At 63.5% G+C, this 56,040-nt stretch carries 53 protein-coding genes and 1 pseudogene (1 of these 54 only partly in view); 27 read left to right on the forward strand and 27 right to left on the reverse strand.

The features are described from left to right. Nucleotides 1–666 precede the first annotated feature (666 nt). Nucleotides 667–1,107: a hypothetical protein gene (locus YUA_RS51715; RefSeq protein ID WP_245285191.1), complete on the reverse strand. Its 441-nt coding sequence runs from the start codon at nt 1,105–1,107 to the stop codon at nt 667–669. A 2-nt stretch (nt 1,108–1,109) separates the two neighbouring features. Here YUA_RS51715 and YUA_RS0117550 point away from each other — a divergent pair, with 2 nt between their 5' ends. The 4 genes from YUA_RS0117550 (at nt 1,110) to uraD (ending at nt 3,722) form a co-directional block, all read left to right on the forward strand. Then, nucleotides 1,110–1,388, forward strand: a complete 279-nt coding sequence (locus YUA_RS0117550) for a hypothetical protein (protein ID WP_027531870.1) — start codon at nt 1,110–1,112, stop codon at nt 1,386–1,388. A gap of 91 nt (nt 1,389–1,479) precedes the next feature. Beyond that, entirely contained in the window at nt 1,480–1,893 is a 414-nt protein-coding gene (locus tag YUA_RS0117555; protein WP_027531871.1) for a DUF3830 family protein, read from the forward strand. Further along, entirely contained in the window at nt 1,894–2,829 is a 936-nt protein-coding gene (puuE, locus tag YUA_RS0117560) for an allantoinase PuuE (RefSeq protein WP_027531872.1), read from the forward strand. A gap of 5 nt (nt 2,830–2,834) precedes the next feature. After that, on the forward strand, nt 2,835–3,722 hold the full coding sequence (uraD, locus tag YUA_RS0117565) for a 2-oxo-4-hydroxy-4-carboxy-5-ureidoimidazoline decarboxylase (RefSeq protein ID WP_027531873.1): 888 nt from the start codon (nt 2,835–2,837) through the stop codon (nt 3,720–3,722). Here the strand turns inward: uraD and YUA_RS0117570 are convergent. Both YUA_RS0117570 and YUA_RS0117575 read right to left on the reverse strand, forming a co-directional pair. Further along, nucleotides 3,719–6,445, reverse strand: a complete 2,727-nt coding sequence (locus YUA_RS0117570; RefSeq protein WP_027531874.1) for a molybdopterin cofactor-binding domain-containing protein — start codon at nt 6,443–6,445, stop codon at nt 3,719–3,721. The genes uraD and YUA_RS0117570 overlap by 4 nt on opposite strands. Further along, complete coding sequence (locus YUA_RS0117575) at nt 6,442–7,269, reverse strand: FAD binding domain-containing protein (RefSeq protein ID WP_027531875.1); 828 nt, start codon at nt 7,267–7,269, stop codon at nt 6,442–6,444. The genes YUA_RS0117570 and YUA_RS0117575 overlap by 4 nt, the downstream gene beginning before the upstream one ends. Before the next feature lie 147 nt (nt 7,270–7,416). On the opposite strand from YUA_RS0117575, the gene YUA_RS0117580 reads away from it, so the two are divergent. Then, nucleotides 7,417–8,766 (forward strand): 8-oxoguanine deaminase, encoded by a 1,350-nt coding sequence (locus YUA_RS0117580; RefSeq protein WP_027531876.1) that lies wholly within the window; start codon nt 7,417–7,419, stop codon nt 8,764–8,766. Nucleotides 8,767–8,865: 99 nt separating this feature from the next. On the opposite strand, the gene YUA_RS0117585 is transcribed toward YUA_RS0117580, so the two are convergent. The 4 genes from YUA_RS0117585 to YUA_RS0117600 form a co-directional block, all read right to left on the reverse strand. Further along, a complete protein-coding gene (locus YUA_RS0117585) occupies nt 8,866–9,942 on the reverse strand; it encodes a BMP family ABC transporter substrate-binding protein (RefSeq protein ID WP_027531877.1) in 1,077 nt (358 codons plus the stop codon). A gap of 79 nt (nt 9,943–10,021) precedes the next feature. Beyond that, a complete protein-coding gene (locus YUA_RS0117590; RefSeq protein ID WP_027531878.1) occupies nt 10,022–10,939 on the reverse strand; it encodes an ABC transporter permease in 918 nt (305 codons plus the stop codon). Next, on the reverse strand, nt 10,926–12,017 hold the full coding sequence (locus YUA_RS0117595) for an ABC transporter permease (RefSeq protein ID WP_027531879.1): 1,092 nt from the start codon (nt 12,015–12,017) through the stop codon (nt 10,926–10,928). The genes YUA_RS0117590 and YUA_RS0117595 overlap by 14 nt, the downstream gene beginning before the upstream one ends. Then, nucleotides 12,001–13,572 (reverse strand): ABC transporter ATP-binding protein, encoded by a 1,572-nt coding sequence (locus tag YUA_RS0117600; protein WP_027531880.1) that lies wholly within the window; start codon nt 13,570–13,572, stop codon nt 12,001–12,003. The genes YUA_RS0117595 and YUA_RS0117600 overlap by 17 nt, the downstream gene beginning before the upstream one ends. 579 nt (nt 13,573–14,151) lie before the next feature. Between YUA_RS0117600 and YUA_RS0117605 the strand changes: the two genes are divergently transcribed. Further along, complete coding sequence (locus YUA_RS0117605) at nt 14,152–15,258, forward strand: hypothetical protein (protein WP_027531881.1); 1,107 nt, start codon at nt 14,152–14,154, stop codon at nt 15,256–15,258. 194 nt (nt 15,259–15,452) lie between these two features. On the opposite strand, the gene YUA_RS0117610 is transcribed toward YUA_RS0117605, so the two are convergent. Genes YUA_RS0117610 through YUA_RS0117635 form a run of 6 tightly spaced genes read right to left on the reverse strand, consistent with a single transcriptional unit; the run spans nt 15,453 to nt 21,325 of the window. Continuing rightward, complete coding sequence (locus tag YUA_RS0117610) at nt 15,453–15,938, reverse strand: nucleoside deaminase (RefSeq protein ID WP_027531882.1); 486 nt, start codon at nt 15,936–15,938, stop codon at nt 15,453–15,455. 13 nt (nt 15,939–15,951) lie between these two features. Further along, entirely contained in the window at nt 15,952–17,484 is a 1,533-nt protein-coding gene (locus tag YUA_RS0117615; protein ID WP_027531883.1) for an ABC transporter ATP-binding protein, read from the reverse strand. Beyond that, entirely contained in the window at nt 17,481–18,164 is a 684-nt protein-coding gene (locus YUA_RS0117620) for a cysteine hydrolase family protein (RefSeq protein ID WP_027531884.1), read from the reverse strand. The genes YUA_RS0117615 and YUA_RS0117620 overlap by 4 nt, the downstream gene beginning before the upstream one ends. 11 nt (nt 18,165–18,175) lie before the next feature. Then, nucleotides 18,176–19,102, reverse strand: coding sequence for an ABC transporter permease (locus YUA_RS0117625; protein ID WP_027531885.1), 927 nt, complete (start codon nt 19,100–19,102; stop codon nt 18,176–18,178). A 1-nt stretch (nt 19,103) separates the two neighbouring features. After that, entirely contained in the window at nt 19,104–20,216 is a 1,113-nt protein-coding gene (locus tag YUA_RS0117630) for an ABC transporter permease (protein WP_027531886.1), read from the reverse strand. Next, nucleotides 20,213–21,325, reverse strand: coding sequence for a BMP family ABC transporter substrate-binding protein (locus YUA_RS0117635; protein WP_027531887.1), 1,113 nt, complete (start codon nt 21,323–21,325; stop codon nt 20,213–20,215). The genes YUA_RS0117630 and YUA_RS0117635 overlap by 4 nt, the downstream gene beginning before the upstream one ends. Before the next feature lie 408 nt (nt 21,326–21,733). Between YUA_RS0117635 and YUA_RS0117640 the strand changes: the two genes are divergently transcribed. The 5 genes from YUA_RS0117640 to YUA_RS0117660 all read left to right on the forward strand — a co-directional run bounded on the left by YUA_RS0117640 (nt 21,734) and on the right by YUA_RS0117660 (nt 28,877). Continuing rightward, the gene (locus YUA_RS0117640) at nt 21,734–22,993 is read left to right on the forward strand and encodes an allantoate amidohydrolase (RefSeq protein ID WP_027531888.1); all 1,260 of its coding nucleotides are present in this window, start codon (nt 21,734–21,736) and stop codon (nt 22,991–22,993) included. A gap of 98 nt (nt 22,994–23,091) precedes the next feature. Beyond that, the gene (locus YUA_RS0117645) at nt 23,092–24,465 is read left to right on the forward strand and encodes a hypothetical protein (protein ID WP_027531889.1); all 1,374 of its coding nucleotides are present in this window, start codon (nt 23,092–23,094) and stop codon (nt 24,463–24,465) included. A gap of 267 nt (nt 24,466–24,732) precedes the next feature. After that, a complete protein-coding gene (locus YUA_RS0117650) occupies nt 24,733–26,802 on the forward strand; it encodes an alkaline phosphatase family protein (RefSeq protein ID WP_027531890.1) in 2,070 nt (689 codons plus the stop codon). Nucleotides 26,803–26,889: 87 nt separating this feature from the next. Continuing rightward, the gene (locus YUA_RS44300; protein WP_051383252.1) at nt 26,890–28,449 is read left to right on the forward strand and encodes a sulfotransferase; all 1,560 of its coding nucleotides are present in this window, start codon (nt 26,890–26,892) and stop codon (nt 28,447–28,449) included. Further along, nucleotides 28,446–28,877 (forward strand): hypothetical protein, encoded by a 432-nt coding sequence (locus YUA_RS0117660; protein WP_027531891.1) that lies wholly within the window; start codon nt 28,446–28,448, stop codon nt 28,875–28,877. The genes YUA_RS44300 and YUA_RS0117660 overlap by 4 nt, the downstream gene beginning before the upstream one ends. A gap of 80 nt (nt 28,878–28,957) precedes the next feature. Here YUA_RS0117660 and amiF read toward each other — a convergent pair. Then, nucleotides 28,958–29,067, reverse strand: a pseudogene (gene amiF / locus YUA_RS52605) (formamidase); the annotation flags it as partial. A gap of 115 nt (nt 29,068–29,182) precedes the next feature. On the opposite strand from amiF, the gene YUA_RS0117665 reads away from it, so the two are divergent. From YUA_RS0117665 to YUA_RS0117675, 3 genes are read left to right on the forward strand one after another with little or no spacing between them, the layout of a single operon-like run. Then, entirely contained in the window at nt 29,183–29,845 is a 663-nt protein-coding gene (locus YUA_RS0117665; protein WP_027531892.1) for a TetR/AcrR family transcriptional regulator, read from the forward strand. 13 nt (nt 29,846–29,858) lie between these two features. Beyond that, nucleotides 29,859–31,724, forward strand: a complete 1,866-nt coding sequence (locus YUA_RS0117670) for an adenine deaminase (RefSeq protein WP_027531893.1) — start codon at nt 29,859–29,861, stop codon at nt 31,722–31,724. Nucleotides 31,725–31,737: 13 nt separating this feature from the next. Then, nucleotides 31,738–33,129 carry an NCS2 family permease gene (locus YUA_RS0117675; RefSeq protein ID WP_027531894.1) on the forward strand — a complete coding sequence of 464 codons (1,392 nt, stop codon included), beginning with the start codon at nt 31,738–31,740 and terminating at the stop codon, nt 33,127–33,129. 8 nt (nt 33,130–33,137) lie between these two features. Here YUA_RS0117675 and YUA_RS0117680 read toward each other — a convergent pair whose 3' ends face one another. Next, a complete protein-coding gene (locus tag YUA_RS0117680) occupies nt 33,138–33,359 on the reverse strand; it encodes a hypothetical protein (protein ID WP_027531895.1) in 222 nt (73 codons plus the stop codon). Between the two features lie 354 nt (nt 33,360–33,713). On the opposite strand from YUA_RS0117680, the gene YUA_RS0117685 reads away from it, so the two are divergent. Continuing rightward, a complete protein-coding gene (locus YUA_RS0117685; protein ID WP_027531896.1) occupies nt 33,714–33,911 on the forward strand; it encodes a hypothetical protein in 198 nt (65 codons plus the stop codon). Nucleotides 33,912–33,932: 21 nt separating this feature from the next. Here the strand turns inward: YUA_RS0117685 and YUA_RS0117690 are convergent, their stop codons facing one another. The 3 genes from YUA_RS0117690 to YUA_RS0117700 all read right to left on the reverse strand — a co-directional run bounded on the left by YUA_RS0117690 (nt 33,933) and on the right by YUA_RS0117700 (nt 36,611). Next, a complete protein-coding gene (locus YUA_RS0117690; protein ID WP_027531897.1) occupies nt 33,933–35,309 on the reverse strand; it encodes a VWA domain-containing protein in 1,377 nt (458 codons plus the stop codon). A 6-nt stretch (nt 35,310–35,315) separates the two neighbouring features. Further along, the gene (locus YUA_RS0117695) at nt 35,316–36,263 is read right to left on the reverse strand and encodes a MoxR family ATPase (protein WP_027531898.1); all 948 of its coding nucleotides are present in this window, start codon (nt 36,261–36,263) and stop codon (nt 35,316–35,318) included. A 147-nt stretch (nt 36,264–36,410) separates the two neighbouring features. After that, entirely contained in the window at nt 36,411–36,611 is a 201-nt protein-coding gene (locus YUA_RS0117700) for a hypothetical protein (RefSeq protein WP_027531899.1), read from the reverse strand. Nucleotides 36,612–36,837: 226 nt separating this feature from the next. Here YUA_RS0117700 and YUA_RS0117705 point away from each other — a divergent pair, with 226 nt between their 5' ends. Then, a complete protein-coding gene (locus YUA_RS0117705; RefSeq protein WP_027531900.1) occupies nt 36,838–37,824 on the forward strand; it encodes a quinone oxidoreductase in 987 nt (328 codons plus the stop codon). 38 nt (nt 37,825–37,862) lie between these two features. Here YUA_RS0117705 and YUA_RS0117710 read toward each other — a convergent pair whose 3' ends face one another. Both YUA_RS0117710 and YUA_RS0117715 read right to left on the reverse strand, forming a co-directional pair. Further along, on the reverse strand, nt 37,863–38,138 hold the full coding sequence (locus YUA_RS0117710) for a hypothetical protein (protein ID WP_027531901.1): 276 nt from the start codon (nt 38,136–38,138) through the stop codon (nt 37,863–37,865). A 100-nt stretch (nt 38,139–38,238) separates the two neighbouring features. Further along, nucleotides 38,239–38,847, reverse strand: a complete 609-nt coding sequence (locus YUA_RS0117715) for a S24 family peptidase (protein ID WP_027531902.1) — start codon at nt 38,845–38,847, stop codon at nt 38,239–38,241. 162 nt (nt 38,848–39,009) lie between these two features. Here YUA_RS0117715 and YUA_RS0117720 point away from each other — a divergent pair, with 162 nt between their 5' ends. Further along, on the forward strand, nt 39,010–39,543 hold the full coding sequence (locus tag YUA_RS0117720; protein WP_027531903.1) for a GcrA family cell cycle regulator: 534 nt from the start codon (nt 39,010–39,012) through the stop codon (nt 39,541–39,543). A gap of 49 nt (nt 39,544–39,592) precedes the next feature. Next, the gene (locus YUA_RS0117725) at nt 39,593–40,156 is read left to right on the forward strand and encodes a hypothetical protein (protein WP_027531904.1); all 564 of its coding nucleotides are present in this window, start codon (nt 39,593–39,595) and stop codon (nt 40,154–40,156) included. Nucleotides 40,157–40,202: 46 nt separating this feature from the next. Here YUA_RS0117725 and YUA_RS0117730 read toward each other — a convergent pair whose 3' ends face one another. Continuing rightward, on the reverse strand, nt 40,203–40,559 hold the full coding sequence (locus YUA_RS0117730; protein WP_027531905.1) for a hypothetical protein: 357 nt from the start codon (nt 40,557–40,559) through the stop codon (nt 40,203–40,205). A 194-nt stretch (nt 40,560–40,753) separates the two neighbouring features. On the opposite strand from YUA_RS0117730, the gene YUA_RS0117735 reads away from it, so the two are divergent. From YUA_RS0117735 to YUA_RS0117745, 3 genes are all read left to right on the forward strand, one after another. After that, on the forward strand, nt 40,754–41,218 hold the full coding sequence (locus YUA_RS0117735; RefSeq protein WP_027531906.1) for a hypothetical protein: 465 nt from the start codon (nt 40,754–40,756) through the stop codon (nt 41,216–41,218). Between the two features lie 388 nt (nt 41,219–41,606). Continuing rightward, on the forward strand, nt 41,607–41,792 hold the full coding sequence (locus tag YUA_RS0117740; protein WP_027531907.1) for a hypothetical protein: 186 nt from the start codon (nt 41,607–41,609) through the stop codon (nt 41,790–41,792). A 146-nt stretch (nt 41,793–41,938) separates the two neighbouring features. After that, nucleotides 41,939–42,295 carry a phasin gene (locus YUA_RS0117745; protein WP_027531908.1) on the forward strand — a complete coding sequence of 119 codons (357 nt, stop codon included), beginning with the start codon at nt 41,939–41,941 and terminating at the stop codon, nt 42,293–42,295. Nucleotides 42,296–42,477: 182 nt separating this feature from the next. Here YUA_RS0117745 and YUA_RS0117750 read toward each other — a convergent pair whose 3' ends face one another. From YUA_RS0117750 to YUA_RS0117760, 3 genes are all read right to left on the reverse strand, one after another. Then, entirely contained in the window at nt 42,478–42,798 is a 321-nt protein-coding gene (locus YUA_RS0117750; protein WP_027531909.1) for a cytochrome c, read from the reverse strand. A 290-nt stretch (nt 42,799–43,088) separates the two neighbouring features. Next, entirely contained in the window at nt 43,089–43,919 is an 831-nt protein-coding gene (locus YUA_RS0117755) for an alpha/beta fold hydrolase (RefSeq protein WP_027531910.1), read from the reverse strand. Nucleotides 43,920–44,061: 142 nt separating this feature from the next. After that, entirely contained in the window at nt 44,062–45,858 is a 1,797-nt protein-coding gene (locus YUA_RS0117760) for a ShlB/FhaC/HecB family hemolysin secretion/activation protein (RefSeq protein ID WP_027531911.1), read from the reverse strand. 130 nt (nt 45,859–45,988) lie between these two features. On the opposite strand from YUA_RS0117760, the gene YUA_RS0117765 reads away from it, so the two are divergent. Beyond that, on the forward strand, nt 45,989–47,182 hold the full coding sequence (locus YUA_RS0117765) for a FecR domain-containing protein (RefSeq protein WP_027531912.1): 1,194 nt from the start codon (nt 45,989–45,991) through the stop codon (nt 47,180–47,182). A 64-nt stretch (nt 47,183–47,246) separates the two neighbouring features. After that, on the forward strand, nt 47,247–49,991 hold the full coding sequence (locus YUA_RS0117770; RefSeq protein ID WP_027531913.1) for an EAL domain-containing protein: 2,745 nt from the start codon (nt 47,247–47,249) through the stop codon (nt 49,989–49,991). Between the two features lie 20 nt (nt 49,992–50,011). Here YUA_RS0117770 and YUA_RS0117775 read toward each other — a convergent pair whose 3' ends face one another. After that, on the reverse strand, nt 50,012–50,233 hold the full coding sequence (locus tag YUA_RS0117775; protein ID WP_371259895.1) for a hypothetical protein: 222 nt from the start codon (nt 50,231–50,233) through the stop codon (nt 50,012–50,014). A gap of 280 nt (nt 50,234–50,513) precedes the next feature. Between YUA_RS0117775 and rocF the strand changes: the two genes are divergently transcribed. The 4 genes from rocF to YUA_RS0117800 all read left to right on the forward strand — a co-directional run bounded on the left by rocF (nt 50,514) and on the right by YUA_RS0117800 (nt 53,852). Further along, nucleotides 50,514–51,491: an arginase gene (rocF, locus tag YUA_RS0117780; RefSeq protein WP_027531915.1), complete on the forward strand. Its 978-nt coding sequence runs from the start codon at nt 50,514–50,516 to the stop codon at nt 51,489–51,491. Nucleotides 51,492–51,651: 160 nt separating this feature from the next. Further along, nucleotides 51,652–52,923, forward strand: a complete 1,272-nt coding sequence (soxC, locus tag YUA_RS0117790; protein WP_027531916.1) for a sulfite dehydrogenase — start codon at nt 51,652–51,654, stop codon at nt 52,921–52,923. Next, a complete protein-coding gene (locus YUA_RS0117795; RefSeq protein WP_027531917.1) occupies nt 52,910–53,452 on the forward strand; it encodes a c-type cytochrome in 543 nt (180 codons plus the stop codon). Before soxC ends, YUA_RS0117795 begins: the two co-directional genes overlap by 14 nt. A gap of 115 nt (nt 53,453–53,567) precedes the next feature. Continuing rightward, nucleotides 53,568–53,852, forward strand: a complete 285-nt coding sequence (locus YUA_RS0117800) for a hypothetical protein (RefSeq protein ID WP_027531918.1) — start codon at nt 53,568–53,570, stop codon at nt 53,850–53,852. A 2-nt stretch (nt 53,853–53,854) separates the two neighbouring features. Here the strand turns inward: YUA_RS0117800 and YUA_RS0117805 are convergent, their stop codons facing one another. Then, nucleotides 53,855–55,069, reverse strand: coding sequence for a mandelate racemase/muconate lactonizing enzyme family protein (locus YUA_RS0117805; RefSeq protein ID WP_027531919.1), 1,215 nt, complete (start codon nt 55,067–55,069; stop codon nt 53,855–53,857). Between the two features lie 496 nt (nt 55,070–55,565). Beyond that, nucleotides 55,566–56,040 carry the 3' end of an NRAMP family divalent metal transporter gene (locus tag YUA_RS0117820; RefSeq protein ID WP_027531920.1) on the reverse strand. 773 nt of this gene lie beyond the right edge of the window, so 475 of the gene's 1,248 nt are visible here — the last part of the coding sequence; the start codon falls outside the window, past its right edge — the gene reads right to left on this strand; its stop codon occupies nt 55,566–55,568.

Consider the following 56,040-nt stretch of genomic DNA (forward strand, 5'->3'; position numbering starts at 1 on the left):
AGAGCACGGCATAAGCCGTCAACCCATCGCGCAGGGAAGGCCGAGTGATTGGCACCACCTGTATGCTGCTGTGCGGTTTTCCTGCGTGTGCTTTTCGCGCAGCGGACCGCGGGTGCGAGGTCAGCACCCGGCCTTCCCTGCGCCCTCTCGGATAGGAGGGTGGCAAGAAACTGGAGAGATCAAGCAAAGCTCGGGCGAATTGCGCCGCGAGGCCGCGAAGGTGTGTCTGGAGCTGCACACCCGCTGTCATCGCCCGGCTTGACCGGGTGATCCAGCACTCGGAGACGGTTGTGATCGAGCAGAGAGGCTGCGGCGTACTGGATTCCCCGCCTTCGCGGGGAATGACAGCGCCATTTGGAGAACCATGTTGCCTCATACTCCGTCATCGCGAGCGCAGCGAAGCAATCCAGACTGTTGCCGCAGAAAGACTCTGGATTGCTTCGCTGCGCTCGCAATGACGAGATGTGGAAGCGGACGTGCGTCATGCGCCCATCTCGTGCCCCGGACGCAGCGCAGCGTCTCTTCGACGGTGTGCTGCAGAGCCGGGGCCCATGTCGCCGCATTGCGTCGTGTCGCTTTCTGGGTCCCGGCTCTGCGCAGCAGCGTTACACGCTGCAGCGCGTCCGGGACACGAGAGGGACGAGAGCCGCGCCTAAGCCTTCAACATCACCTTCCGGCTGGCGCTGACATTGCGCCGTTGGCGTAGCGCGACCAGTCGGGTGCGGTTGGCTGCGATGGCCATATGGCCGCGTTGGAGTCGCGCGCTGACCGGGTGATGGGGGCAGGCTGGGCCTTGCGGCCGTGATGGCGATCGCTTGCCGCGGCGGTCTGGATGGTGACGGCGGTGATCAGCGTGGCGCTGAGAATGGCAAGAGTCTTTTGCATGGTTGTTTCTCCCGTGACGACGGCCCGGTTTTGAGAAGTGTCATCGTCATCGCCGCTGACATGGCGACGCGTCCGGCCGAATATCACCGTCTCCGGCTTCACGATGGGGCGAGCAAATTTTTTGGTCCCGGCTAAATATTCGGCAATCGCCCAGTGGGGCGCGGTGGACTTGCCCCTTGCAATCCGGTTGAATGGGACAAATCGAGGTTTCAGGCGCGACAATGATGTCGAAATATCTGCTGGTCCTGCTTTTGATCGCCTCGCCGGCCGCGGCGCAGGTGAAACCTGCTCCCAAGACTGCGGCAGCGCATTCCGACCCTTGCGCGCCGATCGGACGCACCGCGGACGGCAAACTGGTCTATTCCATGAAATGCGAGAACCTGCCGGCGCCGCCTGCGCCACCGCCGCAGGCGGAACTGAAGGAGGCGCCCGCACCCACCGCCGAGCCGGAGCCAGAGGTGCGGCGGAGCGGCCTGTTCGGCTGGTCTTACGACCGCCGGTGAAGGGTCCCAGCGCCACTTGCGCGAAGCCCGCTGGAATGCTCTTTGCGTGCAAGTTCCCGTGGGGCCACGGCCCCCGATCCAGAGAGATGAGATGAGCAAACTCGTTATCCGTGCCGGCGATTTCACCTTCGATGCCCGCTTCGAGGAGCAGGCGGCGCCGAAGACCGTCGCGGCGTTCCGCAAGGCGCTGCCGTTCGAGAGCCACATCATTCATGTGCGCTGGAGCGGTGAAGGCGTCTGGATGCCGCTCGGCGACCTCGACTTCGGCGTCGGCTACGAGAACCACACCAGCTATCCCGCGCCGGGCCAGATCATCCTCTATCCCGGCGGCATCAGCGAGACCGAGATCCTGATGGCCTATGGCGGCGTGCATTTCGCCAGCAAGATGGGCCAGCTCGCCGGCAATCACTTCATCACCGTGACCTCGGGCCTCGAGAATCTCGCGACGCTGGGCAAGAGCGTGCTGTGGAAGGGCGCTCTGCCGATCCGCTTCGAGGAAGTCTGAGTGACTGACGCCCGCTATCCGCGCGATCTTCGCGGTTACGGCCGCAGTCCGCCGCATCCGCAATGGCCCGGCGACGCGCGGGTCGCTGTGCAGTTCGTCGTCAATTTCGAGGAAGGCGGCGAGAACAACATTTTGCACGGTGACCGCGCGTCGGAGGCGTTTTTATCCGACGTGCTGGGCGCGCAGCCCTGGCCGGGCCAGCGTCACGCCAATATCGAATCCATGTTCGAATATGGCTCGCGCGCCGGCTTCTGGCGGCTGTGGCGGATGTTCAACGAGCGGAAGTGGCCGACCACCGTGTTCGGTGTCGCCACCGCGCTGAAGCGCAATCCGGAAATCGTGGCCGCGATGAAGGAGTCCGGCTGGGACATCGCGAGCCATAGCCTGAAATGGATCGAGCACAAGGACATGACGGAAGCGCAGGAGCGCGCCGAGATTGCCGAGTCGATCCGCGTCCATACCGAGGCGACCGGTTCGCGGCCGCTCGGCTGGTACACCGGGCGCTCCTCAATCAACACCAACCGTCTGCTGATGGAGGAGGGCGGCTTCCTCTATCTCTGCGATTCCTATGCCGACGATCTGCCCTATTGGGTCAAGGGCGCAAACGGCAAGCAGCTCATCATTCCCTATACCCTCGATGCCAACGACATGCGGTTCATCAATCCGCAGGGCTTTGCCGAGGGCGAGCAGTTCTACACCTATCTGAAGGATGCGTTCGACGTGCTCTATGCCGAAGGCGAGACCGCGCCGAAGATGATGTCGGTGGGTCTGCACTGCCGTCTCGCCGGCCGGCCCGGCCGCGCCGCGGGCCTGATCCGCTTCCTCGACTATATCGGCAAGCACGAGCGCGTCTGGGTGCCGACGCGGTTGCAGATCGCGCAGCATTGGCACGACAAGCACGCGCATCTTGCCGCCGACGCATTCGAGATCGGGTGAGGACGATGTCGCAGATCTCGCTCGCCGAGCTCAACGCCGCAAGCCAGGCCGATTTCGTCGCCGCGCTCGCCAATGTCGTCGAATATTCGCCCTGGATCGCCGAGCATCTCGCCGCGCAGCGGCCGTTTGCCGGCATCAACCAGTTGCATGCGGCGCTGATGGCGGCCATTCAGAGTGCCGAACCCGACGTGCAGATGGCATTGATCCGCGCACATCCCGATCTCGCCAACAAGACCCAGCGCGCGGCGGGCCTGACGGCGGAATCGACCCACGAGCAGAACAGTGCGGGCCTCGATCGGCTGTCGGAGGCTGAATACGCGGCATTCGAGCGCGTCAACAACGCCTACCGCGAAAAGTTCGCCATCCCCTATATCGTCTGCGTGCGGCGTCACACCAAGGATTCCGTGCTTAGCGACTTCGAGACGCGGTTGCGCAATATCGCCAAGACCGAGACTCGACGCGCGATCGAGGAGATCGGCCGCATCTCCGCGCTCCGGCTCGATCAGCTCGTCATCGCCGATGACAAGCTGAAGGTGCACGGCCGGCTCTCGACCCATGTGCTGGACAATCACGCCGGCAAGCCCGCGCCTGGAATTGCGGTGGAGCTGGTCGAGCTCGCAAATCTCGGCGAGAGCCGCGTGATCGCGCGCGCGGTGACCAACGCCGACGGCCGCACCGACCAGCCGCTGATCGGCGGGCGGCCGCTGCCGATCGGCCGCTACGAGCTACGGTTCAACGTCGCCAGTTATTACGCCGAGCGTAACGTGCAGCTCCCCGATCCGCCGTTCCTCGACGAGATCCCGCTGCGCTTCGCGATCAGCGAGCCCGAGGGGCACTATCACGTGCCGCTGCTGGTGACGCCCTGGAGCTATTCGACGTACCGCGGGAGTTAGTCGCCGAACTTCTCGTGCAGGGCCGGAAACAGCCGGTCCGGCTTGAAGGGCGGCGCGGTGAAGCGGATGCCGGTGGCGTCGGCGATCGCATTGCCGAGCGCGGCTGCGACTGGATTGTACGGGCTCTCGCTCATCGACTTGGCGCCAAGCGGTCCGATCGTATCGGACGTCTCGGCGAACAACACCTCCGTGCGCGGCACGTCCGCGAAGGACGGCAGATGGTAGTCACGGAATTTGGGGTTGGTGACGCGGCCCTCGGCATCGATCACCATCTCCTCGTAGAGCGCCGCACCGAGGGCCTGGGCTACGCCACCCTCGACCTGGCCGCGGCACTGCATGGGATTGGCGACGACGCCGGCATCGGCCGCCTGCACGCTCCTGAGAATCTTGATCTCGCCGGTGCCGGTGTTCACGGCGATGCGAAAGCCATGCACGTTGAAGCCGACCGAGCGCGGCGTTCCATCGGAGGTGCCGTGCCCGGCGAGAGGACGACCGGCTTTGCGCGCGAGCTCGGCCAGCTCGGCAAAGGACATGCGCCGCACGCCGCTGACGACGAATTCGCCCTCGAGGGTGCAACTCGCTGTATCACAAAGCCACGCGCCGGCAGTGGCCGCCTTCAACTCGGTCGCAAGCTGCGTCGCGGCGGCCTGCGTTGCCTTGCCGGCGACGAACGTGCCTGTGCTGCCATAGGCGCCGGTGTCGTGGCCGCCATGGGCGGTGTCGGACTGGCGCAGGCGGATCCTGTCGGCGGTGGTCGCCAAAATCGTCGCGGCGATCTGCCGGTGCACCGTGCTGGTACCATTGCCGAACTCGGCGGTGCCGACGGTGAGATCGAAGCCGCCATCATCGTTGAGTGCGATCATCGCGTCCGCGATGTGGCCGGCGGGCGGCACCGTGTCGATCATGGTCAGCGCGACGCCGTCGCCGGTCAGCCATTCCGGCGACAATTCGGGCTGCGGCTGATCGACCTGCATCGCGCGCTCGACCAGGTCGATGCACTGATCGAGCCCGTAGGAGCCATAGAGCACGTCGTGATAGTCGGACTCAGGCGGCGACAGCATGGGATCGCCGGGCCTAATGATATTTCGGCGGCGCATGTCGTAAGGGCTGATGCCGAGCTGCTTGGCCAGCTCGTCGATGGCGGCTTCCACCGCGATCACGGTCTGCGGCAGGCCGTAGCCGCGAAACGCACCCGCCGGCACCGTGTTGGTGTAGACGACGAATCCGTCGACGCGCTTGTTCGGGCAGTTGTAGACGGCGATGGACTCCGACACCGCGTGGAACATCACGGAGGGGCCATGGTTGCCGTAGGCGCCGGTATTGGAGAGCACGTCGAGCTGGAGCGCCGTGAGCCTGCCGTCGGCATCGGCGCCGGCCTTGATCTGGACCCGCATCGGGTGCCGCGTCGACGTCGCGATGAACTGTTCCTCGCGGGTGAGCTCGAGCTTGACTGGCCGACCGGTCTTCAGCGTGGCGAGCGCCAGAATATCCTCGACGAACATCTCCTGCTTGCCGCCAAAGCCGCCGCCGACGCGCTCGCAGAACACGCGGACCTTGTCCATGGGAAGCTGAAAGATGTCCGAGAGCGCACGCCGGGTCAGGAACGGCACCTGCGTCGAGGTGCGGACGTTGAGCACACCGGCATCATCGAGCCAGGCGAGGCCGCCATGGGTCTCAAGCGCTGCGTGCTGCACACGGTGACTGTGGAAGGTGGCATCAAAGGTGACCGCGGATGTGGCGAGGGCCGAGGCGACATCGCCAAATTCGCCATGCGTCTCCGCGACGAGATTGCGCTGCGCGTCGGCAACGCGGTTCGTGGTGGTGCGATCAGGATGAACGAGCGGAGCGCCCGGCGCCATCGCCTGTTCGGGATCGATCAGCGCAGGCAAAATCTCGTAGTCGACCTTCAGCCGTCGGCAAGCCTCCTCGGCAGCGCCTTCACACTCGGCGACCACGGCGGCGACCTTCTGGCCAATGAAGCGCACGACGTCATCGAGGATGCGGGTGTCTTCGGGGTCCATCCAGTCCTTCTCGTGCCGCGCCGTCGAGAACAGCGCCGAGGGCGCATCCTCATGCGTCAGCACCGCGTGCACTCCGGGCACGGCCATCGCCGCCGATCTGTCGATCGCGACGATCCTGGCATGTGCATGCGGCGAGCGCAGCAGCTTGATGTGGAGCAAGCCGTCAATCTGGGTGTCGAACGTATAACGCGCCGCGCCGCGGACGACGTCCGGACCCGCAGGCGCCGGCAGGCTACGGCCGAACGCGCCGCCGGCCTCGACGCTGTCCTCGACATTGGCCTTGCCGTTGATCGCGTCCTCGATCGCGCGATAGCCGGTGCAGCGACAGATGTTGCCCTTCAGCGCGGCGCCGAGATCGGTGCGCTGCGCCTGGTTCAGCGCGGCGCAGGTGAGGATCATGCCGGCGGTGCAGAAGCCGCACTGGAATCCCTGCGCGTCGAGGAAGGCTTGCTGCATCGGGTGCGCGCCGTCGTTGCCAGCAAGTCCCTCGATCGTGGTGACCGAACGACCCTCCGCGCGAAACGCGGGGATCAAACAGCTATGCACCGGCTCGCCGTCGAGCAGCACGGTGCAGGCGCCGCAATCGCCAGCGTCGCAGCCCTTCTTCACCCCGAAATGGCCGAGCTCCCGCAGAAACGTGCGCAGGCACTGGCCGGCGCGCGGCGCTTGCGGAAAGTTCGTGCCATTGACCTCGAAGCTCATGGCGGCGTTGTACCCAGGAGCTCGGCGCGGATCTCCTCGGCGAGCCGCAGCGTCATGTGCTTGCGCCAGAGCGGCTTGCCATGAATGTCGGTGTGATAGAGGTCGTCTGTGATTGCCTCGGCGATTGTCGTGCGAAGCGCACTCGCATCGGGCGGCTTTGGAAACGGCAACGGGATCGGGCGCACGGTCGATGCGGTCACCGTCAGCTTCAGCGCACCATCGCCATCGAGGCTCCCGATCAGAAGGGCCGCGGAGCGGCCGACCGGCGCGAGCGAGATCTGGCGAAACGCGGAGCGGCGCTTGAGTGCGGCGATTGGAATGTCGATCTGCCTCAGCAGGTCACCCGGCGAAAGGCGGTTGCGCTGGTTGCCCGTGACGAATTCGACGACGGGAATCCTCTGCTCGCCACCGCCGGCCTTCCAGATCGTGCAGACGCCGTCGAGCGCGGCGGTGAGCGAGATCATCGGCCCCGCCGGCAGCGACATGCAGAGATTGCCGCCCACCGTCGCCGTCTTCCAGATTTTGAAGGAAGCGATAAAAGCGCGGCAGCATCGGCTGATCAGTGGTGCTGCGAGCCAGTCGGCGGGGCAGGTGAGCGCATCGAGTTGCGAGATTGTGCAGGTGGCGGCGATGCTGAGGTGGCTCTCGGTGATCGCCAGCGCCGGCCATTTCAGGTCGGTGAGATCGATCAGCCGCGTGAGGTGGACTTGCGGCTCCGAGAACAGCCACGTGCCGCCCGCGAGCCAAGCATCACCTGGCGTCCAAACGGGCAGCTCGGAGCGCGTTTGCGGATGGCTGACCGCTGTGATGGTATTCAAGTCCATGGCTGCGCTTACGCCGGGTGAATTGTGTCGAGGGAAAGTCTTGCAAGACCAGCGCCAAGTGGCAACAACAAGTCGCAGCAATAACGCTCTCGCGATGGCCTCTGCCTTGCAGGCCATTCGCTAACGAGGGCGGGGAGAAACAGGATCATGAGCGACGCAAAGCCGATCTGGATCAGGGATCCCCTGGCCATCCTCGCTGACTGCGCCGGGCGCGGGATCGTCGTTAAAGATAGCCGTATCGTTGAACTGGTGCCGGCCGGCGGAACCCCGGCGACTGCAGATGTCGCTGTGTTCGATGCCCGCGAGCATGTCGTGCTGCCGGGCCTCATCAACACTCATCACCATTTTTACCAGACGCTGACGCGGGCACTGCCGGCGGCGATGGACCGCGAACTGTTTCCCTGGCTGCAGGCACTCTATCCGGTGTGGGCAAAGCTGACGCCTGAGGCGCTGGAGCTTGGCGTCACCGTCGCGATGTCGGAGCTCCTGCTGTCGGGCTGCACCACGACGACGGATCATCATTATGTGTTCCCGGCGGGGCTCGAAGAGTCTGTCGATATCGAGGTCGGCGTCGCAAAGAGGCTTGGCGTACGCGTGCTGCTGACCCGCGGCTCGATGAACCTGTCCCAGCGCGACGGCGGCCTGCCGCCGGATAGCGTCGTGCAGGACGAGGACACCATCCTCGCCGACAGCGCGCACGTGGTCGCAAAACATCACCAGCGCGGTGCGGATGCGATGGTGCAGATTGCGCTCGCGCCATGCTCGCCCTTCTCGGTGACGACCTCGCTGATGCGCGCCACCGCCGATCTCGCCGACAAGCTCGACGTGCGCCTGCACACCCATCTCGCCGAGACCGAGGACGAGAACAAATTCTGCCTGCAGATGTATGGCTGCCGCCCGCTCGATTATCTCGAACAATGCGGCTGGCTCAATGCGCGGACCTGGCTCGCCCACGGCATATTTTTCAACGCCGACGAGATGAAGCGCCTCGGCAAGGCGAAGACGACCATCAGCCATTGTGCCTGTAGCAACCAGCTGCTGGCCTCCGGCTGCTGCCCGGTGTGCGAGATGGAAGAGGCCGGCGTCCGGATCGGGATCGGCGTCGACGGCTCGGCGTCGAACGACGGCTCGAATCTTATGCAGGAAGTGCGTGCCGCGTTTCTGCTGCAACGGGCTCGCTATGGCGTGACCAGGGTCAGCCACAAGGATGCGCTGCGCTGGGCGACCAAGGGCTCGTCGGCGTGCGTTGGCCGCCCGGAACTCGGCGAGATCGCGGTCGGCAAGGTCGCCGACCTCGCGTTGTTCAAACTCGACGAGCTGCGCTTCTCCGGCCATGGCGATCCGCTGGCCGCCCTGGTGCTGTGCGGGGCGCATCGGGCCGATCGGGTGATGGTTGCGGGGAATTGGGCCGTGGTCGGCGGCGCGATCCCGGGGCTGGACGTTCCGGACCTCATCCGCCGCCACAGTTCGGCGGCGCGGGCGATGCAGGCGGGGTAAATAGAAAGAGGGGGCGACCACAAGTGCCGGGTGCTTCTGGCCACCCCCTCCGAACCTCCTCCGGGAGGAGCAGGTGATTTAGACGATGCAAGAAGCGTGCTATTTGCCCGGCAGCTTGTCGTCGATGCCCTTGACGTAGAAATTCATGCCGAGGATCTGGCCGTCGGCGAGATTGGCGCCGCCCTTGCACTCGATCTCCTTGCCGTCCTGCCCAATCACCGGGCACTTGAACGGATGCAGCTTGCCCGCAATGATCGCAGCTTGCGCATCCTCGGCGATCTTCTTCACGTCGTCAGGCATGTTGGTATACGGCGCCATCGCGAACATGTGGCTGTCGAGACCGCCCCAGCTGTCTTCCGACTTCCAGGTGCCGTCGAGCTCGGCCTTGACGCGTTCGATGTAGTAGGGGCCCCAGGTGTCGAGGATCGAGGTCAGCTGGGTCTTGGGTCCGAACTTGATCATCTCGGAGTCCTGGCCGAAGGCGAGCTTGCCGCGTTCGCTGGCGATCTGCATCGCGGCGGGCGAGTCCGTGTGCTGCATGACGACGTCGGCGCCCTGGTCGATCAGCGCCTTGGCGGCGTCGGCCTCCTTGCCCGGGTCGAACCAGGTGTTGGCCCAGATGATCTTGACCTTGATGTTCGGGTTGATGGTCTGTGCCGCGAGGATCGTCGCGTTGATGCCGGAGACGACCTCTGGGATAGGGAACGAGCCGATATAGCCGAGCACGCCGGACTTCGACATCTTGGCCGCGATCAGGCCTTGAATGTAGCGGCCCTGATACCATTTGGCCGAATAGGTCGACATGTTCTTGTCGCGCTTGTAGCCGGTGGCGTGCTCGAAATGCACGTTCGGATATTTCTTGGCGACCTTCAGAGTCGGATCCATGTAGCCGAACGACGTCGTGAAGATCAGCTTGTTGCCGGCGCGGACGAGCTGCTCGATGGCGCGCTCGGCATCGGGTCCTTCCGGCACGTTTTCGAGATAGGTGGTCTCGATCTTGTCGCCGAGTTCTTTCACCAGAGCCTGGCGGGCGAGTTCATGCTGGTAGGTCCAGCCGAGATCGCCGATCGGGCCGAGGTAAATGAAACCGACTTTCAGCTTGTCGGCAGCGGAGGCTGCACTGACGCTCCCGGCAAGCAGAAGGCCGGCAGCCAGCGCAAGAAGTGATTTCCTCATCATCAATCTCCAAACATCAGGGGAAAGCCACGATCCGCAACGTGCGCGCCCCATCACGCACGCCGCGAAAATCAAAACTCTAGCGGTCAGGCACGAACACGGTGCCGAGCGCGGCCGGTGCGGTCGAGCCGCCGGTGCGCGCGCGAGACAACAGCACCAGCACGATGACGGTCGCGAGATACGGCAGCGCCGACATGAATTGCGAGGGAATGCCGACGCCCCAGCCTTGCGCGTGTAGCTGCAGGATCGTCACCGCGCCGAACAGATAGGCGCCGACCACGAGACGGCCCGGCCGCCAGGACGCGAACACGACCAGCGCCAGCGCGATCCAGCCGCGGCCCGCGGTCATGCCCGGAATGAAGAACGGTGTGTAGGCGAGCGGCAGATAGGCGCCGGCAAGCCCGGCGCAGGCGCCGCCGAACATCACGGCGAGGGTGCGAATGCGCAGTACGGGATAGCCGAGCGCATGCGCGGAAACGTGGTTGTCGCCGCAGGCGCGCAGGATCAATCCCGCGCGCGTGCGGTACAGGAACCACCAGACACCGATGATGAGCGCGATGGAGAAATAGACGAAGGCGTCCTCGCCGAACAGCACGCGGCCGAGCAGCGGAATGTCGGTGAGGCCGGGAATGTGGAGATGGATCGCCGGCGTGATGCGCTCGCCGACGAAGCCGGCACCGATCAGGCCCGAGAGACCGACGCCAAGAATGGTCAGCGCGAGCCCTGTCGCGACCTGGTTGACGGCGAGGCCGAGCGCCATCAGCGCGAAGATCAGCGACATCAGCATTCCCGCGATGATGCCGAACAGCGCGCCGATCAGAATCGAGCCGGTCAGCCAGGCGCCGCCAAAACCGCAGGCCGCGCCGACGATCATCATGCCCTCGACGCCGAGGTTGAGCACGCCGGAGCGCTCAGTCACGAGCTCGCCCGTTGCCGCGATCAGCAGCGGCGTCGAGGCGGCGAGCACTGACAGGATGATGGCTTCAACCAGCTCCACGGGCCACCTGACGGTTCGGGAAGACGAGCTTGAAGCGGTAGAGAATGAGCGAGTCGCAGGCGAGCACGTAGAACAGCAGGATGCCCTGAAAGACCTTGGTGACGTCCAACGGGATCTTCATTGCAATCTGCGCCTGCTCGCCGCCGATAAAGGTCAGTGCGAGAAAAAGGCCTGCAATTAATATTCCAATAGGGTTCAGCCGGCCGAGGAAGGCGACGATGATCGCGGTGAAACCGTAGCCGGGCGAGATGCCGGGCTGGAGATGTCCGACGGGACCGGCGACCTCGATGATGCCGGCGAGGCCGGCCAGCGCGCCCGACACCGCGAAGGTCAGGATGATCAGCTGGTTGGCGTTGAAGCCGCCGAACCGCGCGGCGCGCGGCGCAGCACCCACCACGCGGATCTCGAATCCCTTGATGGTGCGCCCGAGCAGGATCGCAGCCGCCGCAACGACCAGCAGGGCGATGATCGAGCCGAGATGCAGCCGGCCGCCTTCGATCAGCAGCGGCACCGTTGCCACCGGATCGAACTCGGCCGTCGTCGGGAAGTTGAAACCGTTCGGGTCGCGCCAGGGGCCGCGGACGAGATAGTCCAGCAGCAGGTCGGCGACATAGACCAGCATCAGGCTGGTCAGGATTTCGCTCGCGCCGAACTTCACCTTGCAGATCGCCGGGATCAGCGCATAGAGCGCGCCCGCGGTGGCTGCGAGCACGAGCATCGCCGGCAGCACCCAGGCGCCGGCGTCCGTGCCTTGCGTCTTCACCGCGATCCAGCTTCCGGCGACGGCGCCGATGAGGAATTGCCCTTCAGCGCCGATATTCCAGGCATTGGCGAGATAGCAGAGCGACAGCCCGATCGCGATCATCACCAGCGGCGTCGCCTTCACCGCGATCTCCTGGAGCGAATAGCCGTCGGTCAGGGGCGCGATGAAATAGGCTTGCAGGGCGAGCAGCGGATTCTTGCCGAGGATCGCGAACAGGATGGTCATGGTCACGATCGTCAGGCCGATGGCGATCAGCGGCGAGACCAGCGCGATCGCGTTGGAGCGCTCGGTGCGCTTCTCAAGCACCAACTGCATGCGCGGCCTCCTTCGGCTCCAGGCTGCTGCCGCCCATCAACAGGCCGAGCTTTTCGCGTGTTGCATCGCGCGTGGCGAGCGGCTCCGACAGGCGGCCGTGGAACATCACGGCGATACGGTCGGCGATCTCGGCGAGCTCGTCGAGATCCTGGCTGGTCACCAGTACCGCGGCGCCCGCGGCGGCGAGATCAAGCAACGCCTGACGAATGACGGCGGCGGCACCGGCATCGACGCCCCAGGTCGGCTGGCTCACCACCAGCACCGCCGGGTTGCGCAGGATCTCGCGCCCGACGATGAATTTTTGCAAGTTTCCGCCGGAGAGGGATGCTGCTTCCGGATCGCGCTTGGCCTTGCGCACGTCGAAGGTTTCGGTCGCCTGGTCCACGGTCTTCAACGTGGCCGCGGTATCGATGAAGCCGCGATGGACCATGCCGCTGGCGGCGTGTCCTGTCAGGAGCGCATTCTCCGACAGCTTCATGCGCGGCGCGGTGCCGTGGCCGAGCCGCTCTTCGGGCACGAAGGCGGCGCCGAGCTTGCGGCGCTTGGTGATCGAGAAGTGGCCGGCGGCGATGCCATCGATCACGACCGTGCCGGGATCCTTCGCCAGCCGCTCGCCGGACAATGCGGCGAACAGCTCGTCCTGGCCGTTGCCGGCGACGCCCGCGATGCCGAGGATCTCGCCACCCTTCAGCTCGAACGAGATGTGCTCGAGCCGCACACCATGCGCCTCGTCGGGTGCGAGCGAGAGATCGTTGACGACCAGCCGCGGTATCGTGGTCTGTCGGCCGGCGGCCGCCTTCACCTCCCTGATCTCGCCGCCAACCATCATGCGTGCGAGCGAGGCCGCAGTCTCGAGCCGGGGATTGCAGGTCTGGATCTTCTTGCCGCCGCGCAGGATCGTGGCGGTATCGCAGAGCCGCTTCACCTCCTCGAGCTTATGGCTGATGTAGAGGATGGCGCGGCCTTCGGCCTTGAGCCGCTCCAGCACGATGAAGAGCTGGTCGGCCTCCTGCGGCGTCAGCACCGCGGTCGGCTCGTCCAGGATCAGGAATTTCGGGTCCTGCATCAGCGCGCGGACGATCTCGATGCGCTGGCGTTCGCCGACGGACAGCTGCCAGACTTCGCGCCTGGGATCGAGCGGCAGGCCATAGATCTTCGACACCTGCTCCAGCCGCGCCGACATGTCCTTGAAGGATTCCTTGCCGTCGAGGCCCAGCGCGACGTTCTCGGCGACGGTGAGATTGTCGAACAGCGAAAAGTGCTGGAACACCATGCCGATGCCGCGGCTGCGCGCTTCCGACGGGCCGGACAGCACGATTTGATCACCCTGCCAGCGGATCTCGCCTGCCGAGGGCTGGATCAGCCCATAGATCGCCTTCACCAGTGTCGACTTGCCGGCGCCGTTCTCGCCGAGCAAGGCGTGGATCTCCTTCGGCCAGATGTCGACGTCGATGGAATCGTTGGCGAGGAAATCCCCATAGCGTTTGGTGAGCCCCACCGTCCTGAGCAACGGGGACTCGCCGGAATGCAGGCCGTTAGGCGTCGGATCTAACATTCGCTGATACGCTTGCATGGGGTGAAGTGCCTCAATAGTGGGCCAGTTTGAACCGCCGCGTAAGGTGTGAAAATGCGTCATCCCTTGCTCAACGCTTCGGCAGGAGGCCGGTCGCGCGAGTCGGGGCTGTTTCCGACGCCAGGCGTCCCCAACTGCCCATGCACGGCTCTTGCGGTCGCGCGCCGCACGTGGCGGCTGTTGCAAATTTGTGACGGTTCAAGCCAAATCGGAACCCGCTATGCAGGCTTGACGTGAAGTTGAGTAAAGTCGCGCCGTCGCTTGTATGCATTTCGCCGTAATCGCGACGGCCGTCTTCGACCCTCGCGCTTGGGTTGTCGCATCGACGCAAAAGACAAACAGAATCAAACGCGAATGTTCGGCAATGGCGTCTCCGGCGTGGTCGACAGCCGTTGATGGAGCGGCACCAAACCCCTCAAAATTCTGCAGTGAAACGCGGCGCGCTGCCGAAACGAGCGGCATGCCCTGAAAGAAGTTGAGGCTTCTCACCTCGGGACTTCGGCGCAAGGGTCGCACCAGGGGACGTTCATTTTTACGCGTCCAAACTTGGGGGTATTCAGGATGTCGTTTCGTTTCAAGGCAATTGCAGCAACGGCGCTGTCACTTGCTACGCTGGCCATCGGTGGCTGGGCTCACGCGGCGGATCTGCCGGTCAAGGCGACCAAGAAGGCGCCTGACCTCCCGTTCTTCCTGGTGATCGATAACCGCGTGTCGTTCTCCTGGATGCCCAAGGGCACCGATCCCGGCATGTGGAGCGTCCGTCCGGATGGCAGCATCAACGGCACCACCGCCAAGCAGGTCTACTCCTTCACCCATTTCGACCTTTGGGCCTACGGCACCAACTTCTTCACGATCTCGATGTTCAAATCGGGCCATAACGATCCTGCTTCGCCCTGCACCGCGCCCGGCGTGACCATCACCGGCGGCGTCGGCGATTGCGCGGGCGCGACCGAGATCTACGGCCTGTTCCGCTCGACGTTCGGCTGGAACGAGCTGTTCAACACCAAGGCCTTCACCATGGGCCCGTTGCACAACATCTCATTCGAAGTCGGTATGGACGGCAACACCGAGAACAACTTCCTGGCGCCTGCCAAGCGCGACGTCGTCGCCGGTCTCCAGTTCGCCTTCGACCTTCCCTACAAGGGCTATATCGACGTCGCGCCCTTGATGTACTACGAGTTCCTGAACCATAACGCCTTCACCCAGTGCGGCCTGTTCGGTGCCGGCGTCGCGGGCGTGACCTGCAACTCGGACGGAAACGTCAGCTACCGTCCGACCTGGGCCGTCGAAATCAATTACTACATGGACCTCGGCTTCCTGCCGCCGAACATGCAGTTCTGGTCGATCAGCGGCCGCGCTGGCTGGTATGGCCCGAAGGGCGACTCCAACGGCCTTGCGGCGCTGTCTGGCACTGGCATCTTCAGCACCAAGTCCAAGACCGAGCTGAACAGCGAACCGATCCGCCTGACCTTCGACGCGTCGAAAGCGGCCTGGGGTGACAAGTACTCGCACTTCGTCGACCTCTGGGTTGCCTATCGCTACTGGCAGAACAAGTTCGGTCTCGACCACAACGCCATGGCCGGTGTCTGTACCGTCGCCGCGACCGGCCAGAGCACCAAGAGCTGCACCGAGTCCACGGTCTATGGTGGTATCACTGTGAAGTTCTGATCGGCTAACATTTCAAGGTTCGGATGGCGCCGCGCAGGAATGCGCGGTGTCATTCCTGCTTGCGAAAAGCACCGCTGCCGTAGGATGGGCAAAGCGATAGCGTGCCCACCACTTCTGTTGACGTCGAAGTCAGATGGTGGGCACGGCGCAAGCGCGCCTTTGCCCACCCTACGGTACTAATTGCTGAGAAGCGCCTACTTCGTCCACACGCCGTCGTGCAGCGCTTCGGCCTCGTCTTCGAGCAACGGCCCGACGACCGCGGTCAGCCGCTGGCCGCTGGCAAAGACGTCGCGGCAGGGCAGGTCCAGCGTCGGGTTCTCCGGGTGATTGCCGGTGACAGCGCGCAGGCGGTGCTCGCTGAGACCATAGACCACGCGGCCGATGCCGGCCCAGTAGATCGCACCGGCGCACATCGCGCAGGGTTCGGCGGAGGAATAGAGCGTTGCGGTCGCCAGCGCCTCGCGGTTGAGCGTGCGGCACGCTTCCGTGGCGGCCAGGCGCTCGGCATGCGCGGTGCCGTCATGAGCCGGCATGTAGCCGTTCTCGGTCTCGATCAGCACCTTGCCGGCGGCGTCGACGACGATGCAGCCGAAGGGATGGTTGCCATGCGTGAGGGAACGGCGCGCGACCGCGAAGGACAGGCGCAAAAAGTGTTCGTCGCGTTCGGATACGCCGTCCATCGCGCCTCCGCGGTCAGTGCCCCGCCATGTGCCGGCCGACTTCGGTGAGATCGGCTTCGCTGGTCCGTGCTTCATACACGAATTCGCCGTGGAACATCACCACCAGCCGGTCGGACAGTTCGAGCAGTTCGTCGAGATCCTCGCTGACCAGCAGAACGGCGGCGCCGCGGTTGCGCGCAGCCATGATCTCGGCGTGGATCTGTGCCACGGCCGCGAAGTCGAGGCCGAAGCAGGGATTGGCTGCGATCAATACCTCGACATCGCCGGCAAGCTCGCGCGCGAGCACGGCGCGCTGGACGTTGCCGCCTGATAGCGCCGAGATCGGCGTCTCCGGCGTGCGGGTCTTGATCTTGTATTGGCCGATCTTCTTCTTGGCGTCGTCGCGGAAGGCGCCGCGGTTGAGCCACCAGCCGAGGCTGGCGAAGGGGGCGCGGTCGAACTCGCGGAAGGCGATGTTGTCGGCGACGCTCATGCCGCCGACGCAGGCGTTCTTCAGTGGCTCCTCGGGCAGGAGCGACATCTTGTGGCGTCGCATCTCCTCGCGGCTGGCGTGATAGGGATCGCCGGCGACGCGGATCTCACCACTCTCCGAGTCGCGCTGACCGGCCAGAACTTCGACAAGCTGGCGTTGGCCGTTGCCGGAGACGCCAGCGATGCCGACGATCTCGCCGGCACGCACAGTGAGGGAGACGTCATGCACGGCGACAGCGCCGGCATCGTCGAGCGCACGGATCTTTGCCAACTCCAACCGCGCCTGACCGGTCTCGCCAGTCCGTGGCGGCTGCACGGTCAGCTCCTCGGCGCCGATCATGGTGCGCGCCATGGCGTCCGGCGTCAGTTCGGCGACCCTGCCGGCACCGGCGAGCTTGCCGCGGCGCAGGATCGTGACCTCGTCTGCGAAGGCCATGACCTCGCGGAACTTGTGCGTGATCATCAGGATGGTCAGCTCGCCCTTGACGACCATGCCGCGGAGCATGCCGAGCACCTCGTCGGCTTCGGCCGGCGTCAGCACCGAGGTTGGCTCATCCAGGATCAGGAAGCGGCGCTTCAGATAGAGCTGCTTGAGGATCTCGCATTTCTGCCGCTCGCCGGCCGAGATGTCGGAGACTTTCGCGGAGAGCGGCACCTTGAAGGGCATGCGGGCGAGGAACGTTTCGAGCTGCTTCATCTCTTTCGGCCAGTTCACCACGGCCGGCACGTCATCGCGCGCCAGCACGAGGTTTTCGGCGACTGTCATGGCCGGCACCAGCGTAAAATGCTGGTAGACCATGCCGAGGCCGAGCGCATGCGCGTCCTTCGGATTGGCGATGGCCTGCTCGCGGCCACCGACGAGGATGTCGCCTTCGGTCGCGTGGTAATAGCCCATGATGCACTTGACGAGGGTCGACTTGCCGGCGCCATTCTCGCCGAGCAACGCATGGAACGAGCCGGGCCGCACCTTCAGCTCAACATTGTCCAGCGCCAGGAAATCGCCGAAACGCATGGTCATGGCGATGGCATCGACGCCGAAGGCGCCGGAGGGCGGAGGCGGCTCGCCGATGATCACGAAATCGCTCCGATGAAGGCATCCGACGTCGAGACGGCGCCGAACACGCCGCCCTGCATCTTGATCATCTTCAGCGCATGGTCGTGATTGCTCTTGTCGGTCGCGCCGCAGCAATCGTGCAACAGGACGCATTCGAAGCCGCGGTCGTTGGCCTCGCGCATGGTTGTATGGACGCAGACATCGGTGGTGATGCCTGTGAGAACGATGTTCTCGATGCCGCGCACGCGCAGGATCAGCTCCAGATCGGTGGCGCAGAACGAACCCTTGCCGGGCTTGTCGATGATCGGCTCGCCCGGCAAGGGGCTAAGCTCCTCGATGATGTCCCAGCCGGGCTCACCGCGCACCAGAATGCGGCCGCACGGGCCGGGATCGCCGATGCCGGCGCCGATCTGGCGCGAGCGCCAGCGCTTGTTGGCTGGCAGATCCGAGAGATCCGGGCGGTGGCCCTCGCGGGTATGGATGACGTGAAAGCCTTGGCTGCGCATCGCCGCGAGCAGCTTCTTGATTGGCTCGATCGGCGCTCGCGTCAGCGACAGATCATAGCCCATCTTGTCGACATAGCCGCCGATGCCGCAGAAGTCGGTCTGCATGTCGATGACGATGAGCGCGGTGTTTTGGGGGCGGAGATCGCCATTGTAGGGCCAGGCGTAGGGCTCGGACTTGATATAGCGCTCGGGCATGATTTCGCTCTCTAGCGGGTGATCGACAATTCGGCCGGGGCTCCGGTCAGCGTGCGTTTCGGCGAGCAGGTGATGATCATGATCGCCAGCGTCAGGATGTAGGGCGCGGCGTTGAAGAGGTGATAGCCGGAGGTGACGCCGACCGATTGCAGCGCTGGTCCCAGCGCTGCGGCGCCGCCGAAGGCAAGCGAGGCCCACAGGCAAAGCAGCGGATCCCAGCGCGCGAAGATCACGAGCGCCACGGCGGTGATGCCCTGGCCGGACGAGAGGCCCTCGTTCCAGCTTCCGGGATAGAACAGCGACAGGAATGAGCCGCCGATGCCAGCGAGAAAGCCGCCGACCATGGTCGCGCGCAGGCGGATCAGGAGCACGGAGTGGCCCATTGCGCGCGCAGCGTCTGAGCTCTCGCCGGCGGTGCGGATGAGCAAGCCCCAGCGCGTGGTGCGGAAGGCCCAATAGAGGATCGGTGCAAGCGCGACGCCGATCAGGAACAACGCGTTGACGCGCAGCGCGGCGCGCAACTGCGGGATGTCGCTCCACCAGCCGAAATCGATCGCGGGCAGCCGCGGTGCAGTCGGCTCGATCAGCGGTTTGCCGAGATAGAAGGCAAGGCCGGTGCCGAACAGCATCAGTGCGATGCCGACCGCGACGTCGTTGACGCGCGGCAGCGAGCAGATGCCGGCGTGCAGCGCGCCGAGCAGAGCTCCGGTGACGCCGGCGGCGAGCACACCGAGCCAGGGCGATCCCGTGAGATAGGAGATGCCGTAGGCACTCATCGCGCCCATCACCAGCGTGCCTTCAAGGCCGAGATTGATGCGGCCCGAGCGCTCGGTGATGCATTCGCCCAAGCTCACGAACAGGAATGGCGTGGAGACGCGAATGGCGCCGCCGAGCACCGCGAGCGGGACGGTCCAGAGGCCGATTGATCCGTCTGCCATCTCAGGATTTTCCCTTCAAAAATCCGATGCGGCCGTAGAGCGCATCGCTGGCGAGCACGAAGACGAAGATGATGCCCTGGAGCACCAGCACGGAAGCATCGGGCAGTCCCAGCCGGCGCTGCAACAGGCCACCGCTGGCGCTGATGCCGCCGAGCAGGATCGCGACAGGAATGATCGCAAGCGGATTTTGCCGCGCCAGGAAGGCAACCAGAATGCCGGTGAAGCCGTAGCCGGCCGCAAGATTGGCATTGGTGCGGCCCTGAACGGCGGCGACCTCGACCATGCCGGCCAGACCTGCGGCGCCGCCGGCGAGGAAGCAGATGGTGAGGATGAGCTTGCTGACGCCGAGGCCGACGATCTTGGCGGCGCGTATGTTGCCGCCGGCAACGCGGGCGGCGAAGCCGAACACGGTGTGATAGATCAGGATGTAGGCGGCGACCGCGGCGATCAGGCCGAAGACGAGGCCCCAATGCACGTCGGTGCCGGGGATCGTTCCGATCATGTTGGCGGCCCCGATCTCGCGGGTCGACGGCTTGTTGAGGCTCGCTGGATCCCGCATCATGCCTTCGACGAGGTGATTGAGGATCGCAAGCGCGATGTAGACGAGCAAGAGGCTCGAGATCGTCTCGTTGACGCCGCGATACTGCCGCAGCCCGCCTGCCAGCATGATCCACAAACCGCCGCCGATGACGCCGGCGATGACCATGGCCATCTGCACGACAAGCGGCGGCAAGCCCTGAAGCAACAGTGCGGCGCTGGTCGCCGACAGCGCGCCGATCAGCAACGCGCCTTCGCCGCCGATGATGACCATGCCGAGCTGCGCCGGCAGCGCTGTGCAAAGGGCGGTAAGGATCAGCGGCGCCGCACGTGTCAGCGTATTCTGCCAGGAGAACCAGGTGCCGAACGCGCCGTAATACATGTAGAAATAGAGGTCGAGCGGGTTCTTGCCGAACATGGCGACGAAGATGCCGAAGACCACGAGCGCGCCGGCAAGCGCCGCGGCCGGGATCAGGATATATTCGATCGTGCCGCCGTGGCGTAGGAGAAACCCCGGGTTGGCGGCCGGGGCAACTGTCCCGACCGCCTCGGCAGAATCCGCCGCTTCCGCTGTCACGAAGTCGCTCCGATCACGCCCTCGACGAGATAGTCCATCTTCTCGAGTTCGGGATCCTTCTGGCCGCGATCGGTGCCGGCCGCGATCACCGTCTTGCCCTTGTTGTCGACCAGTCCGCCCTTGAAGATCGCGTAGCCGTCCGCCGAGAGGAATTTTGCCTTGACCTGGTCGGCGTGCTTGCGCGCTTCGGCGGAAACGGCCTCGCCGTAAGGCGAGGTCTTGACGATCTCTTCCTTGAGGCCGCCGCGGTAGAAGTTCGCAATGCTCTCGCCGGCGGCAATCATCTTCACGAACTTCGGATAGAGCGCTTCCCAATTCCATTCCGCGCCGGTCAGATACGCCTTCGGCGCGAGCGGCGACTGGTTGACGTGATAGCCGCACACCATGGCGCCGCGGCGGGCGGCATTCTCGACCATGGTCTTGGGGCCATCGACGTGACAGGTGAGAACATCGACGCCCTGGTCGATCAGGCTGTTGGTGGCTTCGGCTTCCTTGACCGGCATCGACCAGTCGCCGGTGAAGATCACCTGGGTGGTGGCTTTGGGATTGGCGAGCTTGGCGCCGAGCGCGAAGGCGTTGATGTTGCGCAGCACCTGCGGGATCGGCTTGGCCGCGACGAAGCCGAGCTTGCCGCTCTTGGAGGTGTGGCCGGCAACGATGCCCGAGATGTATTGGGCTTCGTCGATATAGCCGAAATAGCTGCCGGCGTTCTTCGGATCCTTGTCGGTCCAGAGGCCTCCGCAGTGCTCGAAGCGCAGCTTAGGGTACTTGGTGGCCATCTTGATCATGTGCGGATTGTAGTAGCCGAACGAAGTCGGGAAGAGCAGGGTGGCGCCGTCGAGGTTGATCATGGACTCGATCGTCTTCTCGACCGCGTCGGTCTCCGGCACCTTCTCTTCCTCGACGACCTTCAGCCCGGGAATCTTCTTCAGAGCGGCGGCACCCTGTGCGTGTGCCTGGTTGTAGCCGTAGTCGTCGCGCGAGCCGACATAGATGAAGCCGATGGTGGTGTCGGCGGCGAAGGCCGGGCGGGCGCCGGCTGCCGCGCCGAGGGTGAGGGCCGCGCCGCCCTGCAACAAATGACGTCGTGAAATCCTGCTAAAATCCATTGCTTGCTCCCCTCGGCGGCTGGACCGCCTCAATCTCGCGGCTGCGCCGGTCTGGCGGAGCCCGGGATAGGATGTCGCAAGCTTCGTGCCAGAGGCTACAGAGCGGTCATTTGATCATAAGGTATTGAAAAATATCAAAAATGTGTGATTCAGAAATCCTGATCAGGAAATCGGCAGATTAAATTATGGGCAGTATTATCCGATTGTATGCAAGAGAGTTAAGCAGTTCTAATCGGCCCTCACGTGTGTGTGCATGACGCGGCTGGGGCCGTCGGCCGACCACCCGTATTCATGCTAACCACGCGCTGACTTGAAGCGGTGCCGGCCGCCTGAACTCGCTGGCACCGAACTTGTACCGATTGGAGTTGGGACCGCTGCACGGTCTCCAGGATGGAAAGCTTGACCGAGATGGCTGCCGTGACCGCCGTTCAACATGCATCGCTCGGCGAGGAGATCGTGCGTCGAATTAACGAGCTCGCGGCGATTTCGGAAGAAGACGGCAAGCTCACCCGCATCTATCTCACGAAGGAACTGCGCACGGCCTCGGACCTCATCCTCGGCTGGATGCGCGAGGCCGGCATGAGCGCGCATCTCGATGCGATCGGTAATGTCTGCGGCCGCTACGAAGGCGAGCGGCCGGGGGCCCCCTGCCTGATGCTCGGCTCGCATTACGACACGGTGCGTGACGCCGGCAAATGGGATGGGCCGCTGGGCGTGATCACGGCGATCGCCTGCGTCGCCGAGCTCAATCGCCGCGGCACGCGCCTGCCGTTTGCGATCGAAATTGTGGGCTTTGCCGACGAGGAGGGCGTGCGCTTCGCCTCGACCCTGCTCGGCAGCCGCGCCGTGGCGGGCACTTTCGACGAGAGCGTCCTGAACACGCGCGACCGCGACGGCGTGTCGATGCGCGATGCGCTGATCGAGTTCGGCCTCGACCCTGACCATATCGGCGCGGCGGCGCGCGCGCGGCGCGAGCTGCTGGCCTATCTTGAAATGCACATCGAGCAGGGGCCGGTGCTGGAAGCGCAGAATCTCCCAGTCGGTGTCGTCACCGCGATTGCAGGCGCGACACGGCTGGCGGCGCGGCTCACCGGCATGGCTGGTCACGCCGGCACCGTGCCGATGGCGCTGCGCCGTGACGCGCTCAGTGGTGCTGCCGAATGCATTGGCGCGATCGAGCAGTTTTGCCGGACCGACGAGGGTGGCCTGGTTGGCACCGTCGGCTATATCCAGGCGAGCCCCGGCGCGACCAATGTCATTCCGGGCGAAGTATCCTTCACCATCGACATGCGCGCGCCGACCGATATGCATCGCAAGCGCGCGGTCGCCGACGTCGTCCGCCAGATCGAGGCGATCGCCAAGCGCCGCCAACTGGCGCTTCAGCTCGACGTCACCCATGAGAACCGCACCGCGCCTTGCGCGCCCTGGCTGAAGGATCAGATCGCACAGGCGATCGCTGCCGAAGGTTTTTCCGCCTTCGAGCTGCCGAGCGGAGCGGGGCACGACGGCATGGCGATGATCGACATCGCTGATATCGGCATGATCTTCGTCCGTTGCCGCGGCGGCATCAGCCATCATCCGGACGAGCATGTCGAACTGGTGGACGCCGACGCCGGCGCGCGCGTTTTGCTGCGGGTGATCGAGAATTTCAGGGCGCGGGAGCGGTAAGCCCACCCGCAAGTCACCGGGTAGAGATACGGATCAGACAGGGCTAAAATAGCGACTGCCCAGCACCGGGATCACCAGACATCGGCCGACCTACACAGATGAACAGCGATATTTCCTTTCCGTCCCCTCAAGAGAACCGATTTTACCAGGGCATGGCCGCGAGCCTGGTCGCGAATGCTCTTCAGGCTGTCAATTTTCTCGGTGACCGGTTCCTGAGGCAGTCGCCTCATTCTTTGTCGGCGATCGAGGACCTCTACCGGCACTCGATGGACAGCGCCTTTTCGGTGACCGAGGCTTTCCTCGTCACGGGCGCACCGCACGCCTCCGCCTACTACCCGCGCGACTTCGCCTGGTTCTATCCTGACGTTCTCGACCCCGAGACCATCATGGATTCGCAGGACGCGGTGCGCCGGGCGCGCCTGCTCGAAAAGAGCGTACGCCTGTTACTGGAAGCCGTTCGCGCCGACGTCGTCACGACGACGATTGTCCCGGCGGGGCGCGCGCGGTATCTCGGCGTGAATTATTTTTCGCGTCCCTCGGATACGCTGCTCGGCATTCTGGCCGGTCTCCAGCAGATGCTCTCCGCCGAGGAGCGGGCGTCGTCCTATCTGGCGATGTCGCAATGCGCCCATGCCGGCCGCCTTTTGCTGGCTGATTATGGCGGCGATCTGAAGCGCGCGATCCTGAAGCTCGCAAGCGAGCTGGAGCCTTTCGATGCTGACGGCACCAGATATTTGCTCTGTGACGCGAGCGGGCCGCGCTCTGCGGCAACGGACACCCGTGCCGAGCGCCGGCGTTTTGTCACCAATGCCTGCGTCTACACGACGTTCGTGTGGGGCATGCAGCTCGGTGTGGTCGACGAGATTGAGCTGAAGCGGCTGCTTGGACGCGACCTCGCGCAGTACAAGCGGGACCTGCTCCGCCTGTTCGGCAAGGACGGTTATATCAGGCATTCGCTGGATGGCCCTGCGGGCGCGCCGGTGTCCCTGGTCGCGCTGGATTTCGTCAGCGTGCATCGCGGCTTCTGGGACATGAACGATGCGAGCGAGCGCGCGTTGTTTGCGGCGACGGCCGATCTGATCATCGCCGAACCGCGTTTCCGCATCCCCAGCACATTCCACTTCCTGGTGTCGGCGGATAATCCGCGGAACAAGATGATCCACAAGATTGCGGCTCCCGCCTACCAGGGGCGCTCGTCATGGCCGACGTTCAACGTCGAGTTCGCCGATCGTATGCTGGACTATGACGAGTTCGCGGGGAGCGATACCTATCGCGCCTGCGCGCAAGGGATACTGAAGGACATTCGCACTGCGACCGAAGTCCACGGCGGTTATCAGGAGCTGATCTCCGAGCAGGGCCTGAAATATCGCACCTGGGCCTACAAGGGCGCCGTGGCCCATTCCTGGTTTCCGCGCTTCCTGTCGGTCTGGAGGAGGGCGTACGGAACGCCGCTCCTCCAGTGGAACGACTGAAGGCACCACAACGCGAGCTCGCAGTTTCCCCCGCTCTCGTTGGCCCTTCTTGCGGTGGAAACCCGGAATCCTCGGGCGGCATCGCCAGCAAGCCATTGACAGCAATCCACAACCGCCGGCCGGTTGCGACAACGTGTCTCTGCACGCTGTCACAATCGCGTAATGCAAGTGACATTCTCGCGCAGCACGTCTGACAAGTGCGCCCCCTAGCTTGAAGTGCACTGAAACAATTTTTTCAGACTTCAGAAACGGACAGAGGGGTGTGCAATGCTTTCGAGAACGACACGACGTCTACGCGATCGCACCGTGATCACCGCCGCGATCCTGTCGCTGATGGGATATGACGTTTATGCGGCGGACGCCAATTCGCTCGGGGGGAGCAACAGGAACGGAGATCGGACTGAGTCGCCGATCAAGCATGTGATCGTTATCCTCGGCGAAAACCGTACGTTCGACCACGTCTTCGCCACCTATGAGCCGCATCGTCCGGGCGAGCGTGTCGACAACCTGCTCTCCAAGGGCATCATCACCAAGGACGGCTTGCCCGGACCGAACTACGCCAAGTCGGCGCAATTCTCCGCCTTGGTCAACAACACCTACTCCATCAACCCCGGCCAGAAGGCTCCCTACAACAGCACGACCAACAAGGTGGAGGCGCCGGGAACCTCCTACGCACCGCAATCTTGCTACACCTCCGTTGATCAGGCCGCGCTCAACGGGCCCGGGTGCGTCGCAACGCTGCAAATCGCCCAGCAGGCGGATTACGGCCTCCGCCAGCAGGATCTGCCGCTGCTCACGACGGGCGCCACAGGACTGCCGGGCAATTCGCCGGACTCGCGCATACTGGATTTCGACAATCTGCCGAACGGAGCCTATCCGCTGGTGACGCTGGCGCAGGCCGGCGAAACCCCGACCAGCCTCTACAAGACCTATGGTGGCAGCCCGGTGCACCGGTTCTACCAGATGTGGCAGCAGCTTGACTGCGATGTCACCAAGGCCACACACCACAATCCGAGCGGCTGCCAGGCCGACCTCTTCACCTTTGTGGAATCGAGCGTTTCCTCGGGGAGCAACGGCAATCCAACGCCGCACGCCCTCAAGGAAGGCGCGATCGCGCTCGGCTTCTACAATGTCGCCAAGGGCGACGCGCCCTATCTGACCGAGCTTGCGCGCAAGTACACGCTCAACGACAATTTCCACCAGAGCGTGATGGGCGGCACGTTCGCCAATCACATGATGATCGGCTACGCCGATGCGCTCTATTATGCCGATGCTAACGGCGACCCCGCGAAGCCTGACCACGTGCTGATCCCGGGCTCCAATCCGCCGCAATATGTCAACGAGATCGAGAACCCGAACCCGGCGCCTGGCACCAACAATTGGTATCTCAATGACGGATATGGTGGTGGCAGCTATTCGAACTGCTCCGATCCGGGCCAGCCGGGCGTTGGTCCGGTCGTCACCTACCTCAACGCCATCCATGTGCCGCCGCGCTGTGCGCCGAACGCCTACTATCTCCTGAACAACTACGTGCCGGCCTATATCGGCAGCGGCGCCACCGATCCGAACAACAACGGTCCCTTCACCTTGCCGCCTGTCATCAAGCAGCGGCACATCGGCGACGCACTGACCCAGGCCGATGTCTCCTGGGCCTATTTCGGCGAGCGCTGGAATGACTTCAAGACCGCGCCTGGTGAAGGCACCAATTTCGGCGCTCTGGACCCGGTCGCCTATCTCTATTGCAACATCTGCAATCCGTTCCTGTTCTCCGCCTCGGTCATGACCAATGCGGCGCAACGCAATGCGCACATGAAGGATACGCTCGATCTCTACGACGCCATCGCCGATGGCAATCTTCCGGCCGTGTCTTTCGTCAAGCCGAGCACGTTCAACGACGGACATCCGTCGTCCTCGCGTGTGGATCTCTTCGAGTCCTTCACCAGGAACATCGTTGACAAGGTGAAGTCCAACAAGGAGCTGTGGAAGTCGACCGCGATTGTCATCACCATGGACGAGGGTGGCGGCTACTACGATTCCGGCTATATCCAGCCGGTCGACTTCTTCGGCGACGGCACGCGGATTCCGCTTCTCGTCGTCTCCAAATATTCGCGCGGCGGACACATGTCGCATGAATATGGCGATCACGTTTCGATCACCAAGTTCATCGAGCGCAACTGGCATCTCAAGCCGCTCGGGCCCAAGACGCGCGACACGCTGCCCAACCCGATAGCGTCGGACGACAATCCCTATGTTCCCGTCAACCGGCCCGCGATCAGCGATCTCTTCGGCGATTTCAACTTTGCCGATCGTCGCGACAATGACCGCGACGACGACTGACCGCAACTGACGCGTCCACCGATCGACCCGGGGGCTGATTGGCCACCGGGTCGATTTCATCACTCGTCGTGTCATGGAGTCATTTGCGTGGATGTTGCGCTCTCAGGGAGTGCCGCTTCGATCGACGTCGCGCGTGATGCGTTTGCCGGAGGCGACGTGGGTGCCGCGGAACAGATCTGCGCCAGAATTCTCGGCCAAAATCCCTCCGAGTGGCGTGCCTGGGCGCTGCTGACAGAGACCGCGCTACTGCGGGGCAGGCAGGATGCAGCGGCCGTCAGCCTCGATCGGGCCGTCGCTCTGGCGCCGACAAACCCGATTGTGCTGGTGTTGCGCGCGAAATGCCTGTTCATGACTGGTGATACGCGCCAGGCCTGTGCGGCGACCGACGTCGCGGCACAGCATCTCGACGATGCGCCGGATGCGCTCGATGCGGTCGGTGCGATGTTCGGTCTGCTCGGGCTACAGCAACGGGCGAGAGAGCTCTTTCGCCGCGCCGTCCTCGGGCAGCCGGATGTGCCGCAATATCTTTTCAACCTGGCCGCTACCGAGCGGATGATCGGCGCACTCGGCGATGCCGAAGCGCATTGCGACGCGGCCATCGCCAGCGACCGCCATTACGGCCTTGCACACTATTTGCGGTCGGACCTGCGTATCCAGAGCCCCGATCGCAATCATATCGACGAGATGGAGGCGCTGATCGGAGAGGGAGGTTTGTCTGCTCCGAGTGAGATCATGCTGCGCTTTGCGCTCGGCAAAGAGTGCGAGGACATCGAGCTCTGGGGGCGCGCCTTCGATCATGTCGAGGCTGGCTGCGACCTGCAGCGCCGGTCGCTTTCTCGCGAGCCCGCCGCCGAAATTGGCGAGATCGATGCCATCATCCAGGCGCACACGCGACGCTGGATCGAAGTAGCGCCGCGCGGCTACGCCGATGCCGCGCCTGTCTTCGTCACCGGCCTGCCGCGCACCGGCACGACGCTGGTAGAGCGCATCGTCGCGAGCCACTCGGCGATGCATTCGGCTGGCGAGACCGGCGCGTTCGCAGCCGAGATGCGCCGCGCCATGGCAGAGCGGCCGGGCGGCCGCGACCCCGAAGGCATCGGCAGGCGCTATCTGGATTCGGCCGCCGCGCTTCGCGTGCCAGCCAATGTGCGTTTCATCGACAAGTCGCTGGAGAATTACCTCTATTGTGGTCTCATCCACGCGGCGCTACCGTCCGCGAAGATCGTCCTCGTGCAGCGGCATCCGATGGACGCGTGCTGGGCGATCTACAAGGCGCACTTCCGCGGCAAGTTCTCGTTCTCATATCAGCAGACCGAGCTTGCGGACTATTATCTTGCGTACCGCCGTCTGTCGCGGCACTGGCGCACCGTGCTGCCAGCGAATACACTCATGGAAATCAACTACGAGGACATTGTGCGGGATCAGGCGACGGCAAGCCGGGATATCATCGACTTTCTCGGGCTTCCCTGGGAAGATGGGGTGATGCGCTTTCATGAAAGCCAGGCGCCATCGGCGACTGCCAGCGCCGTTCAGGTGCGCCGGCCGGTCTACGCGTCTTCGGTTGGAAAATGGCGTCACCATGCCGAACGGTTGAGACCGCTCCGTGAACGCTTGGCACGCGAGATTCCGGAAGCGGAGCTGGCGTGACGATGCTGCGACCATCGATGCTCCTCGTGATCGCGTCTGCTGTCCTCCTGGCCTTCGGTCGAGCCGCGTCAGCCGAGGTGAAGGTCGAAGGTCGGCCGGAGGCCGTGCATCTCGAAGTCCAGAGCGCTTCGCTCCGCGATGTGCTAACGGCACTGCAAGAGCGCTTCAACCTGCGTTATCGCACCGCCGATGCGCTCGACACGCCGACGACGGGAGTCTTCGATGGACCCTTGCGGCGCGTGGTGGCCCGGCTCCTCGGCGGCCATGACTATGCGATGCAGGTCACCGCTGACGGCCTCGACGTACTGGTGCTGGCGCCGCAACAACCCGGCGCCGCCCCGGTCGCTGCGGTGACGCCGGCAAATGCGGCCAGGCCTCCGCTAACGGCCCCGGAACGCAGGCATTTCGAGCGCGGGCACCTGCGCTAGGACGAACGACAGCGCCTTAGCCCGCGGTCACATCCACCAGCTCGCCGCCCTCGAGAACCTCGGCTGCCTTGGCGCCGATTGCCGGTGGTACCGTGCGCCAGCACGGTGCCATCGAAATTGACGATCAAGCCTTCGCCGATGGAATCGAACGAGCCGTCGAGCCGCACATGCAGGCCTTTGCGAAGACGATAGTCTTGCTCGGTTGGGCCGCCGGCCCCAAAGACATGCCTTCGCCCATTGTTGCGCCGCGACGTGCCTCAAGTCTCGGCTTGACCCTCCAATCCACCCAATGTCAGACTTATGACATGAGTACAGCAAGGCGACATATCGCCAGCCTTCGCGACGAATATGCCGAGATGACGCGGCAGCGCATCGTTGCGGCGTTTGTCGAGACTCTGGAGGATGAAGCTGCCGACGACATTTCCATGGCCGCGGTGGCCAAGCGTGCGAAGGTGGCCGAGCGGACCATCTATCGGCACTTCAAAACCCGCGCGGAGCTGTTCGCGGCGGCCGGCGAATGGATCGAGGACAACGTCTTCAGCTACATTCCCTTCACTTCGCCCGACGAACTGCCCGAGATCTTCCGCAAGCTGTGCAAGCGGTTCGACCGTCATCCGCATCTGGCGCGCGCCATTGCGATGACTCGGGCGGGCCGCCGGGTGCGCGCCGGCTTCCGGCGGCACCTGATCGACCAGCATCGCAAGGCGATGGCGCCGCTGGTGCGGCATCTCCCCGCGAAGGACGTCCGCCAGGCGGAGGCGCTCGCGTCCTACCTCAACAACGTGCTGGCCTGGAACGCGATGCGCGAGGATTTCGGCATGACGAGCAGCGAGATCGCCGATGCCATCGAGTGGGCGCTCACGACCCTCCTGAAGGACGTTCGGCAGCGCGATGCAGCCGCCGCGCGCGGCGGCAAGGCCGGCAAATCGCCGAGGAAGCGGACCGGGGCTGCGAAAGTACCGGCATAGAGCGAGGCAGGTCATGAATGCGACACCCGACGATCTCCTGATCAACGCGCCCGACGAGGTTCGCATCCGGCAGGACCTGGTTCTGACGTCGCTCGGTCGCCGCCCGGCCGATCGCGCCTTGCGGGTCGGCAAGTTGCTTGATGTGCACAGCCGCACCTGGAGCGAGGATCAGGAGATCGTCTTCAAGGGCCGGCGTATCGCGTGGGTGGGGCCAGCCGGAAGTTATCCCGGCGAGGTCCGCGAGCGTGTGCATCGGCCGGATCTCGCGGCCGTGCCCGGCTTTGGTGAGGTCCACAAGCATATCGAAAGCTCGCATCTGACGCCGGAATGGGAGGCGGCGCTGGTGCTGCCGCATGGCAATACCTGGACTTGCGAGGCAAGCCACGAATTCTCCAATGTCAATGGCGCCCGCAATCTCGAATTCTGGTTCGAGGCACGCCGACGCGGCTCGCCACTCAAGATCTTTCCGCAGCCCGGCTCGGCGGTGCCGCCGACTGCGTATGAATGGCGCGGCGGCTGGTATGGCCACGATGAGCAGGCGCGCTTCATGAGCGAAAGCCTGATGGTCACCGGCCTCGACGAAGTCATGGACTGGCCGGCGGTGTGGAATCCCGACAACCCGTCCTACAAGCGGCTCTGGGGCATGATCGAGGCGACGTTCGCAGCGCGCGGCGTCGTCGAAGGCCACGCCTCGGGCCTGCGGGACCTGCCCTCCATCAACGCCTTTGCCGCGGCCGGGCTCGCCTCCGATCACGAAGTGCAGACTCCGGAGGAAACCTGGGACAAGCTCACCCGCGGCTTGTTCGTCGAGCTGCGAGTCTATGCCATGGACGAGATCGTGAAATGGCTGCTCGCGAAGGGTTTGCAAGACTGGTCGCAGATCGCGTTCACCACGGATGACCGCAGTGCCAGCCATACGCTGGAGCTTGGCGCCAGCGATCACAATGCGCGGGTCGCGATCGAGGCCGGCCTTGCGCCGGAAATCGCAATCCAGTGTCTCACCATCAATCCGGCGCGGCACATGCGCCTCACGCCGTTCGTCGGCAGCCTGGCTCCGGGGCGCTTCGGCGACGTCGTGCTGCTGTCGGATGTTGCCAAGCTCACGATCGCCGAGGTGTGGGCCGATGGCGCGCAGGTCTCCGACGGCAGGCGTTATCTCGGCGGAGTGCCGGCGATCGAATGGCCAGAGTGGGCGACCAAGACGGTCAATATCAAGCGCACGATCAAGCCTGAGGATTTCGAGCTGCGGGCTGAGCCTGGCCGGGCCACGATGAAAGCGGCGGTGATCCGCCCCTTCCATTGGCATCCTGAGTTCTACACCCTCGAATTGCCGGTCCGTGACGGTGCCGTGCAGCGCGACGAGAGCGAGGCCGTCACCAAATTTGCCATCGTCGACCGTTTTTCCGGCGATGGTCGCGTCGCAAAGATGTTTTGGCGCGGTTGTGGACCGCGCACGCCGGAGACCGCGGTCGCCTGCTCGGTGGCGCACGACAAGCACAACATCTGGGTGGTCGGCTCGTCCGACGCGGCGATGGCAAAGGCGGTGAACGCGCTGATCGAGCTTCAGGGTGGCTGGGCGCTGGTGCGCGAGGGCGAGCTCGTTGCCACCGTGCGTTTCGAGGTCGGCGGGCTGATGAGCTGTCGTTCGGCGCAAGCGCTCGATGCCGAGATGCAGGCGCTTTATGCGGAAGGTCGCAAGGTCGACTGGATGTACGAGCCGACGTTCCGGCCGCGCTGGTATCCGGGATTTCCGGAGAGGCTCATGTTTGCGACGCTGACCTGTGCGCCTTGGAGCTGGGTGCTGGTGGCGCCGTGCGAGCAGGCGCCGCTCGGTTTCATTAACGTGCAGACCGGCGAAGCGCATCCGGTGGTCTGGTAGGGGGAGGACTGCGATGAACGAGATGACGAAGCCGCAGGCTGGTCCCGCCGAGCCGGCACCGCGCGCAGCCTCGGGACTGCTCGATCGGACCTTTGGCCTCACAGAGCGTGGCACGAGCGTCGGCCGCGAGGTGATGGCCGGCGCGACGACGTTCGCGGCGATGGCCTATATCATCGCCGTGAACCCGGCGATCATGTCCAACACCGGGATGGACCGTGCCGATCTTGTCAGCGCCACGGCGCTCGCCGCGATCTTTGGCTCGGTGATGATGGGGCTGTGGGCCAATCTGCCGCTTGCGGTGGCGCCCGCGATGGGCTCGAACGTCATCTTCACCTATGTCATCGTCAAGCAGATGGGCATGCCCTGGCAGGGCGCACTCGCAATGGTCGCCTTCACCGGCGTGCTGTTCCTGATCCTCAGCCTGTCGAAGCTGCGCGAGAAAGTCGCGAAGGACGTGCCGGAAGCGCTGAAGATCGGCATCCAGGCGGCTGTCGGTACCCTCATCGTCTTCATTGCGCTACGGGGCGCCGGATTCGTGGTGCAGAATCCGTCAACCTATATCGCCATGGGCTCCTTGCGCAGCCCGCCGGTCCTGCTGACGCTGTTCGGTCTCCTGCTCACGCCGGTGCTGGTGGTGCGCCGGGTGCCGGCGGCGCTGATCCTGTCGATCGCGGTGCTCACGCTGATCGGCTTCTTCGTCCCAAGCGCCAACGGCAAGATGGTGACGTCAGTGCCATCAGCCATCATGGCGTGGCCGCGCTGGCCGACCAGCACCTTCATGGCGCTCGACATCGGCTATCTCTTCAGCCATTTCGTCGTCGCGCTGCCGCTGCTGTTCTATTTCCTGTGCGCCGAATTCTTCTCAACGCTGGGCACGCTGATCGGCGTAACGGGGGCCGCCAATTTGCGCAAGCCCGACGGCTCGATCCCGAATGCCACCGCCGCATTTGCGACCGATGCGACGGCTTCAATCGTCGGGCCGCTGCTCGGAACCTCCGTCGTCACGGCCTATATCGAATCCATCACCGGTGTGCAGGCCGGCGGTCGCACCGGCCTGACCTCGTTGACCGTTGCGGGATTCTTCTTTCTCGCGCTGTTCTTCTGGCCGATCTTCGTCATCATCCCGCCGCAAGCGACCGCGCCCGCACTGGTGCTCGTCGGCGTGCTCATGATGCAAGGACTTGCCCGCATCGACATGACCGATCTCGTCAACGCCGTTTCAATCGTGCTGACGCTGCTGATCACCGTGTTGACCAACAACCTCATCAACGGAATGGCGCTGGGCACGCTGAGCTACATCGCTCTGGAAGTGGCAGTCGGCCGGCGGTCGCAGATTCCGGCGATGGTGTGGGGACTCGGGGTTGTCTTCGTCGCATATGCGATCGTGATCGCACAGATCTTTTGACGCGTACGTTAAGCCGCGAGGTCCAGCAACCGGCATGATCCGCGCACCAGCACCTTGCGTCCGATGGGAGTCATCGCGGGCACGCCATCATCAATGACAACGAGACCAAGCTTGACGAGGCTGTCGACGAGATAGGCCTTCGAGAGGCGATTGTTCGCTACGGGATTACGAAGTGTGCGCAGGGCTGCCCATTGATCCGGCGAAAGATCGAAGTCGAAGTCGTCGTTCATGTTGCCTCAAGCGATAGTCACGTTCGTGCGCCCCTGTTAGCGGCGCTGCATGAAGACCATGCGACGACAATGAGTCGGGAATTCGGTGAGCTGTTTAGAACTTCTCTTCACGAATTGCCGCAGTCCGTTGCGCCACAATAGTTAAGATCGTTCGGACACGATTATCGTCCCGGTCTCTGATCACTAATTGATGATCTTCATTTGATGTTGCGCTGCGACGACCGCAGTGCACGGGAAGCGCTGCTGTCTCATTTTGCGTCACGATATGCACAGAAATGGTGAGACCTTGGGTTCGTGCTTCTGCTACGTTGATTCGCTGGGAACGGCTTCACACGACGACAGGAGTGTGAGAGCATGAACAGGCTGGTGGAAATTCGCAGTCAGGAATCCCTGTGCCGTGAGCGTGCGGCGCTCGATTTTGAGCGTCGGGTTTTCTGGCTTGGCGAAGCCGAGGAATGGGAACAGCGCGCGCTCGACGAAATTGCCTATCACTTTCGCGAGTGCAATGTCGCTCACTCGGAGCTCACGCGCTTGGAGCTTGCGCGAAGCTGACGTTGGCCGTGCGCCCAAAACTTACTGGTAAGTCGCAACGATATCGGAGACCGCGCGCTCGAGCTGCTGCGCGGTGGCGCATTGCCGCACCACGCTGCAAAAGGTCGCATAGCGCGGCATCTCGGAATCGCCAAAGCCCCAGGCGAGCCGTCCTTCGGGGTTGAGCCAGACCAGTCGCTTCGAGCGTTCGGAGACGCGGCGCAGAATGTCCGCGCGAGGGTCGAGATTGTTGCTCCGGGCGTCGCCGAGCACGATCACCGTGGTCTGTGGCGTCAGCGTGCTCATGAAGTCTTTTTCGAAATCGACCAGCGAAGTGCCGTAATCGGACGAGCCGAAGCCGACCTTGGACATGATCTCGGCCATCGCCTCTTCGGGCGACTTCTTCTCCAGGATCTCGCTGACCTCGATCAGATGCGACGAGAATGCGAAGGAGCGGACATCGTCCACGACCTCATGCAGCGAGTGGATCAGGAGCAGGAAGAAGTCCGAGACTTGCGCGACCGAGCCGGAGACGTCGCATAGTGCCACAATCTTCGGCCGATCGCGGTGCTTGCGCTTCCACGCGGTGAGGAAAGGCACGCCGCCCCACGCGGCATTGCGGCGCAGCGTGCGGCGGACATCAAGGTGGCCGCGGCGCTGGCGCTTGCGCGGCTTCGAATAGCGCTCACGCAGGCGGCGCGCGATCTGGCGGATCAGCGCCCGCATCTCCGCCACCTGGCGCCGCTCGATGCGCGCGAGCGGCGCATTGCGCAGGATTTCGTGGCGGAGGTTTTCAGCCTCCTCGCGGGCATAGAGCGCAAGTCCCTGCGCGACCGTGTCGCGTACCGCTTCACGCAAGGCATCGAGCGCGCCGCGCAGGCGCTCGGCCAGCGCGGGATTGGTTGCCATGAGTTCGTCGAGATCGTCGCGCAGGCGCTGAAGGCCCATGGCGTCGAGGATGCGACTGGAGAAGATGCCGCGCTGGGTCGAATAGCGGATGTCGGAGAGCGAAGCTGCGCCGGATGCGCTGGCGATTGCGGCTGAGATCGCATTGCGATCCTGCGACAGCAGCATCTGTGCGAGCGGGCCCAATCCTTCCGGAGACTGGCCTCCGCCGGCTTCGCTGTCCGAGCCTGAAGAGGGCGACTGATCGGCCTCCGGCGAAGCATCGTCGCTATTGGGCTTGGGCTGATCCTGCCGCGGTTCCGGCTGGCTGAAGAACAGATCGAAACAATCGCCGAGCGCAAGCTTCTCGTCCTGCGATTTGGCGAGGGTCAGGAGGAGGGCGTCGCGCAGGATGGCACGGTCGGTGAGACCGATCTGCGCGACGGCGCGCATCGCATCGATGCTTTCGGCGGGCGACACATGGACGCCGGCCCCGCGCGCCGCCCGAAAGAAACGATGGAGGTTCTCGCGCATCGGGCGTCAACCGAAGACGTTGGACCGTGCCGCCTTGGCAATGAAGGTCGTGATCTGGGGGTGCGCTGCCTCGATATCGGCCTCGTATTTCAAGAGCACGTTGAGGGTGTCCTTGACGATCTCGGTGTCGAGCTCGGAAGCCTGAAGCAGCACAAGCACGCGGGCCCAGTCGATCGTCTCGCTGACCGAGGGCAGCTTCTTCAAATCGAGCGAACGGATCTCGTGGATGAAGCCGACCATCTGCCGGCGCAGGGCCTGCGAGATGCCGGGCACGCGGCTCTCGACGATGCGCTCCTCCAGCCGCTGCTCGGGGAAGCCGATATGCAGATGCAGGCAGCGCCGTTTCAGGGCGTCGCCGAGGTCGCGTTCGCTGTTGGAGGTGAGGATCACCGTCGGCGGCGTGATCGCCGAGACGGTGCCGAGCTCCGGGATCGTGACCTGGAAGTCCGAGAGGATTTCCAGCAGCAGCGATTCGAATTCGGCATCCGACTTGTCGATCTCGTCGATCAGCAGCACGCAGCCGCCCGGCTGCTCCAGCGCCTGGAGAAGGGGACGCGGCTCGACGAACTCCTTGGAAAAGAACACGTCGCCGAAATCATGAAGTTGTTCGAGCGCGGCGTGCAGCGTCTGCGCGCCGCCAAGGACTTCGCCGAGCTTATCCTTGAGGATCTGGGTGTAGAGCAGCTGCTTGGCGTATTTCCACTCGTAGAGCGCCTTGGCCTCGTCGAGGCCTTCGTAGCACTGCAAGCGGATCATCTTCATGCCGCGCCAGGCGGCAATCGCCTTGGCAAGCTCGGTCTTGCCGACGCCCGCAGGACCCTCGACCAGGATCGGCTTTTCGATCTGTTGCGACAAATAGACGGCAGTCGCGATCTGCCGGCTCGCAATATAGCCTTGCGCGGCGAGGCCGCTCTCCACTGCCTCGATCGAGGTCGAGGGCTTCTGTTCAGCCACGAAAGGGCGCTCCCAAAGGTCTTGCTTGAGGCTTGTTCTGCCTGCGTTCCCGGCAAAGAACAAGCCTCGTTTGGGATGGGCCTGATCCGCGCTGACGGCTGCTTTTTCCGTTCAGCGCAAATACTTAAGGGGCGACTTATGGTGCGGTCAGTGCCGCAGCAGCTCCGGCTTGTGGATGGTCTGCCTGACCTCGGCGCCGCAATCGGCGCATTCGTAGACGAAGTCGATTTTGGCAAGGCTCCAGTGCGGCTCGATCTCGCGCACATACATCGGCAGGAACCCCATGCACGTCGGGCAAATCACAGGCGCGATTTCGATATCCTGATGATGCTGTACATAAGCTGGCATCTCGGCTCTCCTTCGCAGGCGACCACCAAACCCCGCGCAAAGGCTACTGCCGGTCGCGTAGATGCCGTCATCAACTCTTTCGAACAGAGACGGAACGGCGAGGGTTTGTCGTTCGCTGTGACATTCTTGTTACGTCCTCTGTACTGTAACCGGCGGACCAAATGCCTATTTATCCGGCCGATCCGCTTTTTCGGACCATCAACGCAACGATAAGGGAGCAACGCCCATGACCCATGCCACGACCCATGCCATTCGTTTTCACAAGACCGGCGGTCCGGAAGTCCTGGTCTGGGAGGAGGTCAACGTCGGCAAGCCGGGGCAGGGCGAGGCGCGCATCCGCCACACTGCCGTCGGTCTCAACTTCGTCGACATCTACAACCGCTCGGGTGTGTATCCCGCGTCATTGCCGAGCGGGCTCGGCAGCGAGGGCGCGGGCGTCGTCGAGGAGGTCGGGCCCGGCGTCACCGATCTGAAGCCGGGCGATCGCGTCGCCTATGGTGCATCACCGCTCGGCGCCTATTCCGAGGCGCGGCTGATCCCCGCCGACCGGCTGTTGAAGCTGCCTGACGGCGTCGACGACAAGACTGCGGCCGCAATGATGCTGAAAGGGCTGACCACGCAGTACCTGATCCGGCAGACCTATCGCGTGAAGGCCGGCGACACCATCCTGCTGCATGCGGCGGCCGGTGGCGTCGGCCTGATCCTGAGCCAGTGGGCAAAACATCTCGGCGCGACCGTGATCGGCACGGTCAGCAGCGACGAGAAGGCAAAGCTCGCCAAGGCGCATGGCTGCGACCATGTCATCATCTATACGCACGAGGATTTCGTGAAGCGTGTCGACGAGATCACCGGCGGCAAGAAGGTGCCGGTGGTCTATGATTCCGTCGGCAAGGACACGTTTCTGAAGTCGCTGGACTGCCTCGCGCCGCTTGGCGTTGCCGCGCTGTTCGGCGCGTCCTCCGGCGCGGTAGAGCCGCTCAATCTCGGCCTGCTCGCCCAGAAGGGCTCGCTCTACGTCACCCGCCCGACGCTGTTCACTTACGCCGCCAAGCGCGAGAACCTGGTCGCGATGGCGAACGAGCTGTTCGACGTCGTGAAATCCGGTGCAGTCAAGATCGAGGTGCGCCAGACCTATGCCCTGAAGGACGCTGCCAAGGCGCACGCCGATCTCGCCGCGCGCAAAACCACGGGATCGACCGTTCTGACGGTGTGATTCTGGACTGGCGATGGCACAGGCTGCTTCAGCCTGCGTCACGTCCGTTCGTGCTTGCGCAAGTCACGGACGTGATCGAAACGGATCGCATGGAGGTCGACGTCCTCAGGCGGAACCTGGGGGAGGGCGGCCTCCGTCAGGATCGCCTCGGTCACGTCCTCGACCGAATTCTCTCCGATTTCGTGGATGAACGAGATGTTCTGGTACTCGCCTGAGGTGATCCGGGAGATGACCTCGCGTCTTGTGATCTCGGGATCGACGATGGCCTCGCGACCGCGCCGCCCGTAATCGATCATCACGACGAAATACTGCATGAAACGATCCTGCCGCGCCCTCAAAGCCTGGAGCGCGGCAGAGTATTTCCGAAAAACGGAATTAAGTCAAGTCTGATTTCCAAAAAACAGAAATCGGCGCCTACCGGCCCTTCTTGCGGGGGCGGGCCGACTTGGCGCGCAGCCGCTCGAGCTGGCCCTTGGGCATCGAGAGGCAGATCTCTCCGACCCAGTCGAGCTTGACGCCGACGATCGGCTTGGCGTTGAAGCTGTTGAGGTTGACGACGGAGGGAGATTTGCCCCGCTCGATGGTCTTCAGATAGCGCTCGCCGGTCTTGAGCCGGACCACGGCCTCTTCGCCATAAAAGCTGGACAGCGGATGACGTTGGTCCTTGTAGACCACGATCACGTCGCCGCTTTCGTATTTGGGCAGCATCGAATCACCGACGATCTCGAAGGCGACGGTCTCTTCCATGATCGGGAAGGGCAGCGCGATGTCGCCGAGCCCCTCCGGCGGAACCTGCTCGACATCCGGTTCGATCACGGCGCCGGCACCGACGCGGCCCATGATCGGCGCGAGGTTCAGCTCAAGATATTCCATAATCGGAATGATTTCCGAGGCCTTCACCAGGCGCTCGCCACCGAGGATTTCCGACACCGCGCCCGGGCGCACGCCCATCGCCGCGGCCAATCCGCCCTTGCTCTTGCCCGTCTTTTCCAGGCCCCGCTCGATCATTGCAACGTCCAACATGGTGATTCCCTCGATTGCCCATGGCTCTGCCTCTTGTAATCCGAAATTCGGAATTGATGCAATTATGAATATCAGAATTCCAGCTTGACTTTACTTTCGGAATAACGGAATGTGTGTTCCGCCTCAGGATCGTGTGATCGGGGCGCATCACAGGACAGCAGCATGGAACCGGGCCATTGGTCGTCGGAGCATTCCGACGCGCTTCGCGACTATTTTTTCAAGGGATTGTCATATGCGGAGATCGGAAGGGAGATTAACGCAAGGTTTGGAACGGCTTACACGCGCAATGCGGTGGTTGGTCGCGCCAAGCGGCTCGGGCTCGCCGAGCCCGAACGGATGACGAGTCCATCGATCGTGCCGTCCTTGCCGGGCGAGTCCGGTCTGCACGCGCCGCCTCGTGTTGCAATACCCGGCCTGAACCTTCCGCCGCCATCGGCACTGAAGCCGGCCAATCCGGTCAAATTGCGCTGCGTCGGCGTCCGGCCGCGCCTGATGCCGCTGCTCGAGCTCGAGCGTGGCGATTGCCGCTATCCCTATGGCGGTGACGAGGAGGGCGAGGAGATCAGCTTCTGCGGTCACCCGCGTCAGCCCGGCTCGAGCTATTGCGCGCCGCATGCGCATCTGACCCGCGGACCCGGAGCCGCGTCGGGCCGTACCGCCGGTGCCGTCGTGCTGAGGCTGGTCTCCGCCGCCTGACCAATGCTGCCAGTGTCCCTTCTTATCCCAGCTCGCAAGGAGAATCCGAGTGGCACGTGCCAGACGTAACATGTCCTACAAATTGACCGAGCTGCACGACCGGCGGTCACGCGATCTGCCGTTCAACGCGGAAGTGACGAAAGTCGAGGTCGATAATCCCCTGGCGCTCGATCTGGACGAGAAGATCGTGGCCATGCGGTCGATTCGCAACGATCCGCTCGGCCGGCTGCATTCGCACCGCCAGATCGACGAGGCGCAATATCGAGGTGGTCGCGCCTACCAGAACGACTGGGAAAGAGCGGCGCGGGGCCCCCAGGCCGTGGATCCGACCCGCGAATATGTCGATGGCACGCGCTCGCGAGAGCCCGTCACCGAGAGCCAGCGCCAGGCCGTGTTGCGGCTGAACCGGGTCGAACATGAGCTCGGCACCGACGGTGCTGCGCTGGTGCACGACGTGCTGGTACTCGGCCTGACCATGGACCAGATCGGGCAGCGGCGCGCTGTCCGCACCCAGCGCTGGAACGACTATTTCGCACGGCGTTTTCGCGAATGTCTCGATCGGCTGGCGCTGGTCTACGGCTTTGCGACGGATGCATCGGCGCGGCGTCGCTGAACGAGGCTGCCGGCGGCTTTCGCCGCCGGCATTCTTCAGTCGTTCCTCACGGATGCGGCATGATCTGGTAGGGCGTGGTATAGGGCTCGACGCGGAGCGAGGCGTTGGCCAGCAGCCCGATCTTGGCGGTTGGCGCCTGCTGCATCTCACCGTTCTGTCCGCGATGCACGTTGTATTGCCAGACGGTAAGGTCGCCCTTCTGCGCCAGTGCATGCGCGACCGCGCTCGCGTCATTGCCGCCGAGCGCCTGGAGCTCCTCGGGCGACAGCCCGACGATGATCTCGTCCTTGATGGTGACGATCTTGAAAAGGTTCATTTTGATCTCCTGCGCCCATGCGCCCTGTGCCGAGAGTGTAAGAAGCGCAACCGCGGCGCCCTTGGTGAGATCGCAGCGAGAAAGCATGCTGTCGTCCTTTGCTGACGCGCGCCCGAATCGAACAGTCCATCAGCCATGGCGCCCGTGATCTGCGTGGCCGTTTCGCAACGGCTTGGTCGTGCGATCTTGAACAACGGTTCACGGAGCGAGAAGTATCGGGGAGCGATGAACCCTGACGTGGGGCGGCGAGTCCAAGCCGGGAGAACAAGGGAACTCGTCGGATGAAATTCACCCGCACTATTTGTCTGTTCGCATGGCTCGGTACGGCCGGGCCCGCTGTGGCTGCGGATCCCTTCTATATCGGCAGCTGGACACTGACGACGGCCGTGGTGGCGCCATGGGCTGATCCGCACCGCAAGCCTGACGATGCCGAGCGCGCGCGGCTGATGGGCAAGACGGTGGTCCTGAAGGCCAGGGAGATCTCCGGTCCGCGTCCATTTGCCTGCGCCAGGCCACAGTACAAGGTGACGGACTACGGTCCCGACATGCTCTTCCAGGGCGCATTCGACGAGATGCAGCGCGCCGACAAGAAGGCCGATCCCAAAGCCCTTGCCGCTTCGTTCGGCTTTGCCGGGGCCCGCATCAGGACGCTGGAGACCGGGTGCGAGATCGACGTTCATTTCGTGGACGATGCAACCGCCGAAATCGGGCTCAACGATTACGTGTATACACTGAAGAAGCGTTAGTCCGCGGCTGCCAATCTCCGTTCACACCGGAAACAAGGTGAAACGCAGGTCTAATTGACAGCGATCAGGGCTGTGTGGTGACTGATTGCTGCTTCTTGACGCAGGTGGGTGACGGCAGCGCGTATTCCTGTTATCCGGAATTGCCGTAGCACGATGCCGATGAAGCATCGCTAAGTCTGACGGTTTGGCTTGCTCTAGGGGTTGTTCCTTGTCATAATTGCAACTTCTCGGGTCGGCCGAGTCTCTCCAGATCTGCAGCTCAGCATGCCAACCTGCTGGGGTGTTCCGACCTAGAGTTCGTCGCCATGGCGTTCGGTGACGGCGTGCGGTTCTCGATCGGGCTCCCGATGTCCGACCCCGAAGGGCCGAATCCTGTCATAGGTGCGAGATGAAAAACCTCAATTTCGCGGCTGAACTGCATCTTAAGCTCGGCGCACCCGCGAACGGTACCGTCGAAAGTCTCCGCCTGCTGCGCGCCTTTCTCAAGCTCGCCCCCCGGCAGCGCTTTGAGGTCATCAAGCTCGTCGAAGACCTCGTCACCGACGAAACTATCCCCGAACATCCGCTGTCTTGAGCCCGGTCACGGGCCGACATTACCCTTTGTCCACCTTTCAGACCGGAAGCGGACCGCCAGGTGGCAGCCGTTGCCGGAGCTTGGCCGCTGGGACGAGGTGCGACAAATGTGATAATCAGTCAGGAAAAAGAGGGAGGAGTGCGACCATGATCGAACCGAAGCTCGAAGTTCCGGCCGAACTGCGTGACCTGGCTGAGAAAACCATCGACCAGGCCGAGAAGGCATTCGGCATGTTTTTCGATGCCGCCACCAAATCGATGTCGTCCGTTCCCGGAGCGAGTGCGGACGTATCCAAGCAGGCGCTCGCCTTCACCGAGCAGAACATGAAAGCGGCATTCGAACACGCTCGCAAGCTGGTTCACGCAACCGATCTTCAGGAAGCGATGCGAATCCAGTCCGAGTTCCTGCGCAGTCAGTTCACCAATGCCGGCGATCACATGCGTCAGATGACCGGCAACTTCATGCAGCCCGGCAAGGGAAATCCTGACAAGGGAAAGTTCTGATCTCCCGCGCAGCGGCCGTGTGCTTACAAATAGATCTTGCGCAGTGGCGCGCTGCGCATTTCAATTCCGGTGCAGGTCCATGATGGGCCACCGGATGAACCTCATTCGCCGTCCGTCATCCTTTCTGCTGATCCCTGCCGGTTCACCCGGCAGGGATTTGCAGTTTGAGGGCTTGGCGCGGCCTATTGGCGCAGCGATCCGATATAGGCGGCAATGTCGGCGGCTTCGATCCGGCTCAAGGGAAAGTTCGGCATTTTCGGATGCGGGTCGAGCAGGAAGAAGGCGAGTCTCTCCGGGCTGAAATCAGGCCTGCGCGCAACCGATGCGAAGGAGGGCACGTCGGCGCTGGCCTGGGTCTGGCTGCTCGCCACGACATGACAGCTCGCGCACCAGTGCCGGGCGAGATCGGCGCCGTGATCGGCGTCAGCCGCGAGAGTGGGCGACGTACTGAGGCCCGAGACTGTCGCGACCAGAAGCCTAACTCGTCTCACGTGTTCGCGCATCTGATCCCCTGTCTAAATTCGATTGCGGACCATGTACCTAGCCGCAGCACGATCCCGGAAATTGCGAGAGGTCGATGCGGGCGATGATCGACCGCAGCAGCTTGCGAGCCGAACGATAGAAATGGCGTACGAACCCGGGCACCCGCGCCGGAGGCAGACCAAGGCCTCGAGTATCAAGGCTCGCCGTATCAAGCCTTTCGATATGGTGCGACACGTGCCTCTCCCATGCTGTACCGCCCTTCTATTGTGGCCGGCATGGAGCTGCGTTGATCTGCCGCAAAGCGTCCCGGCTAGTAGTCGCCGGGGTTCATGATCATCGGGGTGGTTGTATCGGCCGGCGCGAGCGCGCTGCTGGCACTGTCGCGCAGGAAGCGGTCAAGTGTCGCCTGGATCTTCTCCTTGACCGAGCCGGGCCCGCGATCGCTCATCTCGGTATGCTGCGCACCAGTATGGATGATGTCGATGCCGCGCGCCTTGGCCTCTTCGGGCGTCGGCAGCACGCCGGGGTCGGTCTGGAAATGCGGATCCTTGGAGCGGAACGACAGGATCTTCATGCGGTCGTTGAGCACGAAGGGCACCCTGAGATTGTCGAGCGTGATCACCTTCGACACGAGTTCGGGATGCTGCTGGGCGACATACATCGAGACGTCGCCGCCGTTGGAATGACCGACTAGCGTGATGTGATCGTAGTCAGCGTTCTCCTGTCGCCCCTTCAACGTGTTCAGCACGTAGAGGATGTTGGCCTCGCAACGCATATAGACCTCGCGCCGGCCGACATATTTCTGGCCGACACGGGTCATCAGGGGCGGATCGCTCGGCAGATCCTGCTGGATGCTGGCAACGAGATAGCCGCGCGCGGCAAGCACGTTGGCGAGGAAGGAATACTCGGTGGCCTTGACCGTGTTGCCGTTGCTGATGATGGCGACCGGAAGCTTCCACAGGCCAAGATTGGCCTTGGTCTCGTAGTCCCGCCGCACCGCGATCTCGACCGAGATCGGCCGCTGGCGCGCGGCGTCGAACAAGGACAGCATCTCGTGACGGATTGCGAATTTGCTGACGACGACATATTGGCCCGCCGCAAGGACGCAGAGAAAGGCCAGGATTGCAAACACCCTCTTCATGGTTCCGTCTCAATCACTTTTGACTGAACATGGCCATTGAAAACGTCCGGATCGAGCGATCGTGAGCACGTTACGGGATTAAATTTAGGCAAGTTTGTGAGAAGGACCCCAAAAGGGCCGGATCGAGGCGAGGATCGCGCGGCTAGAGGCAGCCGCCTCTGCCGCGTTCGGGGCAAAGCCTGAACGCGCTCGACAGGGTGAACAGGAAGCGCGGGCTGCGGCGCTCATTGTCCGGCGCCCGGTAGCTCAGGGGTACGGCCACGCCGAAATCCGCCTGGAAATCTTGTGGCAGGAAGAACCGTACGCCGGCACCGGCCGACGTCAGCGCCAGGCCGTCGCTCAGCCGGTAACCGTCGTTCCAGACTGCGCCTGCGTCGCCGAAAGCGTAGAGCTGGTAGCCGCTCCAGTAGCGGAAATTGAGCTGGTGGTCGAAGTGCAGCTCGAGCGAGCCGGCAAGACCGTTGTCGCCACTGATCTCGGCCGCACCATAGCCGCGGCCGAAGGCTGCGCCGCCGAGATAGAATTGCTGGGAGGTGAATAATGGCCGCGACGCGGTCTGGCTCGCCGCAGACAGCTTGAGCGACCAGGCGTCATTGAGGGTTTGGTAGCGCGTGAACCAGAAATTCAGCACCGAGAAATTCGAGGACGCGCCGTTGCGTGACAACAGATCATCGTCGAAATGCGAGGCGCCGAAGACGTCGAGGCCCTGGCGAAAGGTCATCGTCGCGTAGTTGGTGCCGCCGAAGCGATCCTGGAGGCGGTAGTCGGCGGTGAGGCTCGCGGTCCTGATGTGGTCGTTGTACCAGGGGCCGTAGAGATCGTGCTCCGACACATTGCTGAAGGTCGCGGCCGCAGTCAGAGTCAGCGAGGAAGATTGCGACTGGAGCGGGACGATGCTGGCACGCACCTCGAACGCCTCGGTCGTGGTGATGTCGCTGTCGAGGCGCCGGGCATCGCCCGGCCGGGCCGCGCTGTAGAGGACGGATCCACCAAGCCGCACGCCGTCGACGCCGACCGGGGCGTCATAGGACAGCCGTGCGAAGCCGAGCTCGCGCGGATCGTTGGCAATGGTCGACAGGTTGACGGCGAGTGTGTCGCCGGGCGTGAGGTAGGAGTTGAAAGCGCCCGTCGCGTAAGTCTGCCACGGACCGACCGACGACGAGCCGAGATTGTCCTGGCCGAACGAGGTGAAGACATGCCAGGTCTTCAGATGGACAGTGAGGCGGAAGCGACCGGTCGCTCCGCCGATCTCCTCCAGCGCGGTATCAGTGATCCGAACACCCGGCCTGCCGTTGATGAGGTAGAGCTGGCGTTCGAGCGTTGCCAGGCGCGACGGCTGCTCGGCCAGGACCGGTCCGAGCATCGGCCTCACGCCGAACTGCTCTGCGCCATCGCCTTTGAGCTCGGTCTCGACGATAGCGCCTTCGATCACCTGGATCCGGACACGGCCATCGGCGATGTCCTGCGGCGGCACGATCGCCCGGCTCAGATGGAATCCCTCGGCGCGGTAGAGATCACTGATTGCGCCGGCAATCGCGGCGAGGTCGGCTTGCGAGACCTTCTTGCCGAGATAGGTCTGGTAGACCGCGGCGATGCGATCGTGGGGGATGATGTGGGCGCTGCTGACGTTGATAGTGCGCAGCACGAACTGCGGCCTGGTATCCCCGCCGGTATTGAGCTGGCCGATCGAGGGCAGCTTCACCGGAGGCCGGCCCAGAGATTCCTGATCGGTTTGGTTCTCAAAATACTTCTCAGGCTGGCGCGGATCGAACCCCGGCTGGTTCGCCTGCTGCGCGAGCGCCTGCGGGATTCCCGTGAAGATCGGTGCCATCAGCACCAGCGCTGTAAGGAGATGCCGCTTCTCAACGCGCGCAACCAGCTGTTCTCCGTAGTATGACGGAGACGTGCCCATGAGCCGGTAAGGGTTCGTTAGCTGCATGATTTCTCATAGTTTTTTATGGTCAATGAACCGTTAATGCGGCCGCTCCGCTGTCCTCGTCCCGCTAAGTCTATGTTGAGTGATTTCGCATACGCCTCAGGACTGGCTGTAATGCGGACCGAGGATCGTCATGCTGGGCAGAGTTGGAATGCGGTGCGCCGTTATGGCAGCGCTGATCCTGGGGACGGCGTCCGGTGCATCCGCTGCGGATGACGGCGTCTGGTCGGTCAGCAAGTCATCGGGCGAGGTCTGGCTCGCGACCAATGGCGCGCAGCAGGTGTCGCTGAACCAGGAAGAGACGCTGAAGCCGGGCGATACCATTCGCACCGGGCGCAACGGCCGCGTGCTGCTCGTTCGCGGCGAAGAGACGATTTTGATCTCTCCCAACTCGGTGGTCGGCGTGCCGGCCGAGAAGAAGGAGGGACTTTCGACCACCATCATCCAGCAGGCGGGTTCGATCCTGCTCGAGGTCGAGAAGCGCAACGTCAAGCATTTCGAGGTCGAGACGCCTTATCTTGCTGCGGTGGTCAAGGGCACGCATTTCAGCGTCACGGTGGGGGCAGGCAGCACCAAGGTTGGCGTGCTCCGCGGCCAGGTTGAGGTCTCCGATTTCAAGACCGGCCAGATCGCCCAGGTCATGCCGGGACAGGTGGCCACCGCCTTTGAGCACGGCAAGCCCGGTCTCAGCTTGAGCGGCTCCGGCACGCTCAATCCAATCGAGCAAGGCAAGCCGCGCGCTTCGACGATCGAGCGCGTCCCTGTGCCGAAGTCGGGCCTGCCGGTGCCGCGCAATGCGGCGAACGGCCATGCGATCCAGGCGCTCGGTACGATCGGCACCAAGACGGCCGGCGGACCGACGCAATTGCGCCAGGCAAATGGAGCTCAGGCGCTCAAGACCGGCGTGGTACGCATTTCGAGTTCGCTTGGCGAGATCAAGCTGAACTTCGACAAGGTCACGCATGGGCTCGCTCACGACGCCGTCGCGCCGGGGCGGGTGCGTAACGCGAATGCCAGCACCGACACGGTGTGGAGCGATAGCAAGTCGAGCACGACGACCACCGCCGCTAACAGCACCACCGTCACGGCAGTCACCGTGAGCAGCAGCGCACCCGCTTCCAGCGCCTCATCAACCTCATCGAGTGTGACGACGACAGTTGCGACCACCGTCGGGTCCACCATCGATGCGCTTAGCGGGAATTCCGGAAGCGGTGGGTCTGGCGCGACCGGCAACGGGAACGGCAATAGCGGCAACGGCAACAACGGCAACGGAAACGGGAATGGCGGCAGCAACGGCAACCACTACGGTTGGTACAAGCATCACTAGGACCGTGCCGTCGTCATAAAGGGGGAGCACTTGGCGGCGAGCGCCGCCAGTGCAGGGGAGCCAGGTGAAGCGCTATCGGCCACATATCCTTGTCGTGATCGCGCTGGCAGTCGTGCTGTCGACGGGATGGCACGGCTCGCTTCGCAACGCGCTCACCGACCTGCGTTTTGCGTGGGAGCCGCGCTCTGCGAGCGGCAACGTCGTCGTGGTGGCTATCGACGCCCCCTCGATCGATCAGATCGGCGTGTGGCCCTGGCCGCGCAGCCTGCACGCTGACCTCCTGCACAGGCTCGAGGCCGCCGGCGCGCAGGACGTGGCTTTCGACATTGATTTCAGTTCGCCGTCCGATCCGGCCTCCGACGAGGCCTTCCTCAAGGCGCTTCGGGAGGTCGGCGGCTCGACAATCCTGCCGTCCTTTAAGCAGCCGACGCCCAATGGTGGTGCGGCTCACATCAATCGTCCGCTGAAGCCTTTCGGCAACCAGTCGTGGCCGGCTGTCGTCAATGTCGCGGTCGAGTCCGATGGGCTCGTTCGTCGCTATCCGGTCGGGGAGAAGCTCGGCGATGTGCAGATGCCGTCGATGGCCGTCTTGCTGGCCGGGCAGGACGCCAATCGGCGGCCGCCCTTCCTGATCGACTTCAGCATTCGGGCGGCGTCCATTCCGAGCGTTTCCTATGTCGACGTGCTCCGGGGAGACGCCGCGGCGCTCGACAAGCTGAGGGACAAGAAGGTCATTGTCGGTGCCACGGCACTCGAACTGGGCGACCGGTTCAGTGTTCCAAATGGCCGCATTGTCGCGGGGCCCGTCCTTCAGGCATTGGCGGCAGAATCGGTCCTGCAGAACCGCATGTTGCGCTGGACGTCCGACGCCGGCATGATCGCCAGTCTCGGCGTGATCTGCCTGTTGATGATGTACTCATGGCGCCGTGTCGCGCCGGGTGTCCGCGTCGCGATCCTGGTCGCGGCCGGAGCGGGCGTCGAACTGACTGCGGTTCTTGTACAGGAGCGTTGGCCGCTCGTCATCGACACGTCGCTATTCCACATCGCGATCGTCGCCTATCTCACGGCCATCGCGCTGGACGAGATCGATTTCCGCAGTCTGTTGGGACGCATCGCCGAAAGCCGCTTTCACCGTATCGCAATGTCGCTCGGCGATGGTCTTGTCTGCACCGACGAAGACCACCGGATCACGGTCTGGAATCCCGGCGCGAGCGCGATCTTCGGCTATATGCCGACCGAAATCATCGGTCGCCCGTTTGAAATGCTTTGCGCGATCGCGACGGAAGCTGGCACAAAGACCTTTGCCATCCGCGACGCCGCGCGGCAGGCACTTCTGATCCCCGGCGGGGCCATCGTCGTGGAGTTCGAGGGCCGGCGCAAGAATGGCGAAACCTTCCCGGTCGAGGCGAGCTTCTCGGGTTGGCAGGGAACGGAGGGCTTCCAATACGGCGCGATCCTGCGCGACATCTCCGTGCGCAAGTGCGAGGCCGAGCGCGTCAGATATCTTGCCGAATATGATGCGCTGACCGGTCTTGCCAACCGCAATACGCTCCATGCGAGGCTGTCGAGCCTGATCATCGCGGCGGAGCGGCGGTCCTCCGAGGCCGCACTGCTCGTGCTTGGGCTCGATGGCTTTCAGCGCATCAATGATATGCTCGGACATTCGGCCGGCGACCTCGTGCTGCAGGCTGTCGCCGAGCGCCTGCGGACCGAGGTCGATGGCAAGGCGATCGTCGCCCGCCTCGGCGGCGACGAGTTTGCGATGGCGCTGAATTGCGCGGAGAGCGACGAGCCGATTGCCGCGTTCGCCGAGCGAATTGCGCGCGCATTTGAGGCGCCGCTCGTGACGGGAACGCGCCAGCACCGCGTCAGGATCAGCATCGGCGTCGCGGTCTATCCGGAAGGCGGAAAGAACGCGGATGATCTCCTGAGCAACGGTCATCTGGCGCTGAGCCGCGCCAAGGCGACCCGGCGTGGCAGCCATGTGATCTTCGAGAGCACCATCAGGCAGGAGCTGGAGAGCCGGCTGACGCTGGAGAGTGAACTGGCGCATGCCGCGGACCGGGGTGAGTTCGAGCTGTTTTACCAGCCCCAGGTTCGCCTGATCGACGGCAGTCTGATTGGAGCCGAAGCGCTGATCCGCTGGCGGCACGCGGCGCGCGGCTATGTGTCACCCGGGGAGTTCATGCCAGTGGTGAATACCTCGGCACTGTCCGAGCGGATCGCGAACTGGGTGATGGAGACCGCCGGCCGGCAGGCGCGTGCGTGGGAGCTCTCGGGCAACGCTGTACGCGTTGCAATCAACCTCTCGCCCTCGCAGCTCCACTCCGGCGACCTAGCGCATTCGGTCGGGGAGTTGCTGAGGACGACGGGACTTACCCCTTCGCTGCTCGAGATCGAGGTCACCGAGGACATCCTGCTGCACGACGAGGGCCGGGTGCTCGACATGTTCAAGCGGATCCAGCAACTCGGCGTCCGCATCCTGTTCGACGACTTCGGAACGGGCTATGCAAGCCTGAGCTACCTGAAGAAGTTTCCGCTCGACGGGCTCAAGATCGACCGCTCGTTCGTGCTCGATCTGCTCACAGATTCCGATGACGCAGCGATCGTCGGCTCGACCATCGGTCTCAGCAGGCAGCTCGGTCTTACGGTTGTTGCCGAAGGCATCGAGAATCGCGCTACCGCAGACTTCCTGGTCAGCATGGGCTGCGAGGAAGGGCAGGGTTACTTCTTCGGCCGTCCGATGCCTGCGGACGCGTTCGAAAAGCAATTTCTGGCGGTCGAGTTCGAAGCTGTCAGCGCTGCCTGAACGGTCTAGGTCTTCGACTGTCAGCGCCGGCGCGCAACCGCTACGCCAAAGAGGAAAGCCACGAACAGGCTGGCCAAGGGAGCTTCGCGCGTGATCGCCGCCACCGTCGAGAGCGGCCGTCCGGGCCTTCGCGCCTCGTCGATCGCGTAGGTGAGGCGATCGACGGCAGCACGCAAACCTCCGGCGACCTCGCCGATGGTGTGGGACACGTCGGTCGCCGCATCAATGGCGCGCTCGGCCATGCCTGGCTGAGGATTAGGCTGCGGTATATCCGTGCTCAAGCGCGACCTCCAGACCTGACGAAGAAACTGAGGCCGGCACCTTTGGCTATCCGCGCGTGCGCTCGTTTTGAACAGCGGGCCCGAAGACCTTTGGCTATCCGCGACAGGCGCCGTTTTGAACGGCGGGTGCCGGCCTTGCAGAGAAAATGCGGTGCGCGGGAGTTTGTTCCGGCTCCCCGTGAAACGACGGATGCGAATCTCTGTTACGCTGGTGCAGCCTTGCTGATCTGAGGAGATTGTCGTGACCGATCGGACCATCACGGATCGAGCCCGGCGCATCGCGTTGCTGGGTGCGCCCATCGATATGGGCGCTTCACAGCGCGGCACCTTGATGGGCCCTGCGGCGCTGCGCACCGCCGGCCTAGCGACATTGCTCGAAAGCCTGGATTTCGAAGTCGTCGACTGCGGCGATCTCTCCGTGGCCGAGGTCAGGGATCTCACCGACAGGCCGCCGGAGAAGGCCAATCACTACCGCGAAATCCAACGCTGGACGCGCCTGCTCAGTCGTCGCGGCTATGAGATTGCGCAAACCGGCGCCCTGCCGATCTTCCTCGGAGGCGATCACACGCTGTCCATGGGTTCGGTCAATGCGATGGCGCGGCATTGGCAGGAGCGCGGACGTGAGCTTTTTGTGCTCTGGCTAGATGCCCATGCCGATTACAACACGCCGGAGACGACGATCACAGCCAATATGCACGGGATGTCGGCGGCGTTCCTGTGCGGCGAGCCGGGCCTCGATGGTCTTCTGGGCGATGATCCGCGCGCTTCGATTGATCCGGACAGGCTCGACCTGTTTGGCGCGCGTTCAATCGACAAGCTCGAAAAGGAGCTGATGCGCGCACGTCGGATCAGGGTTGTCGACATGCGCCAGATCGACGAGTTCGGCGTTGCGGTACTGATTCGGCGCGTCGTCGAGCGTGTTAGGGCGAGCAACGGCGTGCTGCATGTCAGCTTCGATGTCGATTTCCTCGACCCTTGCGTCGCACCTGGTGTCGGCACCACGGTGCCAGGAGGGGCGACCTATCGCGAGGCGCATCTGATCATGGAGTTGCTGCACGATTCCGGCGTGGTGGGGTCGGTCGATATCGTCGAGCTAAATCCGTTCCTGGACGAGCGCGGCCGCACTGCACGCACCGCGGTCGAACTGATCGGCAGCCTGTTCGGCCAGCAGATCACCGATCGGCCGACACCCAGCAATGCAATCGCGCCGGGTGAGTGACATGCGAGCCGTTTGTGCATCGCAAAGAATGGAACTGCCGTCGCGGCCGGCGGATTTAGGTCAGTCCTGATCGAAATCGCCTGCTTTTGAGATGCACGCGAATTGCAAATGTCCTTCGCGAAAGGTTTCATGCGGGCCGAGCTTCATCCGAGGGTCCGCTATGAGCAGCACGATCGATACCCGCGACAAATCCGCACCGACAACACGTCGCCGCTTCCTGAAAGGGGGCGGCGCCGTGGCAGGTGGCGTTGTCCTAGGAGCCGGTGCATCAGCCGCCGCCGAGACCGAAAATCTTCCGCCCAACGTACCGGATTGGATGAAAGCGCCGGGCGATCCGATGGGAAGCCAGCCCTACGGTGCGCCGTCGTCGTTCGAGAAAGGCGTCGTCAAGAACATCTCGAAGAACCTCAAACAGTACATCTCCGCGTCTGGCCGGACGCCGTTGCAGGAGCTCGACGGCATCATCACGCCGAACGGTCTGTTTTACGAGCGTCATCACGGCGGCGTTCCGACCATCGACCCGGCGCAGCACCGGCTGATGCTTCACGGCCTGGTCGAACGGCCCTTGATCTTCACCATGGACGATCTGCGGCGCTTCCCATCGGAGTCGCGTATCCACTTTCTCGAATGTTCTGGTAACCCCGGTTACACCAAGCCCTATGGCAAGACGGCGTCGGACCTCGTCGGTCTGCTGAGTTGTGCCGAATGGACGGGCGTCAGCCTGAAGCTGGTGCTCCAGGAGGCCGGATTGAAGCCTGAAGCCAAATGGGTGATCGCCGAAGGCGCCGATGCGGCAGCACTGACCCGAAGCATCCCTATCGAGAAGTGCCTCGAGGATGCCATGCTCGTCTATAGCCAGAACGGCGAGCGGCTTCGTCCGCAGCAGGGTTATCCGTTGCGGCTGCTCCTGCCGGGGTTCGAAGGCAATATGAACGTGAAGTGGCTGCGGCGCCTGCACGTGACGGCGGAGCCCGCTTACTCGCGCGAGGAGACCTCCAAGTACACCGATCTCCTGCCGGACGGCTCGGCACGAGAGTTCTCTTTCTACATGGAAGCGAAGTCGATCATCACGCGTCCCTCGGGCGGCCAGCGTCTCAACGCCCCCGGCTTCCACGAAATCACCGGCATCGCGTGGAGTGGCCATGGCAAGATCAAGCGGGTCGAGGTATCCGTCGATGATGGTAAGACCTGGCAGGATGCGCAATTGCAGGAGCCGGTGCTGACCCGTGCCCTCACGCGCTTCCGCCTGCCCTGGCAATGGGACGGCAAGCCTGCGGTGATCCAGAGCCGCGCAATCGACGAAACAGAGTATGTGCAGCCGACGCTCGCTGAGCTGCTTGCGGTACGCGGCGAGAATTACTTCTACCACAACAATGCGATCTGGCCCTGGCGCATCGCTGCCGACGGGGAGGTGACCAATGCTCTGGCGTGATGTCTGCGGCGTCGTCCTCGGAATCTTGCTCTGTGCTTCGGCAAGCACTGCGCGGGCGCAAAGTCGTTATGGTATCGGGCGGCCGGCGACGACGGCCGAGATCGCAGGCTGGAATATCGATGTCGGGCGCGATGGCAGCAATCTGCCGAAGGGAAGCGGTTCGGTCAGTCATGGACGCGAGGTGTTCGCTCAGCAATGTGCGTCGTGTCATGGCGACAATGGCGAGGGCGGTCTGGGCGATCGCCTCGTCGGTGGGCAGGGCACGATCGGGACCGCCAAGCCGATCCGCACAGTCGGAAGCTACTGGCCTTATGCGTCAACGTTGTTCGATTACATCCGTCGCGCCATGCCGCAGAATGCGCCACAGTCGCTGAGTGATGAAGACGTCTACGCGGTGTCCGCTTATGTGTTGAACCTGAATGGGCTGGTAGGAGCGGATGCGACGCTCGATGCGAAATCGCTTGCGGCGATCAAAATGCCGAATCGCGACAAGTTCGTCGGTGATGCGCGTCCCGACGTGAAAAAGTGAACGAACCGAAATGATCAAGTTCCGTGCAATGGCTTGGAACTTGCTTAAGTCACAGCGCGGAACTCGTGGGCCGCATTTGAATTAACCTGCGAGAAGAAAATGTGTGGGTCTTTCGATGACAACTGACCGCTTCGCAAACTCCATGTCCTCGGCGCTTCGCCATCCAGGCGTGATCGCGTTGATTGTTGCCGGCGTGACGATTGCTGCGATGTTGATCGTCGATCACGGGCCGTGGAACCGCGCCAAGACCCAGCCGGCTCATGTGGCGATGTATGCGACCACGGGCGAAGCCGCCCACGCGGCAGGCGCCAAGGTGCTTCCGACCGAACCGAAATCGCCGGTTGAGCCCGAGCGGCCGGGGCCAAAGACCTCCCCGACCGTCAATCCGGTAACGCCGTAGCGTCAGCTCTTGCGGCCGTAGCTGAGGAGCCCGCTTGTGGTCTTTGGCGGATGGGCGCGAAGGGCCTCCTCGTTGGGCTCGGTGCCCCAGCCCGGACGGTCCGGAATGATCAGATGGCCGTTCTGAATCTCCGGCTCATGTGTGAACAACTCACGGTCCCAGGCGAGGCGGTCGATGTCGATCTCCATGATGCGCAGGTTCGGCACCGCCGCGCAGAAATGCGCGTTCATCATCGAGCAGAGATGGCCGTAGAAATTATGCGGCGCGACGTTGACCTCGAAGGCTTCCGCGGCCGAGGCGATTTTCATCGACTGCCACACGCCGTTCCAGGGCGTGTCGATGATCGCGACGTCCATCGCCTGTTCGTGGAGATAGGGCAGGAATTCACGCAAGCCGAGCAGCGTCTCGCAGGACGAGATCGGATGCGGGCTCTGCCTGCGGATATAGCCGAGGGCTTGCGGATTGAAGCTGTCGATCTCGATCCAGAACATGTCGAGATCGGCGATCGTGCGCAGGATATTCAGATAGCCTTCGGTCTTGGCGTTGAAGTTGCAGTCGAGCAGGATGTCGACGTCGGGACCCGCACCGTCGCGGATCGCTTCCAAATGCATGCGCAGGTCGCGCAGGATCTTGCGGTCGACATTGATCTCGGGTGCAAAGGGCGAGCCGAAACCGGGGCGCCAGCCGATCGGTTTGCCGTCGTCATAGGAAAAGATGTTGGTTTTGAGCGCGGTGAACTTCTTCTCGCGCACCTCGCGGCCCATTGCCTTGACGCCGTCGAGGTTTTCGATCGGCGGCTTGTACCAGGAGGGATGATTGATCCGCCAGGTCGCACAATGCGACCAGTAGACCCGGACACGGTCGCGGATCTTGCCGCCGAGGAGCTCGTAGCAGGGCACGCCGAGGCACTTAGCCTTGGCGTCAAGCAGCGCGTTTTCAATCGCGCCAAGCGCCTGCGCAACAACGCCGCCGGCGGCGGGGCGTGTGGCGGCGAACAGCTCGACATGGATGCGCTCATGCTGGAAGACGTTCTGGCCAATCACGCGGGCGGAGAGCCGCTGGATCGCGGCACCGACGCCGGGCGAGCCGAAGCCCTCGTCGAACTCGCTCCAGCCGACGACGCCGTCTTCTGTCGTCACCTTGACGAAGTGATAGTTTCTCCAGCCGGCGTCGCAGGCGAGGATCTCGAGATTTGTTGCTTTTGATGATTTTGTCATGTCGCTCCCTGTCGCCCCGCCGGGCGCTGTTTTTCTTGTGGCCGGCCGCAAGCCCGAGCCCAGCCACAATTGTTAGGCTAACGACCGACCGCCGTGAAGCCCGCAAGCAATTGGCCGAGCGTCGATTTTCGGCCGCTTTAGCCGAAATCCCGTAGAATCCGGCGAATTGTGATCTTTCTTGGGATCGTCCCGAAATAGCGCCAAGCCCAGACTTTTTTGGGCCGCGATCGGAACTGATCAAGGAGGCATGCAGTTTTTGGCCATGATTTCGGTTTTGGCGCTCCTCACGATGAGTGGGGCCGCCGTTTCCGATCGGTTTCTGACAGCCGACCAGCACGTCGCGCAAGGGGTTGAGTAGCGCGGCGGGCGAAGGTGCTTTTGTCTTTGGGGAGACAACGATGCTTTCGGTAGACCAGTTCTTGCGGTTCATCAGTGTGCCGGCGGTGCTCGCCGTCTTCGTCATCGCCTCGCAGATCTCGGCGGCGCTGTCGCCGCACTAACCCATCGCTGACGAGCCGAGCAAAGCGAGGACGGCCGTCGCCATCAGCGCCGTGCCAAGCCAGCCCAGCACGACCAGCCACGACCGGGCCCTGAAGTGCCCCATGATTGTGCCGTTCGAGACGATCAGCATCATCATCGCCATGATGGGGACAGCGACGATGCCGTTGAGCACGGCGCTCCACACCAGCATGTGGATCGCGCTGATGCCGGTGAAACCTAGCCCGAAGCCGATCACGGTCGCGGCTGCGATGATGGTGTAGAAGCCGACCGCCTTCTCCGGCTTTGCCTCCAGCGTGGCACGCCAGCCGAAAATTTCCGCAACGCCATAAGCCGCCGAACCCGCCAGCACCGGGATCGCCAGAAGGCCGGTGCCGATGATGCCGAGCGCGAACAGCGCGAAGGTGAAGTCGCCGGCAAGCGGCCGTAGCGCCTCGGCTGCTTCCGTTGCCGAATTGATCCTGGTGACGCCG

Origin of the sequence: Bradyrhizobium sp. WSM3983 (assembly GCF_000473045.1) — a bacterium.
Classification (GTDB): domain Bacteria; phylum Pseudomonadota; class Alphaproteobacteria; order Rhizobiales; family Xanthobacteraceae; genus Bradyrhizobium.

Coding starts and splice junctions, on each gene's coding strand:
- YUA_RS0117710 (WP_027531901.1), bottom strand. CDS start 38,138: ATGCAGTATTTCGTCGTGATGATCGATTACGGGCGGCGCGGTCGCGAG.
- YUA_RS0117775 (WP_371259895.1), bottom strand. CDS start 50,233: ATGGCCGAGCGCGCCATTGATGCGGCGACCGACGTGTCCCACACCATC.
- YUA_RS0117610 (WP_027531882.1), bottom strand. CDS start 15,938: ATGGACGGCGTATCCGAACGCGACGAACACTTTTTGCGCCTGTCCTTC.
- soxC (WP_027531916.1), top strand. CDS start 51,652: ATGAGCAGCACGATCGATACCCGCGACAAATCCGCACCGACAACACGT.
- YUA_RS0117645 (WP_027531889.1), top strand. CDS start 23,092: ATGAACAGCGATATTTCCTTTCCGTCCCCTCAAGAGAACCGATTTTAC.
- YUA_RS0117575 (WP_027531875.1), bottom strand. CDS start 7,269: ATGGACTTGAATACCATCACAGCGGTCAGCCATCCGCAAACGCGCTCC.
- YUA_RS0117765 (WP_027531912.1), top strand. CDS start 45,989: ATGCTGGGCAGAGTTGGAATGCGGTGCGCCGTTATGGCAGCGCTGATC.
- YUA_RS0117705 (WP_027531900.1), top strand. CDS start 36,838: ATGACCCATGCCACGACCCATGCCATTCGTTTTCACAAGACCGGCGGT.
- YUA_RS0117740 (WP_027531907.1), top strand. CDS start 41,607: ATGAAAAACCTCAATTTCGCGGCTGAACTGCATCTTAAGCTCGGCGCA.
- YUA_RS0117650 (WP_027531890.1), top strand. CDS start 24,733: ATGCTTTCGAGAACGACACGACGTCTACGCGATCGCACCGTGATCACC.
- uraD (WP_027531873.1), top strand. CDS start 2,835: ATGTCGCAGATCTCGCTCGCCGAGCTCAACGCCGCAAGCCAGGCCGAT.
- YUA_RS0117750 (WP_027531909.1), bottom strand. CDS start 42,798: ATGCGCGAACACGTGAGACGAGTTAGGCTTCTGGTCGCGACAGTCTCG.
- YUA_RS0117715 (WP_027531902.1), bottom strand. CDS start 38,847: ATGTTGGACGTTGCAATGATCGAGCGGGGCCTGGAAAAGACGGGCAAG.
- YUA_RS0117620 (WP_027531884.1), bottom strand. CDS start 18,164: ATGCCCGAGCGCTATATCAAGTCCGAGCCCTACGCCTGGCCCTACAAT.
- YUA_RS0117760 (WP_027531911.1), bottom strand. CDS start 45,858: ATGCAGCTAACGAACCCTTACCGGCTCATGGGCACGTCTCCGTCATAC.
- YUA_RS0117690 (WP_027531897.1), bottom strand. CDS start 35,309: ATGCGCGAGAACCTCCATCGTTTCTTTCGGGCGGCGCGCGGGGCCGGC.
- YUA_RS0117665 (WP_027531892.1), top strand. CDS start 29,183: ATGAGTACAGCAAGGCGACATATCGCCAGCCTTCGCGACGAATATGCC.
- YUA_RS0117570 (WP_027531874.1), bottom strand. CDS start 6,445: ATGAGCTTCGAGGTCAATGGCACGAACTTTCCGCAAGCGCCGCGCGCC.
- YUA_RS0117735 (WP_027531906.1), top strand. CDS start 40,754: ATGAAATTCACCCGCACTATTTGTCTGTTCGCATGGCTCGGTACGGCC.
- YUA_RS0117685 (WP_027531896.1), top strand. CDS start 33,714: ATGAACAGGCTGGTGGAAATTCGCAGTCAGGAATCCCTGTGCCGTGAG.
- YUA_RS0117805 (WP_027531919.1), bottom strand. CDS start 55,069: ATGACAAAATCATCAAAAGCAACAAATCTCGAGATCCTCGCCTGCGAC.
- YUA_RS0117730 (WP_027531905.1), bottom strand. CDS start 40,559: ATGCTTTCTCGCTGCGATCTCACCAAGGGCGCCGCGGTTGCGCTTCTT.
- YUA_RS0117595 (WP_027531879.1), bottom strand. CDS start 12,017: ATGCAGTTGGTGCTTGAGAAGCGCACCGAGCGCTCCAACGCGATCGCG.
- YUA_RS0117800 (WP_027531918.1), top strand. CDS start 53,568: ATGACAACTGACCGCTTCGCAAACTCCATGTCCTCGGCGCTTCGCCAT.
- YUA_RS0117795 (WP_027531917.1), top strand. CDS start 52,910: ATGCTCTGGCGTGATGTCTGCGGCGTCGTCCTCGGAATCTTGCTCTGT.
- YUA_RS0117635 (WP_027531887.1), bottom strand. CDS start 21,325: ATGGATTTTAGCAGGATTTCACGACGTCATTTGTTGCAGGGCGGCGCG.
- YUA_RS0117605 (WP_027531881.1), top strand. CDS start 14,152: ATGTCGTTTCGTTTCAAGGCAATTGCAGCAACGGCGCTGTCACTTGCT.
- YUA_RS0117640 (WP_027531888.1), top strand. CDS start 21,734: ATGGCTGCCGTGACCGCCGTTCAACATGCATCGCTCGGCGAGGAGATC.
- YUA_RS0117555 (WP_027531871.1), top strand. CDS start 1,480: ATGAGCAAACTCGTTATCCGTGCCGGCGATTTCACCTTCGATGCCCGC.
- YUA_RS0117550 (WP_027531870.1), top strand. CDS start 1,110: ATGTCGAAATATCTGCTGGTCCTGCTTTTGATCGCCTCGCCGGCCGCG.
- YUA_RS0117675 (WP_027531894.1), top strand. CDS start 31,738: ATGAACGAGATGACGAAGCCGCAGGCTGGTCCCGCCGAGCCGGCACCG.
- YUA_RS0117580 (WP_027531876.1), top strand. CDS start 7,417: ATGAGCGACGCAAAGCCGATCTGGATCAGGGATCCCCTGGCCATCCTC.
- YUA_RS0117755 (WP_027531910.1), bottom strand. CDS start 43,919: ATGAAGAGGGTGTTTGCAATCCTGGCCTTTCTCTGCGTCCTTGCGGCG.
- YUA_RS0117745 (WP_027531908.1), top strand. CDS start 41,939: ATGATCGAACCGAAGCTCGAAGTTCCGGCCGAACTGCGTGACCTGGCT.
- YUA_RS0117700 (WP_027531899.1), bottom strand. CDS start 36,611: ATGCCAGCTTATGTACAGCATCATCAGGATATCGAAATCGCGCCTGTG.
- YUA_RS0117625 (WP_027531885.1), bottom strand. CDS start 19,102: ATGGCAGACGGATCAATCGGCCTCTGGACCGTCCCGCTCGCGGTGCTC.
- YUA_RS0117600 (WP_027531880.1), bottom strand. CDS start 13,572: ATGTTAGATCCGACGCCTAACGGCCTGCATTCCGGCGAGTCCCCGTTG.
- YUA_RS0117585 (WP_027531877.1), bottom strand. CDS start 9,942: ATGAGGAAATCACTTCTTGCGCTGGCTGCCGGCCTTCTGCTTGCCGGG.
- YUA_RS0117670 (WP_027531893.1), top strand. CDS start 29,859: ATGAATGCGACACCCGACGATCTCCTGATCAACGCGCCCGACGAGGTT.
- YUA_RS0117680 (WP_027531895.1), bottom strand. CDS start 33,359: ATGAACGACGACTTCGACTTCGATCTTTCGCCGGATCAATGGGCAGCC.
- YUA_RS0117720 (WP_027531903.1), top strand. CDS start 39,010: ATGGAACCGGGCCATTGGTCGTCGGAGCATTCCGACGCGCTTCGCGAC.